Here is a 57,671-nt window from a genome sequence, read left to right as displayed (position 1 = left end):
TTGAACTGCGTGGCAACAGATCCTGCGTATGCGCGTTTGCATCACGTGACCGGCCGGCCATCAAAGGATCAAAAGATCCAACCGACTGTTACCCTTCCGTCTCAGGGATCGCTTTGACGATCATCGAGAATAATTTGCCGAGATCGTCTTCAACTTTTACTCCGTCGAACGGATCGCGATTCGCTCCAAAAGCGGCGTCGATTTCCGCCCAGTCTTCGTTTGTCAGCAGGCGTCTGGCGGCTGGCAAGATCAACGTCTCTTCCATGCACCGGTGGTCTGCATGGAACTCGGCATACGTATCCACCATGGCTCGCAGTTCCCGAAGTGCGGGTGCCCCCTTCAATTCATACCGGGTCAGCGCGTGCTCGATATCCCTCAACCGCATGTCACCTCGAGCGTGCTGGGACTCCAGTTCCGTAAGAATGTGGTCAAATTCATCCGTCCGATCCCGCAGCGGCGTGAACAGGTAACGATCCTCTTTAGGATGGTGCACCTGCTGAGGGTACTCGCGGATGTAATAAAGCATCGCCCGTAACACCATGAGGCCCGGAGCGGGCGTACCTGCTGCCAGCAGACCCACAAAGCGCCGCATGCCCTCTATCACGGTCGACATCTGCTCGTGTTCATGAAGGATGACGGTTATGGCATTACGCGATGAGTTATCGTCAGAAGTGGTGTACGGGGATGAGTCGGGGATTTGAGAAGGCGGCGGCGGTTAGCTGAGAATGTTGCTTGTCGAGAGTAACGAACCAGCGAACCGGAATCCACCACCATGAAGAAGTTTACGGAAGAAACGAACGACGGTAAAGCAGCAGCAAGCGTTGGTAGCCTTGATGAGCTGATCCAGCAAGGCGCGCGACAGATCATCCAGCAGGCGATCGAGGCAGAATTGGCAACATTGCTCGAACAGTACGGGAACGTGAAGACACTCGACGGCCGGCGCGCCGTGGTGCGCAACGGCTATCTGCCGGAGCGTGAGGTCGTCACGGCGATCGGTCCGGTCCCAGTCAAAGTGCCGAAGGTACGCGACCGCTCAGGCTCGGGCGTGAAGTTCAATTCGAACATTGTGCCGCCCTACATCCGCAAGTCACCACGGGTGTCGGCGGCGCTGCCGTGGCTCTACCTGCGCGGCGTGTCGACCGGCAACATGAGTGAGGCGCTCAGCGTGCTGCTGGGCGAGCAGGCGAAAGGGCTTTCGCCGAACGTAGTCAGCCGCCTGAAGGCGCAATGGGCCGAGGAGCACCTGTTATGGAACCGACGCGACCTAGCAGACGCGCGCTGGGTCTACTGGTGGGCTGACGGCATTCATACCGGACTGCGCAGCGACGATTCCGAGGGCCAGTGCCTGCTGGTGATCATCGGCGTGAAGCCGGACGGAACGAAGGAGCGCGTGGCGATCGCCGACGGCTATCGCGAATCGAAGGACGCGTGGCGCGACGTGTTGCTTGATCTGAAGGCGCGTGGCCTGCAAGGCGGCCCGATGCTGGCAAGCGGGGACGGTGCCATGGGGTTGTGGGCAGCATTGGCCGAAGTGTTCCCGCAGACGCGGCACCAGCGCTGCTGGTTTCACAAGACCGGCAACGTGCTCAACGCATTACCGAAATCGCAGCACAGCCGGGCCAAGGAAGGACTACAGGAAATCTGGCAAGCCGCCACGCGCGAAGACGCGCTCGCGGCCTTCAACCGTTTCGTCGACGTCTATTCGGCCAAATATCCGAAAGCCGCCGGGAAGCTCACAAACGATCGCAATGAGTTGCTGGCCTTCTACGATTTTCCCGGGGAGCACTGGCAGCACTTGCGGACCACAAACCCCATTGAATCGACGTTTGCAACCGTCCGGCATCGCACGACGCGCACGCGCAATTGTGTTTCGCGAGCGACCTTTCTCGGTCTGGCATTCAAGCTGATCGAGTCGGCCGAGCAATCGTGGCGACGCATTCGCGCACCAGAGAAGATCGCCTCGCTGCTTGAAGGAATCCCTTTCAAGGATGGCGTACCGGTGACCGACAGCACACCGGCCCAGCAACCGTTGGCCGCCTGATCATGCCTGCCGCCCGTACACCACATTTGACTTTAACTCTTACGCGATCCCAGAGACTGCATATCAAACTCCGCAGCAGTACATGAAAAGCATGGGCGAATCGATTTGCTGCTTCACACCAGCTGCATGAGCAGGAAGTTGCGCCGACACTTTAATGTTAGTCATTTTCCTCTCGACATCAAAGCGCGCAAACGCCACGGCTTTGATGATGATCAAGGGCCGCGCGGACACGGTGGTCCATGTGGTCAGCGCCCCCGTCGACCGCATAAATTGGCAGCCGTTTATCTGGATTGCAGATAGGCTGCAACGGCCCTGGCCTGGTCAGCGTTCAACGTATGCGTGACGGCTGTCATCACGGGGGTGTTGCCGCGCGTACCATTTTTGAAAACCTCGATTTGTCGCGGCAGATACGCCTGATGCTGCCCTGCGAGACGCGGAAAAGTGCCGGCCCCCTGGGCCTGCGCGCCGTGGTATGACGCGCATGCGGGTGTACCCTGATCCGGCACGCCGTGCTCAAAGATTTCCTGCCCACTGGCCAGCAGAGCGGCATCACCCGCTGCGCCGGGTGGCTCGCTGATGTGAGAAGTAGTCAGCTAGCGACTGGATGGTGGCATCATCCAGTTGCGACGCGATAGCCCACATGTACGAGCGGGCGTCGGTCTCGCCGTGGGTGTGTTCGCGGAATCCCTTTAGCTGCGTGACAAGGTATTCCGGCGTCTGCGCATTGAGCCGCGGAAACATTGGCGAGTCGCTGTGGCCATGCACGCCGTGGCACGCCGAACGAAGCTGTGCGGCCAGGCGGCCGCGATCCTCGGCCCAGGTCGGGGCTGGCACCGAGATCAGCCCAGATCCCGCAAGTAGCGCGGCCAGTGGCAACCGTGAGGTAAGTAACATCTTCATGCGCGTTCTCGTCAGACTGTGCGGGTTGAACATTCTGATCACCAGCCCCGTGCGTCAGAATACGAACCATCCGAGCAGATACGACGTGTTGTTGGCACCGGCATTCCTCCCGTTGTCGTCATAGTTGAAACGTGCACCATTGAACTTGAGGAACCAGGTGTACTGCAATGACAACTTCACCTGTGCCTTCGTCACGCGGGTGGATCGGTCTGTTGCCTTGCTGCGTCTGCCGAAAGGCGACGAGATCGAACTTGCACTGGATGAGGGCGTCGTCGAAGCTGGAGACGCCACCGCTCCGATTCACGAGGTCGAAATGGAACTGAAGAGCGGCGAACCCGATCACCTCTACCAGTTCGCGCTTGACCTGCTGGAGACCGTGCCGCTGAAGATCGGCTACATCAGGAAGGGCGATGGGGGCTATAAACTGGTCACAGCCAATCGGTATGTGCGCAGACGCTCAAGCTAAGGAAGGACGTTAGCGTGGAGCAGGCGTTCCAGTCCATCGCACAGAACTGTCTGGCACAGATCCACGGCAACGAGCGTAGGGTGGTGTCAGTACACGACCCTTCGAGCGTCCATCAGATGTGGGTGGGTCTGCGACGCCTGCGCTCTGCATTCGACCTCCTCGAAGATCTGATAACGCCCCCGCCATCTTTGCAGGAAGAACTAAGGGGATAGCGAGCGAACTCGGCGCTGCACGCGACTGGGAGGTGCTCGCGAGCTCGACATTGGCGGCCGCCTTCGACGCTGCGCCCGACGAGATCAAGCGAGTTCTTCGCTCGATACGCTTCTGGCTGAGCTGCGTGCCTGTCGGGCATTCCGTGGGATGACGCGAGCGGCGATCGTCTTCGAAACCGGCTCGGAATCGGCGCGACCACATTTCACGACGAGTCGATGAGACTTTGAGTGAGCCCCTGGTCGAGCAATAGGGTATTCACTCGATGCACAATGGCAACACAGAAAAGCCGGCACCCGGATACACGGCTTTCGCGACGAGGCCGCCCGGCACGAGCGCAATCCAGGTAGTGCGCGCAAGCAGTTCTTCCATGCCAATACGCAGTTCGAGCCGCGCGAGCGGCGCACCCGGACAATCATGAATGCCGGAACCGTATAGCAGGTTACTTGCCGGATCGCGGTCGAGCCGGAATTCGTCAGGGGCGCCAAAAACCGTCTCGTCCCGGTTCGCGGAAGCCCAGATCAGCGTGATACGCTGGCCGGCCGGTACCTCGCAACCACCGATTTCCACCGGTTTGGTACTGATGCGCCGATTGGCGATGAGCGGCGCCCTGATCCGGAGTATTTCGTCGATGGCCGTTGACAATAGCGACGGCTGCTCCCGCAACTGGCGCTGGACATCGGGATGTTCGGCAAGGTAATGAGCGAGAATCCCCACGCACGCCGCAATCGTCCCGAGTTCGCCGACGGTCCAGTTGCGCAGGACGCTGACAATTTCGTCGTCGTTCAGCAGCCGGTCCCCGATCCGGTCACGTAACAGGCTGGTCGTGATATCGTCCGGTGCATCCGCACCCGATTCCCGCAGTCGCTCAAGCAAACCCTTGATGTAGGTGTCAAATTCGAGGGCCACCCGGTCGAGAGCGAGCCTGTCACCCGCCAGCGTGGCTTCATGGTTCTTGCGAATCCAGTGAAGAAGCGGCGTACGCAAATCGTGTGGCCAGCCCAGAAAAGCGCACTGGATCCGTATTGCAAAGTCTTGTGCAAACCGGGCATTGAATTCGACTTCACCGCACCTCGAAAGTCCATTTACCAGACTGACGGCAATCTCCCGACACACCGGCTCGAAGACCGCCATGCGCTGCGGGCTGAAATATGGCTCGATAATGCTTCTGTACTGGGTGTGCTCAGGAGGATCCATGCCATTGGGCACGGAGAGATATTTTGAGACCGCACTGCTGAACGTTTCAGGATCGTTGAGCACGCGAATGACATCTTCATGGCGGAACAGGGATAAGTTCATGTAGTCACTGTGCGCGACGGGACAGCGGTGCCGCATGTCATCATATGCCGCAGCCTGATCGCGCGCGACGTCATCGGACCTCGGATCCCAATCGTTTGTCAGCTTGTCGTTCATGCTCATTCCTCGTCAGGTCCCCGCATCGCTGCCGCCTGTGTCGTGACTTCCCCGGGCGCGGCCTGACCCCGCTCGGCATGCAGGGTATCCCGCGATTCCGCAATCGCGCGACGGAAGCAACCGTTCCATTGCGCTTTGACCTGGCTTGGTGGGGAACGCGTCATTGGCGAGGCGATCGCAGTCAGTGACGGATCTGTTCAGTTCGGACCAAATATCACTGGTTGACCGTGCGCATCGAATGGAATAAACATGCCGACAGTCCCAGCCTTGATCGATTCCACCATCCTGTTCAATGGCGCTTCGGCGTCTTCAGTCCGCGGCGCACACCCGTTTCTACCCGAGAGAGCCGCGACAAAGACGACTGCCCATTCCTGGAGAACCTGTCGCGATTCGTCGAGCAGATCGCTAAACGTGCCGAGTTCTTCAGGCGTTTTGTCAAAGCACATCAATGGCGTCAACACGCCACCCTCACCAGCTTCGAAGCGGACCCGCTGTTCGGCCGTGCAGTCTTCGGGCAATTCAACCGTAGTGAATACGAACAGCAAACGCTGAGGTTCGGGTTGTTGCCGCGCGACGCGAATCAGCTCATCAAAACTCGAAACACTCATCATTGATCATCCATGGGGTGTCGTGTCGGCAGGGCACAGTAAGTCGACTGTTCATTCAGTCACTGCGGAGCTGTTCCGTCGATGCGGACCTGTCGCACGCTGGATTGATACAGCAGAATCAGCGACACCCAGACGATGCCGTACAGAAACATGAAGCAACTCGAGCGAACGCCAAGCCAGTCAAGAATCACGCCGAAAAGGATCGGTAGCAGGAAGCCACCCAATCCGCCAGCCAGTCCAACGATGCCGGTGACGACGCCCATTTGCTCCGGAAAGTCGTCGGCGACGTACTTGAACGTCGACGCCATACCGAACGCGAACACCACGCCGAGAACGAATAGAAGCCCGATGAAGACCGGGACACCCAGATGGATATGAAAGCTGCGCGGGCCGCCGATCGTGCTCACCACGAAAGAGGTATCCGGGTACGACAACAGGAATAGACATACCCACGCAGCCCACAATCCCCACCACGTCACCTTATGCGCACCGAAGCGGTCGGACAGGGTGCCACCCAGCGCGCGCAATACCGATCCCGGCAGCGAAAAGCCGGCGGCTAACGCCGCGGCGGTGACGACCGAAAAGCCGAATTCACCCTTCAGATATTGTGGGATCCACAGTGATAACGCGGTGAAACCACCGAAGCAGATCGAGTAGTACTGGCAGTACTTCCATATCTTGGGGTTCTTCAGAACCTGGAACTGCTTGTACCATGGCCCCGACGATTTACCTGCGCCCGGGTCGGTGGCGGAGCCCAGCCAGAACACCAGCGCAGTGACGAGGAGGGCGAGAGCATAGATTTTCGGGACAGCTCTCCAGCCCCAGGCAGCCTGCAGCGAAGGCGTGACGAACAGGTTCACGGCGGCGCCGACCGTGCCGGCGCCAAAGAATCCCATGGCAAAGCCACGTTTTTCGGGCGGGAAGAACCGCGCGACATACGGCGTACCCACCGCGAACGACGCGCCGACGGCGCCGAGACACAGGCCGATCGAGAGAAACTGCCAGAGCGCCGTCGCGTAGGAGATCAGGAACACCGGGATCGCACAGAGGATCAGCAATAGTGTCATCACCACGCGGCCACCAAAACGGTCGGTCCAGATGCCCAGCGGCACGCGCAAAAGCGCGCCGGTCAGAACCGGCGTGGCCGTCAGCAGGCCGAACTCTGCACTGTTCAGGTTAAGCTCGGTTCGTAGCTCGATGCCGAGCACGCCGAACATCATCCAGACCACGAAGCAGACGAGAAATGCCAAAGTCGTAACGCACAGAACCAACATCGGGCTTCTTCGTGAACGCATGGCTGCTCCAGAGCAGGGCATCGCAGATGACGGTTTTATACGGACGACATCGATCGATGTGCGGGCGGGGCCTGCCGAATGCAGATACCGATACGCTGCAAACGGCGCGGCCAATCACTATTGCAACAACAGGCCGGGGCGTACATCCAGCGAAATGCCGCGCAGTTCGGCGCTGGATGCCAGCAGGGTCAAATATTGCTGAATCGACTTGTGCCGGACATGCTCAGCGAGATAGCGTCCGACGGTCGCTTGCACCACTTCAAACGGAAGAGGTACACCGGCGACGCGGCGCTCCACCCAGACAATATGAAAGCCATAACGCGTATTGACGAGCCCCGGTAGCAGGCCGATGTGCTGGCTGCCGAAAATTGCCGCCTCGAATTCCGGCACGCTCTCGCCGCGGCTCAACTGCCCGAGATTCCCGCCGACCTGCCCGGACGGACAATTGGATAACGTTCGGGCGAGCGCATCGAACCGGTCGTGATGTTGCGCGAGCTCGCGGTGCGCTTCTTCAGCGCGGGCGCGGACCCGCGTCATCGCTGCCTTTTCGGTCAGCGCAAAGAGGATGTGGCGCGCGAAGACCAGGTCCGCACTGCGGAATTTCTGCGCGTTCGCTGCGTAGTAACGCTGGCATTCTTCGTCGGACGGCACCGGGATCGCGCATTCCATTTCCAGCAGACGGTCAAGGGTTTCATCGTCAAGATCGGCGCCGTTCGCCAACAAACCAGTTGCAACGGCCCGCTGGGCAAGCAGTTCACGCACGACCAGCGTCCGACGCGCGGCGTGGCCGGGATCGGCCTCGTCCGCGTGCAGCGCGGATTCGGATGCAATCGCGGCGACATCGATCACGGCACCGTTGACGCTAAGTTCGTCAGTGCTGGGGGCCGTGGCTGAGATTTCGTGGTTTGTCGACATGAGAAATTCCTCGAATTAGCGCTTACGCACGATCTGGCGAGGCCGAACCAGAAAACCCAGCGTGGCCATGCCGCTCCAGATGTGGACGAGGCGGGTGAATGGGGAAATGAGGAAAATCGTGAAGCCGAGCGCAATATGGATCTTGTAGACGAGCGGAGCCTGGACGATGAAGTCTGCGGCACCTGGTTGAAACGTGACGACGCCCTTCACATAGTCACTCAGGGTCTCGAACATCGCACCGTCCATATGAGCCAAAGACAGCGGTATGGTGGCCAGTCCAAGCGCGAGTTGCAGCCACAGAATTGCCAGCACCAGGATGTCCGCATGAGCGCTATTGATGCGAATGCGCGGATCGGACAGGCGCCGGTACAGCAGGATCGACAGTCCGACAATCGCAACGACACCCGCGATGCCGCCAGCCATCACGGCGAGCCATTGATGCTGCGAGGCGTTCAGGAACGGCGAGACCATCCAGTGCGGAGCAAGGAACCCCGCGAAGTGGCCGCCGATCACGATCAATACGCCGACGTGAAACAGATTGCTACCCAGGCGCAATTGACGACGTCTGAGCAGTTGCGACGAATCGCTCTTCCATGTGTACTGCTCGCGATCGAAACGGATCAGGCTGCCAAGCAGCCAGATTGCGAGACAGACGTAGGGATAGATGCCAAACAAAAGAGCGTTGACGAAGTGCTGACTCATAAGGCTTCTCCAACAAGGATGTTGCTCTCGAATGCGAGGAGGGGACCTCGAAAATTGCTCATCCCTAGCTAACGTGGCGGCCTTTTGTCGTAAAACTGCACGGTCTGGGGCTGCGTAGAAACAGGCGCCTGCGCGCCCATGAAACTTACCGGCTCCTCCTGCCATTCGCGATCGAGCGCTTCGCTATCGATTTCGTGCATCGTCGCGGCGTCGCATGTTGCCGTGCTTGCGTCCACCAGCGGTGCTTCGCCAGCGAGCGGCAACAATGCCGCAACCGCGGCAAAATACGGTGTTCCGCGCTCGGCCAGTCTGGTCGCGATCTGCCGGTTGATGTCGGCAATTTCACCAAGTAGCGCGTGCGCTTGCGCCGACGTTTCGTGAGCCAGAAATTCCAGGAAGACGGGCAAGTAGTCAGGTAACTCGCTGGCGCTGAGAAACAGACCCTTCGCTTCGTACATTGCTAGTAGATCCACCATGGCCTGTCCCCGCTCGCGCGACTCACCGTGCACGTGCTCAAACAGATAGAGTGAGGTTGCCCGTCCACGGTCGAAGGTTTCGACGTAGTCTTCCTGCAGATCCAGCAGCGGCCGAGCCGACAGTCGGTCTACCAGGTCGAGCAAGGCTGCGCGTGTGACCGGCGGAAAACCGCGATGTTCGACGAGCGCGGAGCGAATCCCGGCGAGTGCGTCGACCAGAGCCTGGTCGGGGTAATCCAGCAGTGCGCTCAACATGCTGAAAATCTGTCGGTTGTCTTCCATTCATTCACCCGCTGCGCGAATTGGGATTGTCTTTCGTTCCTTGTTAATGCCCTTGCGTCCGCCGAACACACTGGTTTCCGTTGTGCCGTCGGAACATCCGTTGCCGAACGAAAAGCCGCACGATGCACGCAGGTCGAAGGCATCTTCGGCGTATTCGCGATGCGCAGTCGGAATCACGAATCGATCTTCGTAGTTGGCAATGGCCAGATAGCGATACATCTCATCGACTTGCGCGCTGGTCAGATCGACTTCAGTGAGCAGTTCCGGGCTCTCACGGCGTTCGACATGGCGCTCGCGCATGAAGGCGCGCATCGCCAGCATTCGCTTGAGCGCAAGCCGGACGGGCGCTTCACGCCCGGCCGTGAGCAGGTTGGCCAGATAGCGCAGCGGGATGCGCAGCGAATCGACGTCGGGCAGCAAGCCTTTCATGCCGAGCCGGCCGTCGTTGGTGGCCGAGTTGATCGGCGACAGCGGCGGGACGTACCAGACCATCGGCAAGGTGCGGTATTCGGGGTGAAGCGGAAAAGCAATCTTCCACTCCATCGCCATCTTGTACACCGGTGAATGGCGTGCGGCGTCGAGCCAGTTCTCCGGCACGCCGTCGCGAGCGGCCTGTTCACGTACGGCCGGGTCGTTCGGGTCGAGAAAGATGGAAAGCTGCGCTTCGTACAGATCCTGTGGATCCTTGACCGATGCAGCTTCCTCGATCCGGTCGGCGTCGTACAACAGGACGCCGAGATAGCGGATCCGGCCGACGCAGGTTTCCGAGCACACGGTCGGCTGGCCCGCCTCGATACGCGGATAGCAGAAAATGCACTTCTCCGACTTGCCGCTTTGCCAGTTGTAATAGATCTTCTTGTAAGGACACCCGGACACGCACATCCGCCAGCCGCGGCACTTGTCCTGGTCGATCAGAACGATGCCGTCTTCCTCTCGCTTGTAGATCGCGCCGGAGGGGCAGGACGCCACGCACGCGGGATTCAGGCAGTGCTCGCAGAGTCGCGGCAGGTACATCATGAAGGTGTTCTCGAATTCCCCGTAGATGTCGGTCTGCACCTGATCGAAGTTGTAGTCCTGCTTACGTTTCTCGAACTCCCCGCCGAGAATTTCCTCCCAGTTCGGGCCCCATTGGATTTTCTCCAGGCGCTCGCCGGTGATCAGCGAACGCGGTCGGGCGACCGGGCCGACCTTGACGTCGGGTGCATCGTGCAGATGAGCGTAATCAAAGGTGAACGGCTCGTAGTAGTCGTCGATCTCCGGCAGGTTCGGGTTGCCGAAGATATTGGCGAGCACACGCCACTTGCTGCCGGCACGAAGCTCGATCTTGCCATTCGTCTTGCGTTTCCAGCCGCCGTTCCAGCGATCCTGGTTTTCCCAGTCCTTCGGATAGCCGACGCCTGGTTTCGTTTCGACATTGTTGAACCACGCGTACTCCATTCCCTCGCGCGAGGTCCAGACATTCTTGCAGGTGACGGAGCAGGTATGGCAGCCGATGCATTTGTCCAGATTCATCACCATACCGATCTGCGCGCGGATTTTCATGGCTTCTCTCCAGTCTCATCGTCTGCCATCGCAAGTGTCGGCGCGCCATGGGCGAGTGTGTGCTGATGACGCGCGGCCTCCGCCGCCGACAGCACTGACGCCGGCGTCGACTCATCCTTCCAGTCGATCGTTTTCATTTTTCGGACAATCACAAATTCGTCGCGATTGGAGCCGACGGTGCCGTAATAGTTGAAACCGTACGAGAGCTGTGCATAGCCACCGATCATGTGGGTCGGTTTCGGCATGATGCGCGTGACCGAATTGTGAATGCCGCGGACCCCGGAGACTTCGGAGCCCGGTGTATTGATGATCTTTTCCTGCGCGTGATACATCATCACGGCGCCCACCGGAATGCGCTGGCTGACCACTGCACGAGCGGTTAGTGCGCCGTTCAAATTGAAGGCTTCAATCCAGTCGTTATCGACCACGCCAATTTTTCTCGCATCGATCTCGGAGATCCAGACGATCGGGCCGCCGCGAGACAGCGTCAGCATCAACAGGTTGTCGGTGTAGGTGCTGTGGATGCCCCATTTCTGATGAGGGGTTAGAAAATTCAGTGCGATCTCGAGGTTTCCATTCGATCGGCTGCCTGCCATGCCCGAGGTGCTGCGCGTGTCGATCGGCGGTTTATAGACACACAGCGACTCGCCAAAGTCGCGCATCCACGCGTGGTCCTGATATAGCTGTTGGCGTCCGGACAGGGTACGCCAGGGAATCAGCTCATGCACATTCGTGTAGCTCGCGCTATATGACACATGTTCGGATTCGATCCCGCTCCACGTCGGCGACGAGATGATCTTGCGCGGCTGCGCCTGGATATCCCGAAACCGGATTTTTTCATCCTCGCGTGCGCGTGAAAGATGGGTGTGATCAATGCCCGTGAGGGCGGACAACGCTTGCCAGGCTTTAGTCGCGACGGCACCATTGGTTTCCGGAGCCAGCGACAGAATCACTTCGGCCGCGTTAATTGCCGAAAGAATTTGCGGTCGCCCGTGCGATACGCCAGCGTCGGTGACCGGATAATTCAGTGCGCGAAGCTGGTCGATTTCCTCGCCGGTTTGCCACGTGATACCTTTTCCGCCGTTGCCGAGAGAGTCGAGCAGCGGTCCAAGCGAAGTGAACTTGCGCCAGGTGTTCGGATAATCCCGTTCGACGATCGCAACGCTCGCCATCGTCTTTCCCGGAACCGGTGCGCATTCATCTCGGCCCCAATCGGCAATCCCGTCGGTTTGCGCGATTTCCCCGACGCTGTCATGTTGGAGCGGTGATAGCACGACATCGTGTTCCACGCCCAGGTGGCCTTCGGTCAGTTCAGAGAATTTTTGCGCGATACCCTTGTAGATGTCCCAATCGCTTCTGGATTGCCACGCCGGGTCGACGGCCGCCGACAGCGGATGGATGAACGGATGCATGTCGGACGTATTCATATCGTCCTTTTCGTACCAGGTCGCCGTCGGTAGGACAATGTCCGAATACAGGCAGGTGGTGGACATCCTGAAGTCGAGCGTCACAACGAGGTCGAGCTTGCCCTCGGGGGCTTTCTCATGCCATTTCACTTCGGTGGGCAAGGTCCCAGCGCTCGCGCCCAGGTCTTTTCCCTGTACGCCGTGCTCTGCACCGAGAAGATGCTTGAGGAAGTACTCATGTCCTTTGCCGGACGAGCCGAGGAGATTCGAGCGCCAAACAAACAGGTTTCTCGGAAAGTTTTCGGGTGCATCGGGATCGATACATGACATCTCAACCGAGCCGTCTTTAAGACCCTTGGCAACATACGCGGCGGCGTCAGAACTAGCTACCCGACGGCCTAGCTCAAGCGGATTGGTCTTGAACTGCGGCGCGGATGGTAACCAGCCCATCCGTTCGGCCCGGACGTTGTAGTCGATCGGGCTATCGGCGAACCGGCTGCCATCGACCAGCGGAGATAGCAGTTCGGTGACTTTCATCGTTTCATAGCGCCATTGATCGGTATGCGCATAGAAAAACGAAGTACCGTTCATGAAGCGCGGCGGCCTGTGCCAATCGGTGGCGAACGCCAACGGGAGCCAGCCGGTTTGCGGGCGGAGCTTTTCCTGGCCGACATAGTGCGACCAGCCGCCACCTGATTTGCCGACACAACCACACATGACGAGCAGATTGATGATCGAGCGATAGCTCATGTCCATATTGAACCAATGGTTCAAGCCGGCACCGAGGATCACCATCGATTTGCCTTCGGTTTTATGGGCGTTGTCGGCGAATTCTCGCGCTACGGCGATGACTTCATGCCGTTTGACACCGGTAATCTTCTCCTGCCAGGCAGGCGTGTACGGAACGTCATCGTCGAAACTGGCCGCGACGTTCGGGCCGCCGAGTCCCTGGTCGACACCATAGTTGGCAATGAATAGATCGTAGACCGTTGCGACCAGAACCTCGCCGTCGCGAGTCGCTATCTTGCGTACGCCGATGCGGCGCGGCAAGACACTTGCATGGCCGGTATGCGTGAAGTGAGTCTGTTCAACATTGCCAAAATAGGGGAAGGCGACGTCGATCGTCTCGTCGTGCTTTTCCACGAGCGACATGACCGGTCGAATCGGATTACCCTCGTCATCCTCTTCTCTCAGATTCCATTTTCCGGCGTCGCCACCTTCCTTTTGCCCCCAACGAAAGCCGATCGATCCGACCGGCGTTACAAGCTTCCCGCTCAATTCGTCGAACGCGACAGTTTTCCAGGCGGCGTTGTTGCCTTGACCTGTCGCGTCACCGAACTCTTCCGATCTCAGGAGTCGTTCGGGTACATAGTAGTCGCCCTGTTTGACGATACGCACGAGCAATGGCATGTCGGTATAGCGGCGACAGTAGTCCGCGAAATACTCGCTCTTGCCGCCGACGTGAAACTCCTTAAGGACGACATGACCCATGGCCAGGCCGAGTGCCGCATCGGTGCCTTGCTTGGGGTGCAGCCAGATGTCACCGAACTTCGCGCCCTCTGCGTAATCGGGGAAGATCGATACGACTTTGGTGCCGCGATAGCGGACTTCGGTCATGAAGTGGGCGTCAGGGGTCCGTGTTTGCGGAACGTTGGAACCCCACATCATGATGAAGGTCGAGTTGTACCAGTCGGCAGACTCCGGGACGTCGGTCTGTTCGCCCCACGTTTGCGGCGAGGCCGGCGGCAAGTCGCAGTACCAGTCGTAGAAACTCAGATTGACACCGCCGATCAGTGACAGATAGCGACTGCCCGCCGCGTAGGACACCATCGACATCGCCGGGATGGGTGAAAACCCGATGATCCGGTCGGGGCCGTGTCGTTTGATCGTATGGATGTTTGCGGCCGCAATCATCTCGTTCACTTCATCCCAGCTTGAGCGAACAAAGCCACCCAGTCCGCGGCGACGCATATAGGAGGCGCGGGCTTCCTGATCGTCGACGATGGCGCTCCACGCGTCCACCGGCGCGAGCGTCAGGCGCTTTTCGCGCCACTGCCTGAGCAGTGCGCTGCGAATCAGTGGATATTTAAGGCGATTTGCGCTGTAGAGATACCACGAATAAGACGCGCCGCGCGCACAGCCGCGGGGCTCGTGATTCGGCATATCCGGGCGGGTGCGCGGGTAATCGGTCTGCTGGGTTTCCCAGGTGACGATGCCGCTTTTGACATAGATTTTCCACGAACATGACCCGGTGCAGTTGACGCCGTGGGTCGAACGTACGACCTTGTCATGTTGCCATCGTTGACGGTAGGCATCCTCCCATCCGCGGTCTTCATGGGTTGTCATCCCATGGCCTTCGGAGAATGTTGGCCTCGATGTGGAGAAGTACTTCAGGCGATCGATAAAGTGGCTCATCTGATCGACTCCGTGGCACTCGATGGTCGCAGTCTACGCGCGTTGTCCGAAATTGTGGACATTCTGATTTTCTCCGTGGCATTGCCGATAGCGTGCACTCTGGAAGAACCGCGGACGGGAAGCGGGTGTTTCCTGGAATGATCAATTACTGCTTTTGCCGACGCCCACAGGGGGCTATTTCAAGCGCTTTCCTAAATCTGGTCCCCAGAATTCGCTGAACCGGTGACTCGAAGCGAGCTTAACGTTAGCGCTGAGTCCCTGCTATGGAACTGGTTGTTGGTATACCCGTAGACCCCCGTCGATCTCACGTTCGAACGATGTGGATCTGTCAGCCCGCTTTGCCATCGATACGTGACGTCGTCAGGTAGGGCGCGTATTTGATCAGGTAAGCGATCAATGCGGCAGACCAACATATGCCTGCTATGTCCATCCAGATTGCTGTCGCGCCACTGGCAATCCAAGGCCCGAAAACTCGCATGATTGCGGCGGCTATCATCAGGCAGTAACTCGCGATCTCGGATCGTCCCGCAACGAGCGGGCGCCCGGTGTGTCCAAGCGCGGTACGGGTAATCATCGCGATAATTGCGCACCCGATCGCTCCGATCGTCAGTGCGTGAATCGCAAGCGAATGGGGGACGGCACCGGCGGCCGCCAAGGCAAGGAGCGCGAAACCGATCGGAATCCACGCATAGGCGACATGCAGAATCCAGAGAATTGGCCGGGGCCCCACTCGCCACGAATGCCATCCAGCGACTCTGATTCCATGGACCGCCGCCGCAGCGCAGGCACATGCCACGATCAGTAATGGCCTGGCATTGGCCGCATCCGCAACGAATGTCAGTAAGACGACCGGCACGGCGAGTGTCTCAATCACCTTCCAGCGCGTCATCCGGAACCCGGGAATGGTGTTCGTTGTAAACATAGGCACCACGCGGCCCGCGATGACGGTGACGAACATCACTACGAGTCCGATCGCTGCGTAAGACGCCCGTATTGAAAGGTCGGGGCGCCCGTGCCATGCCCACCAGTGAAAACAGATATTCAGAAAACCAAAAATTCCGAGTGCGACGGGCAGGAAAATGTTGTGGCGATTGCGTGCCGTGATCAGCACCCGCAGGAGCACAATGGCGACAACCGGAAGGAAGGCGCAATCGACAATAGCTGCGATGGGTTCGGGGCCGGACCAGACCAGAACGCGTCCCGCTACCCACAGAAGCCATAGTCCCGCGAGCGGTGCGCCTCGCGGCGTTTCGAGCGTCGTCCAGGCGCGCACGGCGTTGAGCAGAAACCCTACTACGATCGCGGCGACGAAGCCGAAGATCATTTCGTGAGCGTGCCAGAGCACACCACTTATGGCAGGAGAAGAGCCTGCAACTGGGTGGCCATGCAGCGCGGTCAGCCAAAGCGCTATTGCAATGGCGCCAAAGAGCGCACCACCCAGATAGAACGGCCGGAAACCCAGGCGCAGAACAGGAAGACCTACGGCGGCTGTTGGTCGCAGTTCCGTGACGGATTTTGTGATCCTCAACATGGTCTCCAAAATATGCGTCTGTGGGGAATCGCAACGAGCCTTCGGGCGTGACCGGCAACTCCAGCCTGAAATCGTCCATGCTGCACTATTCCTGCGACGCATCGTGGTATGAAAAGCCATAAGCGGCGCCGGCAACTTGACCCAGCTCAATGATTGAGTCGGCGAATCGGCTCAATCTGGATTGCAACGTTGGGAAGTTCGATGCGTCGAACCTTGCATGGGCTGCTATCCCAGCGAAATCGACCCAATACTTAAGCGTATTCGATTATAGATCACGTTGTGACATACAATGGATCGCAGCAGATCATCGGAAGTCCGCGCGTGGGAGACGTTCCTCCGCATTCGCGGTCGCTGTCTGGTAGTGCTCCGCCGCGAGGCTGGCGGCTAGTAGCCGATCTTGTCAGGAAGCAGACCGGGATAAATTCAATTAAGCGGATATAGATCAGGTATACGGCCGTATTGTCTGAGGGGGCCGTCGGGATGACCCAGATGGTCTGTCGCGCTATCTGCAGACCACACGACGGTTTCGAATCGACCGCGTGCCGCGATCGAGCGCGCGGTTATGAAAGGAGGGTTTCATGCTCACACAAAGAACGAAAGATATTGTAAAAGCGACGGCGCCGGTGCTCGCACAACATGGTCTCCCGATCATCGAGCGCTTCTACCGGAGATTGTTCGATGCACATCCGGAGCTGAAGAACACCTTCAACATGGCTCATCAGGAACAAGGCCAGCAACAGCAGGCGCTCGCGAGAGCGGTATACGCTTACGCGGAAAACATTGAGAATCCAGGCAGTCTTGCCGCAGTGCTTACGAACATCGCAAACAAGCACGTCAGCCTCAATGTACGGGCCGAACACTATCCGATCGTAGGCGAACATCTGCTCGGTGCAATCAAGGATGTGCTGGGCGAAGCAGCAACGGACGAAATCGTCTCGGCCTGGGCGCAGGCTTACGGGAACCTTGCCGATATGTTGATGGGGATGGAAAGCGAACTGCGCGAGAGGTCAGCGGCACAGGTTGGTGGCTGGAATGGGTGGCGAACCTTCGTTGTAAAAGAGAAGCGACCGGAGAGCAGCGTCATCACGTCTTTCGTACTGGAACCGTCTGACGGTCAACCGGTCGTCAATTTCGAGCCAGGCCAGTACATCAGTATCGCCGTCAATGTGCCCTCACTGCAATTGCAGCAGATCCGCCAGTACAGCTTGTCGGATATGCCGAATGGACGCACCTACCGCATCTCGGTCAAGCGTGAAGAAGGGGACGCCGCAACGCCGCCGGGCTACGTCTCGTCACTTCTGCACGATCATATGAACGTTGGCGATGAGGTGAAGCTGGCTGCGCCGTATGGCAGTTTCCACATCGACGTCAATGCGAAAACTCCGATCGTGCTCATCAGTGGAGGCGTCGGTCTGACGCCGATGGTCAGCATGCTCAAACGGGCGATCCAGGATCCGCAGCGCCAGATCGTCTTCGTACATGGCGCGCGGAACAGCGCGGTCCACGCGATGCGCGACAGGCTTCGTCAGACGGCAGCCACGTATGCCAATTTCAAAGCTGTCGTCTTCTATGATGCGCCGCTGCCCGGCGACGTTCTGGGACAAGACTACGACAGGGTAGGCTTCGTTGAACTTGACGGACTGAAGGACCTGATTTTGCTGCCCGAGGCGGACTACTATGTCTGTGGCCCTATCCCGTTCATGCGCGCGCAACACGACGCGCTCAGGGCTCTGGACATTCCGGAGGCGAGGATAAACTACGAAGTTTTTGGCCCCGACCTGTTTGCCGAGTGAAAATCTGGGGCACCGTTGCGGGCGCGAAGTCGTTTATGAATTAGACGATTGCTCCGTATCTGGCTGGTCTTGACCCGCTGCGGTGGGCAACTCGCATGTGGATGAGGTGGCTCTGGTGCAAATAGCCGGTCGGAACGACCTTACCCCTATAGATAGGATATCTTATTGAATGGAGAGGACAGCATTCCAGACAGCGGGAGCAGCCGTATCTTCGAGTCGCAATCTCGGAAGGCCAAATTGTCCTTTGCGAATGCGATGCATCAACTCGATTCCTGAAATCGTGTTCGCAGCGTTCCGGAAACGTTTGAAGTCGAGCATGACGTTCGTTCTGGACTTGACGTTACGATGGTCCTGTTCGATCAGGTTATTCAAATACTTCGAGCATCGAATCGCCGTATCCTCAGGCAGCAGGCCGTCGACCTTCATTTCGCGCGCCGCGCGGTGCGAGGCTGCATAACCATCGAGCGTGATGGTCTTCGGCGCTTGGCCCTGATGTTTGATGGCCTTGCAGAAAAAGGCTTTGGCCGCCTTAACGTCGCGCTTCGCGCGCAGCATGAAGTCCACGGTCTGACCAGCCCGATCAACCGCCCTGTAGAGATACGCCCACTTGCCGCGAATCTTCAGGTAGGTCTCGTCGACACGCCACGACCGTCCCGTGGGCGTGCCAAAACGGTTCCAGCGTTTGACGAACTCCGGCGCATAGCGCTGCACCCAGCGCAGGATCGTCGTGTGTGCGAGCGACAAACCCCGTTCAGCCATCATCTCGACCAGATCCCGTAGACTGAGCTTGTAGCGCAGGTACCAGCGCACGCACAGAATAATGATCTCGCGATCAAAGTGTCGCCCATCGAACAACTCGTCAAGACTCTTCAGCTTACTCATCGGCGACCATCAGTTCGTTCAGTCCCACACCTTAACCGATTTCGCATTGCCATTTGCACCAGAGCCGTTGGGCTGCTGTGCGGCGCGCTGCTTGCCGGTTGCATGTCGGCCGGGGTCGAAGTGAGGCCTGAACAGATGTCGAGCTTCAGGCGTGGCGTGACGACCCTGCAAGACGTGACAGCCACGCTCGGCCCGGCGTCGGTGCAGACCGCGCTGGACGACGGTTCGACCTTGCTCGTCTAGATGTTCGTGACGTCGAGCCGCATCCTGAGAGCTTTCTTCCGTTCATCGGGGCGCTGGTTGGCGGTGCCGACACGCGGTCGTCGGCGGCGGTGTTCCTGTTCGATACGCACGGCGTCCTCAAGAGTGCAAGCACCACGACCTCGAATGTCGGCACGGGCCTGAGCACCGACCTGCACAGCGCGCCGGTGCCAGGCGCTGAGCCGCCCGTCTTGGTCAAGAGCATTCAGCCACCCGCGGTGCAGAGCATCGAGCCGCTTCCGGAGGAGGAAGTCCAGCCGGCCCCGGAAAACAGTGTCGAACCGCCATCAGAACAAAGCGTCCAGCCGGCTCCGAACAGGTAGCGACGGACCTCAGCCATTCGTCACCAATGAGTGTCCGCTGCAAGTCGATGCGATGGGAAGACCGTGAAGCCAAGGCTGCGCTCGAAGACCAGCCCCACCGGCCCTTGCCGCTTGAATGCGGCCTTTGCCACGATCTCGGGCCGAGCGGCCGAAGTAGTTCGATGGTTTCTGCTGATCGCATAGATTCCTACCACCGCAATTCTAGAGCGCAAACAGGGCCGCCGGGTTTCGGCCACTTCCAGCCGTTCGCCTGTGGTCTCAGACGGACATTCGAATGTCGGCTCGATTCACATAGCGGACCAATGGCAGCCAGTCATGCTCGTCGGGTCACTGGCCCTTGGCACAAAGTAGCTCGTCAGTTTTTTGCTTGCGCCGTTATCGCGCGGCGTGCGCATGCTCGCGCAGCTCACCGGGAATCAAAGCGCGCTCGAGGCCACCATCGCTGAGCCATGCACGCGTCTTCTGCGCAGCCCGGTCGATCAGTTGCGCGCACTGCGTATAGTCGTAAGGCGAGACATCGAGTGGACACAACGGCGGAACGACATAGATCTGCACACGCGTCGAATAGAACTCAAGGTCGCGCACGAGCTGGCGTGCGATGACGAGCGTCAGCGCATGCAGGGCCTGCGCGATCGCGCTACGCGGCGGCGCATGCAACGCACACGCGAAGCCGGCCGGTAGCACGATGATGCGCGTCGCACCGAGCGCAACCGCCACCGAGATAGGCGTGTTGTTGGCGACGCCGCCATCGATGAGATCCACACCGTCGATACGCACGGCGGGAACACGCCGGGAATCGCTGCGCTCGCCAACACTGCGTTCACCACAGGACCGGTAGAAAGAACGATTTCGTCGCCGGTAAGCATATCGGTCGCGGCGATGTGAAGCGGCAAGGTCGCCTGCTCGATCCGCTCATACGACAGATGCGTCTCCAGCAGCTGACGCAACGCGTTCGCCTCAACGAGGTGCGCACGACTGCGCAGGATCATCGCGAGCAGCCCGAGCATGGAAAGCGGCATGATGTCCTGCCGCCGGATCTTGCACCAGAGCGCTTCGAGCATTGCTACGCCCCCGCCGTCCGGTTGTCCGGCGAAATACGCTGCGTTGATCGCGCCTGCGGAGGCGCCCACCACGCAGCCCGGATGCTCACCGCGTTCGAGCAGTTCGCGCAGCATGCCAACCTCGATCGCGCCAAGGCTGCCACCGCCAGCGAACACGAAAGCGGTCAAACCCGAAAGATGGGAGTTCATGGCTTATTCGAAACGTCTGCCCGCGGTCAACGCCAATTGTTGGTGCCAGTTGCGCCGGCAGCAGCATGCTGAGGCAACCGCATACAAGCGCCTGTCTGGCGCATCCAACACAGCCTCAGCAATTAACCGCCGCGAGGTCTTCGTCCTTTGATCAGATCCAGCAGTTCAGTCTGCATGGTAGGCCCCTTTCAAGGTGTCCACCAAACGTCGGTAAGATCAGACGAGATCCCTTGGCTTTTCTGGCAAGCGGACATCCGCGTTAAGGTGCTGCGCGGCCTCTGGTGGCAATTCGCGACCGTCCGGGGACTTGCCCGCTGCCGAAGACGCGGTCGACCGTCGGACCCAGGAAGCTGTCATTGAAGTGGACCCGGTTCCAGTGGCCGGAGCGGGTCGATGACGGCCGATCGCCCGTCGTTCGCGAAAATTCGAGGTCTGCAGCGGTGCCTGGACGTCCAGAGAATCTTCAGATTCCGGAGTTCGCCCATCGTTGGTGATCGCTGAAGAATCAACGCGGCGATGTATTCTGGTAGAAGCGCGCGCGGAATGTTCGCCGGAACATCAGCGACCAGTTGTGCAGGCACGGTCCCGATGAACGCCCGCGGGTCAGACGCATGGCTGTATTCGTAGCTGACGTGGATGTCCATGATGTCGGAGCGGTTCGAAGGTCTGGTGGCCGGCTGAGGGCTCCGGAATCAGCGTGAAAGAAACTTGACATAAAATTCTTGGTTCCAGCTGTACGGTCATTGTACATGGCCACCCAGAATTTTCTGGTTGATAAAAAAACCTTATGTCAAATTACATAGGATACCTATTTAATGACGCCTTCACGCGGCATTGCCTGGATTTTTGCGCTGTCGGCCTGTTGCACATTCTCGTAGATTCGCCGAGGCTCGCCCGCTGGAATGCTTTCTTCCGGCGCGGAAACATTCGACGTCAGCGGCGCACAAGATCGATCATCTTGCGCCACCAGTTTTGGCGGAACGCACGTAGAGGTACCAGAATGTGCGTCGTCCTCGGGGGTAGTCAGCAAGGCATTGATTTAAAAAAATATTTATTTGGGGCCTCAAGGCAAGGCCGCACCGGGCTTAGATCGTCCTAACCGGATATTTGCATGTAGATCAAGGGGACCCGCGATAGCGGTGAGAGATGATGTGGCGGCCTTACGATGTGTTTCTGAATTCGCGGCTCCTGTTCGGCAGGCAGTTCAACGCCCGGGTCGCCACGCGCGACCATGATCGCGTCGGCCGCATCAATGATCGGGTCCAGCGACTCGATTGCAGTGGGTTTCTCGAACTTGGCCAGGACAGCCGTGGCTGAAGTTGAGACGGAACACGTCGGCCGCGGCATCGAACAGGCCGCGCACCGCGGTCAGGTCGGAACTCGACGGCCCCAGCGTGGCGACGATTCTGGCAGTACGTTTGCGATGCATCATGTCCGCTCCCCTCACAGGATGAAGTCTGTGTTAATGAACTTGGATTGGTGTTCGCGCACGATGGTATTCAGCAGTTCCCTGTTCGGCGCGGTCTGTTTGGTGGCGACCATCGAGCGGATCGAGAACGCGCGCAGCGCGTCGCTGACCGACAGCGTGCCCTCAGCCGAGTCCTTGCGCCCTGCGAACGGGAATACATCCGGCCCGCGCTGACACTGACAGTTGATGTTCACGCGGCAGACCTGGTTGACCAGCGGATCCACGAGCGCACCAATCTGCGCGGCGTCGGATCCGAAGATGCTCACCTGTTGGCCGTGATCAGAGGTGATCACGTAGTCGAGTGCCTCTTCGACGGCGTCGAAGACCATCACCGGGACCACCGGTCCGAACTGCTCCTCGCGGTACAGCTTCATTCCCTCGCGCACCGGGTAGACCACAGCCGGATAGAACAGCGTGCTGCAGAAGTCACCGCCGCCGTCATTGACGACGCGCGCACCTTGGGCCTTCGCGTCCTCGATCGCCTCGGTCATGTAGGCGGTGCGATGCGGCCCCGGCAGCGGAGTGATCTGCACGCCGGCCTCCCACGGCATACCCAGCTTGAGCCGCGCCAGTTCAGCCGTGAAGCGTTCAAGGAACGTGTCGACGACACTCCTGTGCACGATCAGCATCTTGAGGGCCGTGCAGCGTTGTCCGTTGAACGACAGTGCACCGAGCAGGCATTCCTTGACTGCGAGGTCCAGGTCAGCATCGGGCAGCACAATGGCCGCATTCTTCGCGTCCAGGCCCAACACTGCGCGCAGGCGGTGGGATTTGGGGTGCTGCTTTTTCAGATGGTCCGCAACGCGGCTCGAGCCGATCAGTGCCAGCACGTTGACCTTGCCCGAGGCCAGCATGCGTGGCACCACCAGTGCGCCCGGTGCGTAGATGGTGTTGACAACACCGGGTGGAAACGCATCGCGAAACACCTCGAGTAGCGGCTCGAACAGCAGGGTGCCATATTGTGGCGGCTTGAGGACGACCGTGTTACCCATCAGCAGCGCCGGAATGAGTGTGCAGAAGGTCTCGTTGAGCGGGTAGTTGTATGGCCCCATGCATAGCACCACCCCGAGTGGGGTGCGGCGGACCTGGCCGATGGTCCCCTCGACCACCATGAATCGCGAATGGCCATTGTCCATGTCCTTCAGGGCCTCGATCGTGGCCTGGATGTATTCTACGGTCCGGTCGAACTCCTTGAACGAGTCGGCAAGGCTCTTCCCGATCTCCCACATGAGCAGGTTCACGATCGCCTGCCGGCGCTCAACCATGCCGTTTGCGAACTTGTGCATGCAGGCGATGCGGTCGGCGACCGTCATCGTTGGCCATTTGCCTCTGCCGTTGTCGTACGCGGCTACTGCGGCGTCCAGTGCGGCGTCGCTCTGCACCTCGCTCATCAGCGGATAGCTGCCGATTTCGATCTGGCTTACGTCACCGGTGGCTGGGTCGCGTGTGCAGACCGGCGAGAACACAGTCTTGAAGGGCCCGTTCCATACGGGTATCTGGCCGTCGATAAGGAAACCGCGCTGATGAACGGGTGCGTTGAGGCGGTGTTCAGCCGGAATCTCGTTAGGCGCGGGGAAGTGCAGGGCGAGTTGCGAATTGCGGTCGATCGTCATGAGGACTCCGGAAGATGAGAAGAAGTTAAGGCAGTCGTGCCGAATCAGAACGTTCAAGGCGCGCAGCGTTTAAAGCAACGGGCCGCGTTGTATTCATTGAGTCAGGACCTCGAATCGATAAGCGATTTCGACCGGTTGACCCGGATCGAGTGCTATCGCGGTCGGAATACCTCGTTCATTGATCGGGTTCGCCGCCAGCGCGGCACGGCAGCCCAGTTCAAACGCACTTGCCACGGGCTCGACGCCCAGGCAGAGATTGTGGCTGTTCCAGGGACCGTAGCTACGGCCCCGATTGCTGATCCACAGCAAAAGCGACGGGAGTACAGAGGCATCCCAACAGAGACGATAAGCAACCTGAGATTCGTCATCCGTCAGGATCACCGCTCCGTCTACCCCACAGAGCTGGACGATTTCTTCAGTATCGTGAGGAAGCGGAAAGCGATCAAACTCCGCTGTGCCACCGGCACGCAGCGGCACCTGATCAAGCCTGTCAAAAAATGCCCCCGGTTCTGCGCGAGATACGCCGGGTTCGGGCCCGCCCGGGTGAACGACGCCAAAACGAAACGCGCCGGGATGGATCTGAAATGCGCCTGCGAGTGATGGAAGCGCCAGATTGGGATGCAAACCGACCGGACGGCGTGTCTCCTTGCGCGCCTCGACTGCTAACGAGAAATCAATCGCGGGACCATTCGGATCGGCACGGATCACGCGGACAAGACGTGCTATCGGTGAGGCGGGCGGATATTCGAGCGCGATCTCAATTTCAAGGTCCGTCTGCCTCACGAGTGTCCAGTCGGTCACGCAGCCATAACCATGCAGCAGATCATCGCTCGAATCCAGCAGGGCGTGAGATTCGGGGACGGGGGTGGCGACGCTCTCCTGCCAGCTTTCCACGACGGCCTCCGGTGCATAGGGCACGCCAAAGGGAACACACGGGAATTCGCTTCTCATATGGTTGAGTAATTCCGGCCGCTGGTGCGCTCCGTCGCCGATCCACGGAGGCTCGTAAAACGGCCGGACCTGCCGGTCACCGCGCTTGAGCGCCACCCCGCCGAGCATGCCGCCCCTGGCATGCACATCAAGCGCGCCGTGTGGCCATTCAAGTTGCCAGAATTTATCCATGATCGCTGTCTTGACGGGAAATGAGTTAGAGCTGCACTTCGCCAGGCGGTCGTCAAAAGGCAACGTCGCCGCATAGCGTGTGCCGTTAGAGAAGCAAGTGGCTGGGGCACGTTCGGGCGGCTTCAACCAGACCGCGTCCGGACTGCACTCAGTTCTCTTCTTCCAGCCAGCATGTGTTGTGGCGCGCGAGCAGCGCGCTGCTCGCAGCCGGCCCCCAGGTACCCGACGAATAGGGTTTGGGAGGGTTCTCCTGAGTGGCCCAGTCATCGATGATCGGTGCGACCCACCGCCATGCCGCCTCCTGTTCATCGCGCCGCACGAAGAGCGCGAGCCGTCCGGCGATGACATCGAGCAACAGGCGCTGGTAGGCCTCCATCCTGTCCTGCTGAAAGAACTGATCGAAAGCGAGATCAAGGTAGACGCCCTGCAGTGTCATCCCTAGACCCGGCTGCTTCGCGAGCGCGGAGAGCCGGATCGATTCAGTCGGTTGCAAACGGATCGTCAGCCGGTTCGAACCCGGACGCAGGGCCGTCGGCCCCAGCGCGGAGTGCGGCACGGTCCGGAAGTTGACGACAATCTCAGCGACACGGGCCGTCAGCCGCTTGCCCGTGCGCAGAAAAAACGGCACGCCGGCCCACCGCCAGTTTTCGACCTCTACTTTCAGTGCGACAAATGTCTCGGTCCTGCTCTCGGGTCTGACGCCTGCTTCGGATTGGTAAGCAGGGACTGACACGCCGTTGATGGCGCCGGCATGATACTGGCCGCGCACGACGTTTTGCCTGATCTGCTCACCTAGCACCGGCTTGAGTGCGCGCAGCACGCGCAGCTTCTCGTCGCGCACCGCATCCGCGTCCATCGATTGCGGTGGCTCCATCGCAACGATCGACATGAGTTGTAGCAGGTGGTTCTGCACCATATCGCGCAATGCGCCGGTCTGATCATAAAAGTTGCCGCGACCTTCCACGCCGAGTTCCTCGGCTACCGTGATCTGAATGCTCTCGACCCATTCACGACGCCACAGCGGCTCGAACAGCGAGTTACCGAAGCGAAGTGCAAACAGGTTCTGTACCGCTTCCTTGCCGAGGTAGTGGTCGATGCGGTAGATCTGGTCTTCGCTGAAGATCCTGCCGACCGCATCGTTGATGGCACGGGACGATTCCAGATCGTAACCAAGCGGCTTCTCCAGCACGACACGCGCACCTTCGGTCAGCCCTGCGGCCCCCAGCGCGCTGCAGATCGGCTCGAATAGCGCCGGTCCGGTTGCCAGATAGAAAATGCGCCTGCCGTGAGCCGCGCCGATCGCTTCGCCCAGCACTGAGTACGAATCGGGCTGCCCGGCATCGAGTGCGACATACGTGACTCGGTCGAGAAAGCTTCGCCATACTGCGTCGTCGATCGCGGTTCCCGATATGCGCGGCTTGACGTGCTCCTCGACCCATGCGAGATAGCCACTGCGATCCAGTGCCGTCACCGCGACCGAGACGATCCTGCCGTCGGGCGCGAGCATCTCGTCGCGGTGCGCGGCATATAGCGCGGGAAGGATCTTGCGCATCGCCAGATCCCCTGTTCCACCGAACAGGACGAAGGCGAATCCGGGCATGTCCGGCTGGTTTGTCGATGCTGTCGTCATGGTCTCAGAAGAAAATGTCGAATAGGAATCCTACCAATCAGCCAGCGCAATCACCTCGTCGATGGTGGGAGCATAGGCTCCTTGCTGTGCACACACCACGGCTGCACAAGCGGAAGAAAAGCGCAGATGGGATGCCGGCGATGGCTATCGAAATACGCGCGATGCTCTCGCGATGTTCAACGAGCGCCCGCCAGGCGGGCGACCGAGTGAAGATTTGACATCATTGTCCAGCGTGCAATTGGCGGTTTGAGCCTAGTGGGGTGCTGACCAGCCCTTGTAGCTGCCCACGTTGTCCCGAGTCACGAGCGTCGACGGCAGCAGGATCATCGAGTTGGCAGGCTTCTTGCCGTTCATGATGGCGTAGCCGACCGTCACGGCCGTTTGCGCCATGGACCACGGATCCTGGCTCGCGGAAGCCTGGACCAGGGTGTCGGTCTTCAGAGCGTTTTCGATGTCCGGTGCGCCGTCGACGGACGTAATGAAGAGGTTCTTGCGGTTGAGTTGCTTGGCCGCCAGATCGCTGCCCACTGCTTGCGGGTCGTTGATCGCGAATACGGCATCGACTTTCGGGAACCGAGTCAGATAGCCTTGCATGGCGTTCATGCCGCCCTCGCGGGAGCCCTTTGCGTCCTGATCGTCAGACAGCACCTTGAGATCCGGATGCTTCGCGAATACCGACTTGCAGCCCTTCACCCGGTCGACCACCGCCGAGACGGGCGGCCCGTTTTCGATGATGACGCTGCCCTTGCCGTTGAGTTTTTTGGCGATGTAATCGCACGAGATTTCTCCGGCCTGGACGTTGTTGGTCTGCACCGTGGCGTCAGCGCCCGCGGCGGCCACATCGACTGCCACGACCACGATGCCGGCGGCCTGGGCCTTCTTCACAGCAGGCTCGATGGCCTTCGGGTCTGCTGCGTTGAGCAGGATCATGTCAACGTGAGCGGCGATGAAGTTATCGATCTGCGTGAACTGCTTGTTCATATCGTAGTCCGCCGACACCGCGGTGACATTCACGCCGGGGTTGATCTGTTTCGCCTTCGCCTCGGCGCCTTTGACGATCGTGACGAAGTAGGGGTTGCCGAGGGACCCGACGGTGATCCCAATCGCCTTGAGCGGCTTGTCGGCGGCTCTCGCCGAGGGCAGCGTGAAGCTGAGGCCCATTGCGAGGGCGATGCTGGCGAAAGCAACTTTTTGCTTGAACATTTTCTCTGTCTCCAAGGTGGTCCATTGGGTGAGTGGGGCGCAAGGGGACCGGTTTGCACCCATGGTTTTTTGAAGCGGGCGGGAACAGCTTGTGAAGCGTATTTCAGGTGCGGGCTGATCCGCGTTGACGGAAGCGGTCGAGCGCCACGGCGCCGATGATGACGAGGCCCTTGATGATGTATTGCCAGACGTCGGATACGCCGAGCAAAACCAGCCCATTGGTCAGGACTGCGATGATCAGCGCGCCAACCAGCGTGCCGACGATCGAGCCCACGCCGCCGACGAAGCTGGTGCCACCGAGAATCACCGCGGCGATCGCGTCCAGTTCGTACGACTGTCCCATCTGCAGACCGTTCGCCGCATACAGGCGGGCTGCGGACATCACGGCGCCTAGGCCGGCAAGCAGGCCCGACATCGCGTAGACGAACATCTCGATGCCCCACACCTTGATGCCCGAGAGGCGAGCGGCTTCGGGGTTGCCGCCGACCGAGTAGATGCGCAGGCCGAGGACGGTGCGACGAAGGATGAACCACGACAGCGCGACCACGGCGATCGCGATCACCACGAGCCAGGGCACACCGAGGACTGTGCCATTGCCAATGAAAGCGAACGACAGTTGCGGATTGAAGACGGTCGTGTCATGGCCGAGCAATCGGGCAACACCGCGCACCGCAGTGAGCGCGCCGAGTGTGACGATGAAAGGCGGCAGCCTCAGGAGGGCGATCAGCGCGCCGTTGATCAGGCCGAAGCCGATCCCGACGGCGAGCGCGGTCGGGATGCCGAGCCAGCCCCAGCCAGGAATGTTCGACGCCAGCAAGGCCGCCACCGCGGCGGCCGACAGCACCGAGCCGACTGACAGATCGATCCCGCCTGTCAGAATGACGAAGGTCATCCCGGCGGCCAGCACGATGTTGATCGATGCCTGCTGCGTGACGATCGACAGGTTCTGCAGACTGAAAAAGTTGTCCGTCCCGAGGCCGAAGCCGATGCACAGCAGCACGAGCACGGGCAGCATGCCCGCCGTTCGCATCAGCGACTGCATGCGCTCGCGGTGTTCGATACGCGATTGCCGCTGGGCCTGGGTGGGCGCCTTCGGGACTGGGACCGGGTCGGCGTCGTGCTGCTTGGTGGTATTGCTCATGTCGTCCTCCGAAATACTCGAGATCCTGTCTCTTTTAAGAATCAGGCAGCTTCGCCCAGCGCGGGGCGAGAGCCCGTGGCCAGTTCGATGATGGTTTCCTGAACAATCGGCGTGCCGGTGTGCCCGCCGAGTTCGCCTGCAAATTCGCCTTCGCGCATCACCAGCACGCGATCGGCCACACCGATGATTTCCGGCAACTCGCTCGATATGACGATGATGCCCACGCCCGAGCGCGCGAGGTCGTTGATGATCCGATAGATCTCGGACTTCGCGCCGATGTCCACCCCGCGCGTCGGCTCGTCAAGAATGAGCACACGTGGCTTGGTCTCGAGCAGGCGCGACAGCAACACTTTTTGCTGGTTACCGCCGGAGAGCGCGCCCGCGTTGACCTTGGCGTTCGGTACGCGGATGGATAGCGCGGCGATCGCATCGCGCGCGCGGGAAGCACCGCGTGCCAGATCGAGTACTCCGAGCCGCGCGTCCCGGTTGCAGACCGCGACGTTGATGTTGTCGCGCACGCTCATGTCGAGAAAGAGGCCTTGGCCCTTGCGGTCTTCGGTGAGGTAGACGAGGCCCGCGTCGATTGCATCACGCGGGGTGCGCAGCGCGAGAACCTTGCCGTCCACCGCCACTTCGCCTCTTACGCGCGGTTCGGCGCCAAAGATGAGGCGGGCCAGTTCGGTGCGCCCGGCGCCCACGAGGCCCGCGATGCCGAGGACTTCGCCCGCGTGAAGATCCAGGCTGCAGCCACGGACGCGTCCTTTGTCTGCGACATTGCGTACCGACAGCACGACTTTGCCCGGATCGTAGGGCGCGTGCTGCTTCTTGTAGAAGCCGGAGATGTCGCGACCGACCATCATTTTCACGAGACTCTCGGCGGAGAGCTGGTCGCGCTCCAGCGTGCCGACATAGCTGCCGTCGCGCAGCACGGAAACGCGATCGGAAAGCTCGTAGATCTCCGCCATGCGATGGCTGATATAGATGATCGCGAGTCCTTCGGTGCGCAACTGACGGATCAGATCGAAGAGGCGGTCGGTTTCGCGCGACGACAGCGGTGTAGTGGGCTCGTCCATCACGAGGATACGTGCGCGGGTATGCACGGCCCGTGCAATCTCGACGAGTTGCCGCTCGGCGATGGACAGGTCGCCCACCAGGGTGTGCGGCCGGAAGGCGGCACCCAGGCGTTTGAGCACGGCTTCGCAGGCCTGCTCCATTCCCGGGCGGTCGATTACGCCCCAGCGGCCGCCCTTGCGCAGTTCGCGTCCCGCATGGATGTTTTCGGCGACCGACAGATTGGGCGCAAGGCTCAATTCCTGGTAGATCACAGCTACACCGAGGGCTCGCGCGGCGAGCGGGCCGTCAATGACCTCGACCTTGCCGTCGATGAGAATCTGTCCGCCTGCGTCCGCCTGATAAGCGCCCGAGAGGATTTTCATCAGGGTCGACTTGCCGGCGCCGTTTTCGCCCATCAGCGAATGCACTTCGCCTGGATACACGGTGAGGCGCACGTTGTCGAGCGCGCGCACACCGGGAAAGGTTTTGCTGATGCCACGCATTTCCAGCAGCGCGGGGCGGGATTCAGAACTGGACATGGGTCACCTCCTGGGGTGTAGTACCCGCGCCTTTGAGAATTCCCGTGCGCGGCGAAAAGTTGAAGAACATCGGCAGCGTTGCCGCGCCGATCGCGCCTGCATCCGGCCCGAACGTGCCTTGCACCATCTCCGGAGTGCCACGCGCTTCCGGGGCGGTCGCGATCATGGCGGTGCGCAGGCGCTTCATCAGGGTATTGAGCAGACCGCAGTCGACGTCGGCGTCGAGGATCACCACCGGAACATCGAGCACGCACAGCATCGAGCGCAGGGCGGGGGCGAGCGCGTCGATGCAATCGTCGATCCATTCGTCGACGGCTGGCAGGCCGCGCGTCATGCAGGCTTCGAGATCGGCCCGCTTTTCAATCGACTCGCCGCTGTAACGCAGATGCCGTGTCAGCGCGTTGAGGGACGCGCGTGAGAGCAGGATGTCCCATTGCCCTCTGGGCTGAAGGGCCGAAGGCAGGCGGCTGGGCGGAACCGGCATGACGCCGATATCGCCCGCATTGCCGCTCACGCCGCGCAGACAATCGCCGTCCACCGCGATGCCGCCGCCTATCGCCGGCCCGAGAAACAGATAGATGAAATCGTCCGATTGACGTCCGTGGCCGTAGAACAGTTCGGCGATGGCGGCAGCGTTGCCGTCGTTCTCGCTGAATACCGGCAGGGACAGGGCCCGCCCGAGTTCGCCCGCGAAGTCCACGCCGTCCCAGGCGCGGAACGTGTCGGCCGGCAGGCCAAGTTCGCGCAGCCAGCTTCCGAGGTTGTATGGCTGCGCAACGCCGACGCCCGTCAGCCGCTCGCGCTCGTGCGGGGTGAGGACCTGAAGGATGTCGTGAATATCGTCCTGGACGATTTCGAGCACTCTCGCGGGGTGGGGCAGCACCACGTCGTGCGCGCGGCGGGCCAGCACCTCTCCGGCAAAGTTCACCAGCACCGTCTCGATGGAGGTGCGGTCGAGCCGCACGCCAATGCCGAAGGCGCCGCGCGGGTGCAGGCGGATCAGGGAGGCGGGCTGGCCGCGCTGGCCCTCCAGACGGCGGCCGGTGAATTCGGCGCCACCTGGCTCGGCGCTTCCGTGAAGTCGCGTAGTAGTTTTATGCCGGGCTTGAAGAGTTCGCTGGCCGCCGGATTGCGAATCGGATAGGTCGATCGAGCCGCTGGACGTCCAACGGCCGAAGATCTGCGAATGGCGTTAGACAGGACACACATCCCGTGCGTTTGACTGGCGATTTTCAATGCGTTCTCATGTTCGACCCGATCAAGGTCGTCCCTTGAGTGAACAGCGTGAAAACCCAGGGACAATGTTGTGCAAACCCACGGCAGGGTATCCAGCTACCCGCCTGCAGCGAACGAATTGAATAATTGAAGTTGTCCTTTTTTCCAGCAGGTGGGGCTAGGCACGCCGAAGGCGGGTGCGATTCACACATAGCGCGAAATTTCTACCGTGCGCGAACTGTGCATATAATGTGCATGTGAGTAGCAAGGAGGTTCGAGATGACTGTTGAAAATTTTTCTGGCGTTCTGGAGTCTGCACGGGAAGCGGGAACATCCCGACTCTCCGCGGTCAATCTCGCCAACGTTCTCGGCTTACAGCAGCAGGACCTTGCAACTATGGCGGGTGTCCACCGCAACACACTGCGCACGCATCCCGAGTCACCGAGGTTGCAGGCCGCCTTGCGTGACCTCATGCGCGTCGTATCAGCGGCTGTTGCTGTCCAGCCGGACATCGAACGCGCGCTGTTTTTCATAAAAAACAGTCCGATCCCTGCATTCCGCCACAAGACGATCCTCCAGTTGGTCCAGGACGGCCGGACGGAGGATGCGATCGACTATCTGGAGTCCATCAGCGCAGGTTTCGTTGGATGATTCTGACCGATCTGCCGAAGGGAACAATGCTTTACCGCGCCCACGCGCCCCGGTGGGCCGATCGTCCCACGAGCGGCGCCGGGGCCGCGCTGCAAGGCGGACGTTTTAACCGCGAAGGCGTCGAAGCGCTATACCTCTCTCTGGAAGAACTGAAAGCGCTGCGCGAGTATCAGCAGACGTCGCCGTTCCTGCCGCCATGCACGATGTGCTCGTACTCCGCTGAACTCCGGGATCTGGTGGATCTGCGTCAGCTGGACCGCAGTTCCTGGGACGAACTCTGGCACGACTGGCGCGAGGATTGGCGGTACTGGAAGTTTGACCAGCACATTGAGCCACCCACCTGGGTTCTGGGGGATCTGGTTCGGGAAAGCGGATACCCCGGCATTGTTTTTCCGAGTCAGACGCACGACGGGGGAACCCAGGTCGTGATTTTCAGCGACCGGCTTCACGGCGACAATTCGATCAAGGTCAACGACCCTGGCGGGCAGCTCCCCAAAGATCAGTCAAGCTGGCAGTCCCAGGCCCCTGCAGCGCATCCCGCTCCAGAAAGAGCGGCTTGCCCCTTTGACAGGAGCCGGCGATTCCGGAGAGGGGGCTCCCTGGCGTTTAATGCCGTGACCTGCGGTCGAACGGCGTCGGCGGGACAAGGTCTGGCAGTCGGTCAGAGACCATGCGCGGCTGTCTCTCTGTGGCCAGCCTGCACGCCGGCGCTGCAACGACCAGTACGCCCGGGTCTGGGGTAACGTAGCGAGTGGCACGTGGTGCGGAGAAGCCCGGCGGCCACCGTGCCGGCCGCGGTGCCCGATGGTCAGAGAATCTTGAGGTTGCGGAGCTTGCCGATCGCCGGCGATCACTGAAGGATCACCGCAGCGATGTATTCCGGCAGGAGAGCTCGCGGAATGTTCGGCGGGACGCCGGTGACAAGTTGTTTGGGCACGGTGGCGATGTACGCCCGCGGATCGGACGCATGGCTGTATTCGTAACTGACGCAGATGTCCATGATGTCGAGGCGGTATTGACGGTCGGGTTCCAGCTGCGGATTGAGTGCTTCAGACTTGACATAAAAACGGCTAGGACTCGGCTGGGCTCCATTGTACATAATCCACCAGAATTTACGGTTGATAATTCTATTTATCTGAAATGTATAGGAAAACTAATCATGTTGGCTGCTACGGGGTGCAAAGCACTGTTTCGGTACAGCGACACACAGGGGGACTTAGCTGCCATGCATCTTGACGTAATAACCGATACCTAAGACGATTGCGCCACCCCAGACCCACTTGCTCGTGATGAGATATGCGCCAAGCGCCCCGATTGCGTAGCCGAAGATCACTCGAAAGATCAGCGTGCTCCACTCTTGGGGGTGTGGGTTCTGGAGATAGGTTCCAAATCCGACGATCAGGCCGCAGATCAACGCGATAGTCCATATGAGAGCGGACCTTGGCCTTTGTCGGCGGTTTGAACGTAACCGACTTCGACTTGGCTTTCGAGGCTAGCCTTTCCAGCCTGATCTTTTCGGACCTCCCATCCTTTTTATAAGAAAAAAACTTCAATGTTCCGCGGCAGGCCCGAGCCGACGAGTTGTGTTCAGTTGATTTGGCAAACAACAAACTCGTCTAAATACCCGTCATAAAAACGCAGCTTGAGGATGCGCTGGCGGCCACGATGATCCGGAGGCGCGTCACCACGCTGGGCCATCGCCTTGGAAGCTTGAGCGCAGCGCCCGCCGTCGAGCAACGGCAATACGTCGATCTGCCTGCTAGGGGATGCGCCATTCCGCGACGTAGTTCAGTGCGCGCCGTGGGAATCGACGGCGGATATATCGCTTGGCCAGACACAGCAGCCGGCAAGACGGCTGGTTCTAAGTTTTCGTCCGAAAATCATTGCGCGACGACGGTTGCGGACACAGCTTCCCTTACGTTCACACACTCGAGCACGAGGCTGCCGATCGGATGCTGGCGTTTCTTGCGCAGGAAGGCGTCGGCGCGGACCAGCCGGTAACTTTCCTGTCTGACGGCGGCGACACGGTTCGCCGTGCACAACTCGACTTTAACGATAGGGTACTCGACTGGTTTCACGTCGCCATGCGAGTACAGAATCTCGAACAGATGATCAAGGGGCTGCCGGACCGCGACGAACGGCCACGTGCTGACGTGCTGATCGATGGGCTGCGCCGTGCAAAGTGGCGCCTCTGGCACGGCTGGCCCTATCCGGCGCTGCAGCGGCTCGAACGCCTGGGCTGGGAACTCGCCACGGACGGCAGTCTCGAGGAGGCCAGGCTGCTGGCCAGACTCGAGGAGTTCATCGGTTACCTTAAGAACAACCAGCCCTTAATCGTGAAATACGGCGACCGCTACCGCCATGGTGAGCCGATCACGTCGAGCTTCGTCGAGTCGGCCGTGAACCGCGTGGTCAGCAAGCGTTTTGTGAAGCGGCAGCGGATGGCATGGCGACCGATTCATGCAAGGCCTTCTGCAGGTGAGGACGGCCGTCCTGAATGAGCAGTTGCGATCGTGCTTCGAGCGATGGTATCCCGCACTCGCGGTCAACGAGCACGCTCACGATATCGCGGCATAGAGCCCCCGCTTTGGTGCGGTCTCCCCGCAGCAGTGGTTGATCGATCAGAAGCCACCCAAAAGACGGTCAAGCGCTGCCGTGATCTTGTCCCGATGCTCCTGCAATGAACAGATCGAGGGACCAAGCTCGTTTAACGGAACAGATGCAATGAATGCCGGGTGCATCAGGCATTTGACGCCAGCGATGTCGAAGGACGGCGTGAAATCTGCCGGCAGTTTGCCGGGAGGGAAAGAGTCAGCACGAATCAGCGGGACAACGACCCGAATAGTTAGGCCATCAAGAAAGTCGCTCTGCACGTCGACAAGGTACGGCGTATTTGCCTTGCTTTTGCCGGGGTTGGCATAAACTTCAAATCGCGCCATCAAAACATCCGGTATTCAGCGAGTGGAACGCCATTCTTTTCGACCCAGTCGTTGGTGTTTTTAATGAACTCTGCGTTCTCCTGCGCCCAGCGACGACCTTCCTCGGCCTTGATTGCGTCGCGTAAAGCTTGCTCGCACGCACGTGAGAAGTTGATGCCCAGTTCCTTCGCTCGCTCATAAACGTCGACAGGCAGCGTGACATTGGTTGCCTTACGTGAGACGGCGGCAGTTGGATGTGCCATGTGAACCTCCATGTGGATGGATATGCGCATATCTATCCACATTCTACACGTTTTGACATCCTCCCCGTCCTCTTTAGGGCGGGGAGGATGTCAAGTTCCCTCGTTTTATGACGAGTCGCGGTTTGCAATCATCCCGATGGGGTTTTGTTATCCTGGGCGGGGCAACGATGGCGCTAAGCCGCCGCGCCGCGAATGTGCGCAGATCTGGCTGGACAGCCTCCTGGAGAAGCTGGAGAGCGTCCAGTTAAAGCTGTCGGCCAGTATGCGCAACGCCATTTTCTCAGTGGCTGCCGCAAGCGGTCCCTGACCGAAACAGTTGGCGCGTGGGCAGAATATGTGCCGGCCGTGATGCCATTGCCTCATCCGTCACCACGCAACCAGGCCTGGCTTCAACGGCATCCGTGGTTCGAAAGGGACTTGCTTCCGGTGTTGCACGCAAGAGTTGAAGCGATCTTGGCGCACGAAGCGGAGCCGGCAAGATAACCCGGAGGGAGCACGATATGTCGCGGGCGAGTCGCAAGAAATTGCAGATATTCATCAGACGAGCATACGAGGATCCGACACCGGAGGATGGCTATCGTGTCCTCGTAGACCGGGTTTGGCCTCGAGGTCGCAGCAAGGCGGTGCTTGCCCTCGATCAATGGGCGTTCGACCTCGCACCCAGTACAGCATTGCGCAAATGGTTCGGCCACGATCCGAAGCGATGGGAAGCATTCAAGCAGCGCTACCGAAGCGAGCTTGCTTCTGAGGAGCAGCAGGAACGGATTCGACGCCTTTTGAGCGATTCAGGTGGCCGTTCGATCTCACTCATCTACGGCGCAAAGGACGAGAACCATAACCAGGCCGTTGTCTTGCGAGACGTCCTTTCGTGCCTGTCTGAAGAATGAAACCTGTGACTGCTTTGATCCGATTGCCCTTGCATGGCCGTCCGGACTGCGAGCAGCGTCATTTCTACCGGTCATGCCAGCAATTGATGGCATCGCTACGAGATTAATTCGCTGACAATATCACGGTATGATATATAGCGATGGATAGCGCATGGCAGCTACCTTGATCTGGGTAGCGGTCAAACCGGAGCTCGCAGCGAGGCGGATGATTTCGATCACAGTACGGAGCGCTTCGATACCACGCCTTTTTCCGGCGGTAGCCGACACGCTGTATGGGCTGACGATGGCAGCAACTGGATTACGATGCATGCGATGATTATTGCGAGGTGTTCGCTCCACGGCTGATAGCCGTCTAAGCACGCTATGGCGAGTAGCAGATCGACGCAAAAGCAGCGTCGGCCAACTGTCCGGTGTTGCGCAGCCTGCCACCCGATTGGAGAGACGTTATGAGTGGTGCAAAAACATTCGAGATCTACCGATACGATCCAGACAAGGATGCCACGCCTCATTCGCAGGTCTTTAAGATAGAAAGGGCGGTGAATGACCGGATGCTACTGGATGTACTAATTCGCCTCAAAGCGCAGGACGAGACGCTCAGCTTCCGGCGTTCCTGTCGCGAGGGGGTATGCGGCTCTGACGCTATGAACATCAATGGCAAGAACGGTCTCGCCTGCACGACCAATCTCAACGATCTACCCAGCCACACGGTGTTGCGACCGTTACCCGGTTTACCAGTCGTACGCGATCTGATCGTCGATATGACTGCATTTTTCAAGCAGTACCATTCGATCGCGCCGTACCTGATCAACGATACCCCGCCCCCCGAGCGAGAGCGGCGCCAGTCGCCGGAGGAACGTGATCAACTCGACGGCCTCTATGAATGCATCCTGTGCGCATGTTGCTCGAGCGCGTGTCCTTCGTACTGGTGGAACCCGGATAAATACGTCGGCCCAGCGGGCTTGCTACAGGCTTATCGCTTTCTGGTTGATTCCCGCGACGAAGGAACTGCCGCACGGCTGGATAATCTCGATGACCCGTACCGTCTGTTCCGATGTCGCGCGATCCTGAACTGCACGGACGTTTGCCCCAAAGGACTGAATCCGGCAAAAGCAATCGGGGAGATCCGCACCATGCTTGCACGCAGAACTATCTGATTGATGCATTGTGATCGTACAGGAAGTGGGCAGCGACAATTGTCACGACCGGCCGTGCTGCCTGACGCTGTCTAAGGAAGGCTGGGGTGGCAATTCAACGTGCATCACGAGATGAACCAATCGAAGAACGTTCACGTATCGAGTTTCTCATCGCGCGTGACGGATTCCCGGCAACTGTCGAATGGGTTCACACCGCGGTGAAGATCTATCGGAGCGCAGTGCTTTCGAATCGACATTTCGCGTATTCCGAACCCTATCGATCTCGCTTTATCGTCGCGTATCTTGAGTTCAAGCAATGGTTGCGATCAGCTTCCACACCCTGATGAGCGCCTTGGCAGGGACCTTAATTCCGTCGAAGTGCGATCCACGGCGAACACGTTTCAGCATGCCGAGCCAAGCGCTGTCGGTGGACTCATCTGCCCCAAGAGGTGAATGATCACCGATTCAATATCTCCGTTGCCGAATACCGAGATCATCACCCGGCGCCGACTTCTCGCACTCACACAACGTGCTGCCTTTGAGGCTTTCTGCTCTCACATTGACCGCTGATAGATTGTAAGCTCGAATTAACACGCACCTTGGTGGAATATTGGGTGATCTGTGCTTGATCACGTTGACGCGAATGCGTCGTTCCGCTTCGCGAAGTTGAATGGCAGCAGGTCACTGATATCGGTATTCGGCGCACGCTGCGGCAGCCTGGTCAACACGTCGAGCAGATAGGCATACGGCTCGACTCCGCATGCTCGACAGGTCAGCATGAGGCTGTAAATGATCGCGCTGGCCTTCGCTCCGGCAACTGTGTCGCTGAACAGCCACGCCTTGCGCCCTGTTGCAAATGCGCGATCATTCTGCCCAGACCGGTGTCCACGGGAGTATTCACCAATGATCGGCTTGCTGCGTTAGCAGTGCCAGGCTCATTTCGGCTCATGGTCTGGGCATCCCAGCGATCGCTGATTGGGGAGCGACGGGAGCGCGTGGCCCAAGCACTAGCTTGGGTTCACGTCAACACATTTACCGGGCCCACGGCCCCGCCGGATCTAACCAAAGCATTTGGGCACCTCGAATGGTTTGCCGTCTCGCAACATGTAGAAGGCCGCGCGCGCGAGCTTATGCGCGAGCGCCTTCATAGCGACCACGGGCATGCGCCGGGCTTTCTTGCGCTCATAGAAGCGTCTCGCCTGCGGACAGCTGCGCATGGCAACAGCAGCAGCCTCGATGAAGGCCCAGGAGAGGTACTTGTTGCCGTTCTTGGCGTTGCCTTCGCCTTTCTTCCTCCCGTTCGAGACGCGCCTGCTTTCAACGCACCGACAGTACGAGCTGAACTGGCCGACAGTGCGGAAACGGGAAATGGTGCCCGTCTCCGGCATGATCGTGGTCGCGAGTGTGACTCCGATGCCGGGTGCAGTTTTGAGGATCGCGAACTCGGGACGCAGTTTTACTTCGCGATGAAGTATCGACTCGACTATCCTGATCTGTGCTTGCAGAGTGCGCACGACTGCGAGGTTTGCGGTCAGGGCCGTCTCGATATATGGCGGCAAACCGGGTGAGGTCACAGCGGCGCTATCGAGATGGCGGACCTGCTCTGCGTTGAGGCGCAGATTCAACTGCCGGGCCAGGATGTTCTCGATACTGAGCGTATTCAGCGTGCTTTGCTGTACGAGTTGCGCGCGCTTGCGGGCTAGATCACGCAGGCCTCTTTCCTGTGGAGGATAGATGTAACCTTCTGGCAGCAGCCCAAGGCGGAAGATATGCGCGAGAAACACGGCATCCCGTTCGTCGCCGGCGTACTTCAGGCCCTCGTACTGCTTGATGGCGGCGGTATTTGCCAGGTGGACGGCAAAGCCCGCGGCCATCCAGCCATCGACAAGCCAGTACCAGTTATATGTTGATTCCATCACGACCCTTGCAGGTCCTCGTGGAATGGCGCGAGGACCGCGATGATTGATGACAGGTCGTTAGTCAGTCGCTTGCAGTGCAGCACTCGATCCTGATCGTCGATCACGGCGACTACGGCGTTATTCGAGTGCAGATCGATGCCGCTATACTTCATTTCAGCCTCCTGAACGGGTCGGTTGCCGTCGATGCCGGTTGCGGATCGTGCCGACTTCAGCAGCGCGAAGCACGGATGGTGTCGAGTCTCGCCAGCAGTGCGCGGACCTGTGGTTCGAGCTCAGGCGGAAGACCCGTCGCCAGGATCGCATTGATCCGAGCGCGGCAGTAGTCGGGTGAGCTCACCTGGTTCGTCCAGCGTGTATTGTCTTCACGAACCAGGTGTTCGAGTTGCGTGATCATGACGCGGATATGCGCCAGTTCCTGCGCCAGATGGTGATCAACGTTCATAGGATTTCCCGGCGGGATTCGTGTTGTTGTTCTGCGGGTCGTCCAGATCGCACATAGACCGGCGGTTGCGAAGGCGGTGCCCGTGATACGTGCGGTCCATCTGCCGCAACAGCTGTGCCCGCCGATGCTCCAACCGATAATGGCCGACCATGAAAACGACTGCAAACAGCAGCACCGCGAAACCCATCAACATGCTTACCCAGCTTTCGTGCATCTTTACCTCCTTCCCACACCCGGCGACGACCTGTCAGTCGTTCGCTCGGGTGTCAGCCGCATCGTTAGACGCTCTGGCTATCTTGCGTGTCATTCATTCACCACCTCCTGCTGGTCAATACATGCAGGTTCAGCACCATGTCTGTGGTGCCGGTATCGTGGTCATCACCTCGTCGCCTCGTTCGCTGGCCCGATCGTGCACCGGGCGGTTCCTGGAACGGCCATCGCCGCTACATCGAAGCTGCTTCGGGTGACCTCGACCGCCTGCCGACCGGTTTCCTGCATAGTTTCATACAGTTTGCGGGCGGCGGTGATAGTGGAATTGAGCGCGGCCACAGCGGACCCGGAGCCCACGGGCGCGGTTTTCGCGACGTCCTCCGCCAGTGTCCTGACCCGGTGACCATACGCTTCCCACTGCGCCTGCGCGAACCGCATAAAGTCGACTTGAATCGACGCTGCGATCTCGAGAAGCTGGTGGTTCCGGGCCTGGATCCTCTCTGCCGTCTGCGCAGCAAGGCTGTCATGCAGCCGCAGCCATTCCTGTGGTTCCCTGACGGCAAGCGCCTTCTGCGTCCGGTCGAGCTGACCGGCCAGCGTCGACCGGGTCGCCTCCATGTTCAGCCGGGCCAGCTTGTCGATGCCCTTGACGATTCCGTTGGTCAGGCTGAAAAGGTTGTCGAGGTGCGCCTTTTGGGTTGCAGCAATCTGTTCATGGGACAGCATCATGTCTCTCCTTCAGGGGTGATCTCGCGTGGCTTAGGGCCGTGCGATGGATCGGGTGACGCGCCGACGAGGTGCGCAGCATGCGCAGTCACATCCATCGATTTGCAGAGGGGCGATCCGACTGGATCCTCCGCGCGCATGTAGTCGCCATCGACAGCCAGATCGTGGCAGTGCTGGTGCTGGTGAAGCGTTCGGTAGCATGATTCCGGGATAACCGGGCGTCGGCGGATCCTGCTCAACGTGTTCGCACCATGGCTCGAAGCACGGAGTTGCCCGCGCTGGTAAGGCGGGGACGCTGACGTCCGGACGCGAGCTGTTCGAATGCAACAAGTTGACGCTTCAGCAACGTGCCAAGCTCTTCGCGGGTCGGGTCGATCTGGTCGGCCGCTGCGTTGACTAACATCAAGGTGGCGAATTCATGGGGGCTCAACATGTCGGTCTCTCCGATTATCTGGATCTTTGTGGGAAAAAGTATCGCGTTCGCACCACACATATAGACCTTCCGTCAGTCTCGAGGTGCGATATCTGAATCTGACTCACCAGGCTACGCCCTGCGCCGGCTCTCCGGCTGCAACAGGATTTCTCTGATGACATATTGGATCGGTACGCCGCGTGGCGGCCGGCATACCACGGTCTGGCCGCGACGCGCACCGAGTAACGCGATGCCGGCGGGTGACAGCACAGACAGTCGCCCTCGCAGGTAGTCCGCCTCGTCCGGATAGACCAGCGTCCACGTATGTGCGTGAGCGCCGTCGACCGTTGTGCATTGGACGGTCGTGTTCATCGTGACGACGTCCGGTGGAATCTCGGTGTGGTCGACAACAACGGCTGTTGATTCGAGTGCTTCCACCAACGCGCGCTGCTGGGCCGACACCGTTGGCAGGAGCACACATGCCCTGAGGCTATCCATGTCGGGTTCCGAAAGGATCGGCGGGACTTCGGCATGTGCATTCGCAGTCATGGATGAAGAGGTTCCGGCAAACGACATGTGTGCCTCCGGCAGGAATACAGATTACAGATGTCCGCGCAATGACTGTCATTCCATACGTCCAGCCACGAATCATCGAAAAAGACCAGGCGGTCAACTACGCCGGACTGGATAACTTCGCGCACGACCTTCCGGTTGACAAACGCGCCGGGACGCTCATCCGCGAAAACAACCTGCATCAGGGGGCTGAAACGCTGGGTGGCTTCCCTGAAGCTCGCATCCTGTGACGGTTCTGGCATTCCCAGCCAATACAGGAGCGCTGCTGTTGGAACGGAAGGATCCCTAACCACGAAGCGCAATGTTCCGTCACTCCTGCATCTTGATATAGTCTGCATAGCGAAGCATGTTCCTATGTTGTCGAGTGAAACATCAAGACTGCCGCGCGCGATTGTCCAGACGACTGACGTTGCCGCTGTTTTTCGTCAGTTGATGGTCGACCCAGATTCTTCCCCATCTGGTCGCATAACGCAGGGCCTGCCGTGCGTCGTAGAAGTGGTCCAGGGCGCGAACGTGACGTGATGGAAATCCAGGGCGCCCAATCACCAGATCGGCCGCATACAGCTCGCTAGACGTCGGCCTGGCATAGGCATTCAGGCGGTAGCCTTTGTATTCAGCGCAACAGTTCAGCGGGTCAGTACGCCCCGTCTGCAAAAGGATGGCCGGCATATCAGCAGCCCGACACGTAATCGAAATGGCGGGTGTCGCACCAGGCTCCAGCGCCTCGTTTGAACGTTTGGTTTGCGTTTCCATGGTTTCCCCGGTTGCTCGCATAGGCCCTTGTCGCGTCTCGGACGTGCGACGAACGGCCGCACATTCGCAGCGCAACGAGGATCTGGTGGAATGCGTCATTCGCCCACGCACGTGCATGCAGCACGTCAGGTCGCGGCATCCCGAAGGAAAGACGCGACCGTGGACGGTCGTAGGCGGCCAGCTAAGGTAGGGGGCCCGGGCCTTCGCGGTAGTGTGTTACGCGAAGGGCCGGGCAAAAGGAAGTGCTGACTTGTCCGCGGGACCTCCGCGGCTCCAGCGGGGTCTCACAATCCCAGTCTTCCGACGCCAACCGCGTCCCGTTCCGGCTTGGGCCGGAACGGGACACGACGTGAGAAGAGGATTCGGGATGAAAGACATGGCAATGGTTTCAACAGGAACTGGGTGGCTGAACAATCAGGAATGCGTACAGCCTCATTAAAGCCCATTTGGCATGAATATGCAAGGTTATTGAAAGATATGGTAGGTCTGCGCAGAATCGCTTATCCGTTACCTGAACAGGCGATGAAACAACTGGCGCCCGCATGTCCGCGGAGGACACGCGAGGACGTGTTCATCCCCCATACAACGAACTTGCTGTGTTTGTTATCGTGTTGTAAGGTATGGGCAGCGCGCACACTACCACTGAACAACGTTCGCTGACGTGCCGGACGTAACCACCGGGGGCAGGTGGATGCGACTCCGTCCGAGCGGGGCAAGATGGTCAGCCGGTTCTCGTCGATGTGGTGCCGCTGCCCGTTCCACATTACCGTGTTCGACAGCGGGATCGCGGCTACCCCCCAAGGTTAAGGCTGCCGGCGCGATAGCGCTGGTTCTGTTAAGGGGGGCCCGGATGTGCGAGTTGCAGACCTCTCCCGTATTCAGTCTCGGGCACACGCGGTATCACCGATGTCGGATCGATCCTGCAGCACGTTGAGCGGGAAGAGCTTGTGTTCGCCGCCGCCCGGTTTGTTCAATCCGGAAGCAGGCCTGTCCTGTCACGGATAGGCACTGAGCTTGCGCAGGACAGGCGAGTCGTCAACCGTTTACTTGTGAATTGAGCCGGGCCACGTCAACGAATTCGCGCGCCATCAGCTCCGATTGATCGTCTCACCGATCACAGCTTGCACGACATCCGGATAGCGTATAGCTCAACTGAGCATCCTGAATATCAATAACGCGATGTTTGTCAGAGGCCGCGCCGGCCCATACCATATAACGATTTGCAGGACATGTTCTGCCGAGGACCGACCAGAGAACCGAATGGACCATAACGTTTCTGTGATCACGACCATTGCCTCCGGCTTCAGTGTCGCGTTGATCCTCGGATTTATTGCCGAGCGAATCAAAATACCGGCGTTGGTCGGCTATCTGGTTGCCGGCATCATCATCGGTCCGGCCACGCCTGGTTTCGTTGCTGACACACATATCGCCTCCCAGCTGTCAGAAATCGGCGTCATGCTGCTGATGTTTGGCGTTGGTTTGCATTTCTCGATCAATGATCTTTTGGCGGTCAAGCGCATTGCGGTGCCCGGCGCAGTGGTGCAGATGGCCATGGCGACAGTGCTGGGCATGCTGGTGTCCTGTGGTGGGGATGGAGCTGGGGTAGCGGATTGATCTTCGGCCTGTCGCTTTCTTGCGCCAGTACCGTGGTGCTACTCAAGGCGATGGAAACCCGAGGCGTACTCAACACCATGAACGGGAGAATCGCTGTCGGCTGGCTCGTAGTCGAGGACCTGGTCACCGTGCTGGTTCTGGTGTTGCTGTTACCGCTCGCTGACGTGCTGGGCGGCTCTTTTGCAACACAGGTGGCGGCCCAACCTTTGTGGGTGACGATCGGGAAAACACTGCTGCAAGTGGGGGCCTTCATTGCCCTGATGCTGATCGCAGGTCGCCGTATATTGCCGTGGCTGTTGTGGCAGGTGTCGCGCACCGGCTCGCGTGAACTGTTCACCTTTTCGGTCATCGCGTCCGCCATCGGCATTGCCTACGGCGCCTCCGAGCTGTTCGGGGTGTCGTTTGCACTGGGCGCATTCTTCGCCGGCATGGTAATGCGCGGGTCGGAGTTCAGCCACCGCGCTGCCCAGGAATCCTTACCGTTGCGCGATGCCTTCTCGGTGCTGTTCTTTGTGTCGGTGGGCATGTTATTCGTGCCCGGCATTCTGCTGGAACAGCCGCTGCGGGTTCTTGGCGTGGTCTCCATCATCGTCTTTGGCAAGTCCGTCGCGGCATTCGCTCTCGTCCTGGCTTTTCGTTACCCACTCAACACGGCATTGACGGTCTCGGCCAGCCTCGCTCAGATCGGGGAGTTCTCGTTCATCCTGGCTGGTCTTGGACTTGCACTCGGATTGCTGTCTCCTGAGGGGATGAGTCTGGTGCTTGCCGGCGCGCTGATCTCCATTGCCTTGAATCCGCTGCTGTTTGGGACCATCGAACCGATAAGACGCTGGACGCTTCAATATTCCGACCTGGCTCGCCGTCTGGAACGACGGGGCGACCCCTGTGCCGAACTGCCGATGCGCACCGAGCGCAGGTACCTTGAAGGGCAGGTTGTGCTGGTGGGACACGGACGTGTGGGTCGTCGCATCGCTACTGCGCTCGATGCACACGGGATCCCCTATGTGGTGGCCGAGCAGAACCGCGAGCTGGTCGAGATCCTGCGTAATAAGGGCGTTGCCGCGGTGTCTGGGGACGCGACGGAACCGGCCGTGCTGATTCAGGCGCATATCGCTGATGCAGCCATGCTGGTGGTCGCAACGCCCGATTCGCGCAATGTCCCTCAAATGGTCGAGACGGCTCGCTCGCTTAATCCCGATATCGAAATCGTCTTACGTACGCACAGCGAGGACGAGTCGCAGATGCTCCGCAAGGAGGGTATCGGGACAGTGTTCTTTGGAGAGGAAGAACTGGCCAGGGGCATGACGGCGCATGTCGTTAAACGCTTTGCGCCGCAGTCAGACGGCACAAAGCCTCTCACGCCTGAAGACATCGCGAGCGAACATTAAGTTGGGCGACACCAATCCCGGCTGACGCTTGCCTTATTCCGGCAACCAGGTTTAAATGACCTGTAAGTTTTCCTGGCTTTTCCAGAAGTCTTTCTTCGTTCGGAGGCCATAGCTGTGTTTCTAGTTTTGTTTTATTCCTTCAGGGCGATCCTCCATCCCGGTGTAGCCGGAGCGTGGGCGACCGCGCGCAGGAATCCAGAAATAGCAAAACGCATCCGGAGCCGCGTCTGTCCTGCGGACAAGTCAGCACTTCTTTCTGCCCAGTGCTCCGCCTGACTACCAAACGATAGTCAGCGGAAGCCGGGCCAAGCCTCCCAGGCACCCCACGACCAATATGCGACAGTAGCGAATCCGTCAGGAAATCGCTATGTGATCACGCTTGTGCGTGATCATCCGGTCGGGGGGGCGATCTCGACTCGAGCCCCGGTTGCGTTGCTCTGCGGCGCGGCGTGTTGTGGCCTTCGCAGTTCGCGTGGCGGGCTACGTATGGTTGGTTCAACTACGTCATGAAAACGCAAACTCGATACCTGTCGATGGTCTTCGATGAAGATACGACTCGCTTTCCTGGTCATCTGCTTGCCGAGACGGAGGCAGCATTTTGTCCAGCCGTCCGTTCTACGAGTCAGATAGTCCGCGTGGAATACCTTGCAGGTTATCGCCTGACAGCGAGCACTGGGAGAACAGGAGCCGGTCTTTATCCGGCCAACATTCTCGTCGAACGGCCCGGCAACCGCATGGATGCTTTCCACGCGCTGGAACTTTTCCACGACGCAGGTCAGGCCGTGTTATACGCGGCAGAGTGGGGAAGACGTTGGGTACAGCAATGAATGACTCGCGCGAGGCACGCTGCCGGGAATCGTGTGACGCCAGTTCCTGGCCACCTCGGCGGAACGGGCAAACGGAGGTTCGCGGATATGAAGAACACTGCAGACTTTTCAAGCCGCACCAGTATTGCGCTTCGTCGCGCGGGACGTTGAGATCCCGTGCGCGGGGCAACTCTTCTGGCTGGGAGCCGCGGAACCGTCGCAAGCCTGGAGTTTCTTTGAGGCGACGCAACGCTTCGGTTCGTTGATGCTAGTTGTGCTGCCAGCTGAGTGTCGTGGCGTGTTCGTGAACCGGTTAGCAATCCGCTACGTTATTTCGCATGGTTTGACGGGTGTCCTCGCAAGTAGCGCCATTGGTGTGTTCAGGCCAACGGGGAGTGACATGGACGACGGCTATTACTGGGTGTTGTTGATCTTTCTGACGTTGGTACTCCTATTCGGGCTGGTCTCTGCGCTCTCCGATCTCGTTAACGATGAGCGTGCAATTGTCCGGCCTCCGGAGCGATCTCTGCAGAAGGCCAGCCTTCGCACGCCTTCCATGACGGCATGTGTTCAGCGAATGCGCGGAGCGTCGGAACGGCATGGTCGGGGCCGCGCCAGGTCGGATGCCGGCCCCAGAATTGGCCAGCGAAGAAGGCTGAGATGTCCAATGGGCGTGTCACGTTGACGCGTGAGCGGAATAAGACGACGTGATGACAAAAAATGGGTCGCTTTGCTATGGCCATCGGTTTGCAGCGACTTCGTCAGCCGCACAAGGTGATGCACTCACGGTTACAGCTGAGCCCGCAGGATATTCCGGAATCTCTTTTGAGCGGAGGTGAAGGGCACACGTGAGAAAAGGTTCTGTCGCATTAGGGCTACGCTGAAAAAGGTCAACGCCGTTGGGCGGTGAATCGTTAAATGCGGATGAAACAACAGACCCTTGCGATGGCGGCCGATCAAGGCGCCGGATTTGAACAGTACCGTTGGCCAACCAAACGTGATGTGTTCCTTGAGACGATGGAACAGATCGTGCCGTGGACGCAGTTGTGCGAGGTTGTCGAGCCGCACTATCCGAAGGGCCAAGGCGGGCGACCGCCAGTTGGTCTGGAGCGCATGCTGCGCATGCACTTTGTGCAGCATTGGTTCAACCTGGCGGATGAAGCCTGCGAGGAAGCGTTGCTGGACAGCACCGCATTGCGGCGATTCGTTGGGATTGACCTGGGGCGCGAGCGCGTGCCTGACGGCACGACGCTGTTGAAGTTCCGCAGATTGCTGGAGCGCAACAAGCTTGGCGAGCAGTTGTTTGCCAAGGTCGGCGAGGTACTGCAAGGGCGTGGCCTGAAGGTAGGCACCGGCACCATCGTGAATGCGACCATCATCGGTGCACCCAGTTCCACGAAGAATGCGGACAAGGCGCGAGACCCCGAAATGCATCAGACGCGGAAGGGCCAGCAGTGGTACTTCGGGATGAAGCTGCACATCGGTGTCGATAGCCAGACGGGACTGGCACACAGCGCGGTAGTGACCGCTGCGAACGTGCATGACAAGCATCCGCTGCCGGCTTTGCTGCACGGCGCCGAGCGGCGTGTGTACGGCGACAGCGCATATGCGAGCCAGAAGGAAGCCATCGCCAGCAAGGCAGCGCAAGCGAAGGACTTTACCAACCAGCGCGTGCGCAACCGCAGTGGCGAAGTCGACCAGACCAGGCGCACGAAGAACCGTAATAAGTCCCGGATACACGCCCGGGTCGAGCACGTCTTCGCGGTGGTCAAGCGGCTGTGGGGTTTCGTCAAGGTGCGCTATCGCGGCCTGGCGAAGAACGTCACGCGCGCCTTCACCGCACTGGCGTTGAGCAACATCTACATGAGCCGCGAGCGACTCATGGCACAGGTGCGTCCATGAGCGGCCAAAGTGGGTCGAGAGACCCGCTTATAAGGCCCTGCGGGGGCAGGAAATCGAACCAATTGCGTCGCTGATCTCGCATTCCGAAATTTAGCTGCAAGCCGTCGGCGAAAACGGCGGCTTCTTCAGCGTAGCCTTAGCGCGGTCAAGTAGAATCGCTCGAACCACAGCGCATGACGAGCATGATGGCAATGACGAAGACGCCACGTAAGACGCTGCCCCCCGGCATTGGCAAGGTACTGAGGCGACTGCACTATCCGCTGGACGTGATCCTGCTGTGCGTGCGCTGGTATATGGCGTATTCGCTGAGCCTGCGCAACCTCGAGGAAATGATGGCCGAGCGGGGTATCGAGGTAGATCATTCGAGCGTGCACCGCTGGGTCATCAAACTGCTGCCGGTGTTTGAAAAGGCAGTTCGCCGTCGCAAGCGCCCGGTAGGCATGAGCTGGCGCGTCGACGAGACCTACGTCAAGATCTGTTAGCGCCGATGTAAAAATGACCCAGTGGGGGTGCGGACACTGACCGCAGACCAGGTCGTCACCCTCGCGCCGCGTACCGGCCGCTTGCGTGCATTCTTCGAGCAACTCGACGATGAGTTGCCCGCGCGCTATCTGCTGACACCGATTTATGAGGAGAAGGGTACGGCGATGCGGGCGGTTGCGGTCCCGCCGCGCGACGCCGCAACGTCGGCATCCCGCCAGGCTGCTGACGTTGAACGCGACCGGCTCCAATGTCAGCTAAGGCAGAGAATTTTTAGCGGAGCGGACGCGGATTTCGTGCCGTGCCTGCGCTCCGAGCCGGTCGCCCGGATCATGTGCTCCCGAAAATCCTCACCATTCGGAATCAACTGGTGCGGCACATCCGCACGGACGTTCTCCAAAAGCCGCATCGAGCTGACGGGCACGTTTCACTTCGTCGCCCTGCAGATAAATCGAGGTGGTGGCGACCGACGCGTGCCATAGATTGTCGCGCATGGTCGTCAGCTCCGCGCTGCGGGTGAGCGCGTGCGACGCATGCGTATGCCGCATCCAGCCCCCGGTGTCACAATAGTTGTCGCCTCTGAATTTTCTTAAATTGAAGAGTCAGAGGTGCAGGTTGAAGGCGAAACAAACGTATTCTGTCGAGTTCAAAGAGCAAGCGCTGTCGAAAGTTTTGCAGCGCGGGAGCCGCACGGTTGGATCGGTGGCCGACGAATTGAACATGAATTTACTGACATTAAGGAAGTGGATGAGAGGTAGCGCCGCTGCGGGTCGGAGCTCAGGCTCCGGACTAGCAAAACGTCCAGAAGACTGGTCGCCGGAAGAACGGCTGCTGGCTTTGCATGAGAGCCACGGCCTGGTCGACGAAGCACTGAACGCGTGGTGTCGTGAGCGGGGGCTGTTCGCTCATCATCTCACGCAGTGGCGCATGGATTTTTGCGCCGTCGGCGGGACCGGCGGTCGGCGTGAGAACGGCCAGGAAGTACGGGATCTGAAGCAAGCCAATGTCCAATTACAGCGCGAATTGAACCGCAAGGAGAAAGCGCTGGCGGAGGCGGCGGCGCTGTTGGTGCTGCAAAAAAAGTATCGTGCGCTGTTCGAGGGCGAGGCCGAATGACAGCCCTTGAAGAGCGCAAGACATTGATCGGCCTGATCAGCGAGGCGACCCTGGCGGGGGCTCGCCAGGCGCCCGCGTGTGAGATGCTGGGGCTGAGCGCACGGACGGTTCAGCGTTGGCAAGGTGGCGAACCTGACGCGGTGGACGGGCGCTCGTTACGACACCATGAGCCATCTCACAAGCTGAGCGCCGAGGAACGCACCGAGCTGCTGGCAGTTGCGAACTCGGCCGAGTTTGGTCATTTGCCGCCGAGCCAGATCGTGCCTCGGCTGGCTGACCAGCAACGCTATATCGCCTCGGAGTCGACGTTCTATCGGGTGCTGAAAGCCGAGAAGCAGCTTGCCCATCGGCGCAGTGAACGGCCGGTCAAATCATGCGGCAAACCACGAGCGGTTCGCGCGGACGCGCCGAATCAGCTTTACAGTTGGGACATCACGTACTTGCCGGCGACGATCCGCGGGCAGTACTTTTATCTGTATCTGTTTATGGACGTGTTCAGCCGCAAGATCGTCGGCTGGCAGGTCTACGCCGAAGAGAGTAGCGCCCAGGCCAGCGAGGTGCTCAAGGATCTATGCGCGCGTGAGGCGATACAGCCCAACCAGGTAATTTTGCACTCCGACAACGGCGGCCCAATGAAGGGCGCCACGATGCTTGCCACCTTGCAGGCCTTGGGCGTGATGCCGTCGTTGAGTCGCCCCGGCGTGAGCAACGACAACCCCTATTCGGAATCGTTGTTCAAAACGCTGAAGTACCGGCCCGCTTATCCGTTAGAGGCATTCGATACCCTGTTCGCCGCCCGCACCTGGGTTGCAGAACTGGTGCGCTGGTACAACCACGAACACCGCCACAGTGCGATCCGTTTCGTGACGCCGGCCCAGCGCCATGCGAATCTTGATCAGGACATCCTCGAGCGCCGCAAGGCGCTCTACGAGGGTGCGCGCGAACGTCATCCGCTACGATGGAAAGGTGCCACGCGGGACTGGCAGCGCGTTCATGTCGTGCATCTGAATCCCGATCGTGCTGAGCCGACGGTCAACATTCGACGACCCCGTAACCAGGAATTAAAAGCAGCCTGAATTCAAAACGTCGAGGCGACAACTAGCTGGAAAACTTCCGCCAGTGTGGACTGGCCCGCCGCAAGCGGCAAGTGATCGGCTTCGATCAGTTCAACAGCCTGCCGGAAAAGCCATCGCATCATGTGCACCGGTGTGGCTAGGTGAAAACGATGACGCATCGAAAGCCATGTGGCTATTGCGCAGCCCATATTTATGCCGCACAATCGCCAAAAAATCCCACAACGTGTGTCGTGGTATACACAAAGTGTCGGGGAAAAACGAACTGCATGGTTGACCAGCGGGATACTCGGAGTCGTGGATACGTGGAGACATCCAATATGAAAGAATTAGCCGCCCGGAATGTGGGCGCGAGATCGAGCAGCAACTGGTATCGCGGATGGTTTTTGCTGCTGCTGGTGCTGATCTATGCGTCGAGCTTCGTCGATCGCATCATCGTTGCGGTCGTTGGTCAGGCCGTGAAGATGGACATGAGCCTCAGCGATTTTCAGGTCGGCTTGCTGGGGGGCCTCGCATTTTCGGTCTTCTATTCGGTGCTCGGCTTGCCGATTGCGCGTCTGGCCGACAAATTCAACCGCGTCGTGCTGATCTCGATCTCGATAGTCGCCTGGTCGGCGATGACCGCGCTGTGCGGCACGGCAGGCAGCTTCTGGCAACTGATGCTATATCGCCTCGGCGTGGGTGTCGGCGAAGCCGGCAGCACGCCGACCTCGCACTCGTTGATCGCCGACGAGTTCGGTCCGCGCCGCCGTGCTAGCGCGCTCGCGATCTATGCGCTGGGCCCGCCCATCGGCGTGCTGGCCGGCGCGTTCGGCGGCGGCTGGCTCGTGCAGCATCTGGGCTGGCGTCCGGTGTTCTATGTGGTCGGCCTGCCGGGTCTCGTGTTTGGCCTGCTGGCATGGCTTACGCTGCGTGAGCCCCAGCGCGGCGGCGCGGATGGTGTCGCAGCCGGCAGCAGCGCCAGTGCACCGCCTCTCAGCGAAGTGTTCAAACTGCTGACCTCGAGTCGCGCCTTCGTGCAGATGCTGCTCGGTACGGTGATCGGTGCGTTTGGCCAGTACGGTATCAACCTGTTCATCCCGATGTATTTCATCCGCGTCTACAACATGAGCTTTGCTCAGGCCGGCCTGATTTTCGGTCTGGTGCTCGGCGTGGGCGGCATCATCGGCAATACGCTCGGCGGCGTGTCGGCTGACTGGGCCAGCGCGAAGGATCGCCGCTGGTATGCGCGGATCCCGGCGCTCGGCACTGGACTCGGTTTCCCGCTACTGGCGCTCGCCTTTCTCGCGGATCAGTGGCAGGTGAGCGTGGCGCTGCTGTTCATCGGCACGATACTGCTGAACACGTGGAACGGTCCGACCTTCGCGGTGGTGCAGAGCATTGTCGAGCCGCGCATGCGGGCTACCGCGTCGGCCATCGTGTTCCTGCTGATGAACCTGATCGGTCAGGGCCTCGGTACGCCGGTGGTGGGTTTCCTCAGCGATCGATTCGCATCGCAACTGTTCACCCAAGGTAATTTTCAGGCGGTGTGTACTGCGCCGAAGGGACCGCATGGTGCCGCGCCGATGTTGCAGGGTCCGTTTGCATCGGCTTGTCATGACGCTTCGGCCAATGGTGTGCGCTATGCCATGCTGACGGTGAGCGTGGTGTTGATCTGGTCGGCCTTCCATTACTTCCGTGCGGCGCGCCATCTGAAGAACCGCTAATAAGCCCTGTCTGGCGACTATTTCCGACGGCGCCGTGTGCAAACACGGCGCCGTTTTTCGCTGGGCTAATCTGGAGTTGGGAGACCTGGTATACCGATGCGGTATCATAGGGATGCATACTGCTGTGGAATTTCCCTTTTAACCTCTTAATGTTTGTCATTCTCGTTCGATGAGCCAGGTCCCAAAATTGAGCAGGTCGGCGGAAATCAAGGCGCTTCTCGAAGCGGAAATTGAGCGTGGTGAGCTTGCGCCGGGCGCAACGCTCGACGAGCGGGCGCTTGCGGCACGATTCAATGTCTCACGAACGCCGATCCGCGAGGCGCTTCAGCAGCTTGCCGCCCAGCGGTATGTACAGATTGTGCCGCGGCAGGGTGTGTTCGTGAACAAGATGTCGGTGCCGCAACTGCGCGACGTGCTCGAACTGCTCAGCGAGCTCGAGGTGGTGTCGGCCCGCCTCGCTGCGCGGCGCATGAACGATAAGCAACGCGCGGCCCTGCAAAAGGCGATTGACGAAGGCGTAGCTGCTTTGGAGGAAAACGATGCACGCGGTTTTGCCCGCGCCAATGTGGCATTTCACGAAGTGATCTGCAGTGCCTGCCATAACGATTATCTGGCCGATCAGATTCGTTCGATCCGCCGCCTGATCTCGCGTTACCGGCCCAAGCCGTTCCTCGCGCCGAGTCGACGCGAAAAGGCCATCGCGGATCACCAGAAGCTCGCGCAAGCCTTGCTGTCCGGCGATGAAAGCGCGGCCGAAGCCGCCATGGCCGAGCATTCCCCGGGCGGCGACGCGGGCTTTTCGGAATTCCTCGCGACGTTGCCGAGCGAATACTTCGCCAGCGCGCCTGCGCCCGGCCGCGAAGTCGATTCTTCGTCGATGGAACCGCTCTACGAGGACGATTGACAGACTGCGCACCTGCTCGCGGCGTTCCGAATCACATACCCCGTGCCCCTGGTTAGAGCCGATGCTCCCCGGGGGCTTTTTTTTGGGGTGGATAGGCTTAGTAGCGGGCGCGGCGCAATAGGTATACATACAGGGCGTTGCGCGTATGCATCGCCGTGCTGCGCGATCGCGTCGCCCGCACTGCCTTTTGCCGGCCAGCATTCTCCCGGTTGTGAGGCATGTGTCCGCTCTGGCAGGCCTCCGCAGCTAATCTCGCCCGTTTACATGACGGCATCAAGGAAAACCATAACCCATTTTCTTCATTGTATTTCTTGCACCGCTCACAGGTATGCGAAACAATACTTTAAATATTCCAGCGAGGCGTTCGTGGGATATAAAAGGCTGCTTCATTAGTGTGACAAATGCTGAGCCAGTCATACTACCAAGGATGGACGGGCAGATTGCGACGCTACCGGTAGATTTTTGTTCAATCAGAAGAGAGGGTGGAGACGGAGATGAAGAAAAAAGTAATGGTGGGCGCGATTGCCGCGCTCGCTTCGGTAGGTGCCTGTGCACAAAGCAGCGTCTCCCTGTACGGGATTATCGACAATGGCCTTACCTACGTGAACAACGTAAAAGGCAGCTCCCAGTTCAAGCTCGATGACGGTATCAACCAGGCTTCGCGGTGGGGCCTGCATGGCACCGAAGATATGGGGGGCGGTCTGAAGGCGATCTTCACGCTCGAAAACGGTTTCTCGCTGAATACCGGTACCGCTACTCATGGTGGCGCCCTGTTTGGTCGCCGCGCTTTTGTCGGTCTGTCTAGCGAGAAGTTCGGTACCCTGATTGCCGGTTACGACTACGACTTCATCTACGATTACATTTCGTACTACGCGAACGTTGCCCAGTTCGCGCCGTCGTATGCGTTCCACGGTGCGTATGACGTCGACCGCCTGGCGGGTGAGCCGGTCAGCAATATGGTGCGTTATGAAACGCCGGTCTGGCATGGTTTCGGTGCTGGCCTGATGTATGGTTTCAGCAATACACCGGGTCGTCTCGGCGGTACGTTTAACGGTGCAGCGAGCGTGTTCAGTGCTGGCCTGAAGTACAGCCCTTCCGGTACGTTCAACGCGCCGTATTCGGTGGCCGCAAGCTTTACCCGCACGCAAGGTGGTGCCGTCGGTGCAACTGGCGGACCGGGCGCAGGTACGATGGCGCAATACGCGTTGCAGGCCGACGCGATTTACACGGCAGCGTTGGCTGGCCAGGTGCATCTCGGTGATCGTTTCGCCTTGAACGGAGTGACACGTACACGAGTGCGAATAGCCGGACGCTTGGCACCGTGGTGTCAAGCGGCTATGAAGCAGGCGTGACCTATCAGGCTTCGCCGTTTGTGACGTTGGGTGCTGGTTTTACCTACATGGATCAGCGTCAGCTCGGCAAATTCAATCTCTATAGCTTCGGTGCCGACTATCGCTTGTCTAAGCGTACGGACGTGTATGCCTTTGGTACCCTGCAGCATGCATTTGCAGGTCGCCAATTTGCTGACAACTTCCTGATTTCGACGCCGATGTCGTACGGCGCCACCGTCGGTACGAAGGCAATTTATGGAAATGGCCGTTCGAGCACGGCCAACCAGCTCGCTGTGCAGGTCGGTATCCGTCACACGTTCTAAGCCGTCAGGAAAAACCGGTGTAGGCATGCACCGGGTTTCCCGGCATGCCGTGCCTCAGGCGCCACGCTACGCGTGGCGTTTTCTTTCGTCCTGAGTTGATGCTCACGTGATGAATGTGGCCGCGCATTTGATTCGCGGCGAGGCCTGAATGGTTTCGCCAACCCGGCCGCCGCAGAACACGCAAGAATGTGGACACCGGCGTCAACGGCGGCTAATCGCAGTCGATGTCACCTCTGCGAAAGCGCAGCCAGTCTGCGATACGCCAAGAGCGGCGATGTAAGCCATGAGATTTCGAGTTGCTCCGTTGCCTTGGCGGACAACGCGGCGGTCAATGCTGCCATCACGTTTTTGCTTGATGGACTTTGAGGTTTGCAGCAAGGCGTTCGCGTAACTGATCTGGATCTCGCCCGGCAAGCAGGATCACGCCAGGTTGCCTGGTTGTGCGCATGGGAGAGACTTCGCGCCGACAGAATTCCTTCGTGCTTGATTACGGACGATCCGTGGCCAGAATGCCTTAAGAGGTACGCTGACGGGCAACGATGCAGTGACAGTTGTTGCCATCAAGGAACAAAGGCCAGACACTCATCCACGTGAGGTCTGGCCTTTGTATTCGAGTCATGCTGCCGCGTGAAGGGGGCAGGATGCTTTAATGGGGGAGATCAGAGATCGGCAAACCTGCCGTTGCTGGCCGCGAGCTTTTCGAGCAGCGGCGCCGGCTTCCACCAGTAGCCATATTCTTCGTACAGACGCTTGATGTCGTGATACACATTGGCGAGACCGATCTGGTCGGCGTAGTACATTGGGCCGCCGCGCTTGGCCGGGAAGCCGTATCCGGTCGCGTACACGACGTCGATATCACTTGCGCGCAGCGCGATACCCTGTTCGAGCAGCTTCGCGCCTTCGTTGATCATGCCGTACATGCAGCGCTTGATGATCTCTTCCTGGGAGATCTGACGGCGCGTGATGCCCATGCGTGCCGATTCGTCCACGATGTACTGCTCGATTTCCGGATCGCGATGCGGCGTGCGGTCGCCCGCTTCATAGCGGTACCAGCCCTTGCCGCTCTTCTGACCGAGGCGGCCCATGTCGACCAGCTTCATGATCAGGTCGTTCCAGCGGCGGTCGTTCGGACGCGTGGCTATCTGCGCCTTGCGCGTCTGGTAACCGACGTCGTTACCGGCCATGTCGTGCACCGCGAAAATACCCATCGCGTAGCCGAAATCCTTGAGCGCGGCATCGACTTCGTGCGGCAGTGCGCCGTCTTCGACCAGGAAGTGAGCTTCGCGGTTGTAGCTGCGGAACAGCGCGTTGCCGATAAACCCCGGGTACACGAGCGAGTACACCGACACCTTGCCCATGCGGCGGCCGAGTTCCATCAGCGTGACGACTGCTTCGTCGGAGGTTTTGTCGGCACGCACGACCTCGAGCAGGCGCATCACCTGCGCCGGGCTGAAGAAGTGTGCGCCCACCACGTCCTGCGCGCGCTTCGTGACAGCGGCGATCTCGTTGATGTCGAGACCCGACGTATTGGTCGCGAGGGTCGCGCCAGCCTTCGCGTGCTGATCGAGTTCGCGGAAGATGCCTTGCTTGAGGCCGAGGTCTTCGAACACGGCTTCGATGACGATGTCGGCGTCCTTGACGTCGGCGATCGCGGTCGAGCCCGTGATCAGCGCGAGGCGCGCATCGCGCGTGGATTCGTCCAGCTTGCCGCGCCTGATGCTCTGGTTGTAGTTGTCGCGAATGCGTGCGAGGCCACGCTGCAGGCCTTCCTCATTGGCGTCGATCAGCGTGACCAGGATGCCGGCCGCAACGAGCGCCATCGCGATGCCGCCGCCCATCGTGCCTGCGCCGATCACGGCTGCGCGCTCGATATCGCGCGGCTTGACGCCGGCAGCAACGGGGATTTGCGCGGCGGCCTTTTCGGCGGCCTTCACATGGGCCAGTGCTGCGGATTCCGGCGGCGTGAGTTCTGCGGGTGCGTTCATGCTTGCGTTACTCCGGCTTGACGAGTTTGGCGTTTCCGTCCACGAAATTCTGCAGACGTGTGGCGGTTTCGGGCGAGCGCATCATGTTCGAGCTCATGTACTCCAGGAACAGGCCGTCCTCGTGCGAGAGGTCGTTGACGCGCGGCAGCAGGTTGGTGATGCGCCAGTTGGTGTCGGGCACGTTCTGCGCGATCCTTGCTGCGATTTCCTTCGCCTTCTCAAGCGCGCCGCCTTCGGGCGTCACGTAGGTGATGATGTGCTCGCGCTGACCTTCTTCTGCGTTCAGCAGGCGGCCGGTCAACATCATGTCGGCCATCACGGTGTAGCCGACCACGCGCTGGATGCGCACGGTACCGCCGCCACCGACGAAAATACCGCGCTGCCCTTCGGGCAGGCCGAAGAAGCAGGTCTTGTCGCCGACGCGAACATGCGCTGCGGTCGCCAGTTCCAGACCACCGCCC

General features: G+C 59.7%; 46 protein-coding genes and 15 pseudogenes (1 of these 61 only partly in view). 23 read left to right on the top strand and 38 right to left on the bottom strand.

The annotated features are described in order from the left end of the window. Positions 1–88: 88 nt before the first annotated feature. Positions 89–697: a hemerythrin domain-containing protein gene (locus HF916_RS05620; protein ID WP_277352276.1), complete on the bottom strand. Its 609-nt coding sequence runs from the start codon at positions 695–697 to the stop codon at positions 89–91. A gap of 75 nt (positions 698–772) precedes the next feature. Here HF916_RS05620 and HF916_RS05615 point away from each other — a divergent pair, with 75 nt between their 5' ends. Next, entirely contained in the window at positions 773–2,041 is a 1,269-nt protein-coding gene (locus HF916_RS05615; RefSeq protein ID WP_168787787.1) for an IS256 family transposase, read from the top strand. A gap of 63 nt (positions 2,042–2,104) precedes the next feature. On the opposite strand, the gene HF916_RS05610 is transcribed toward HF916_RS05615, so the two are convergent. From HF916_RS05610 to HF916_RS50505, 3 genes and pseudogenes are all read right to left on the bottom strand, one after another. Further along, the gene (locus HF916_RS05610) at positions 2,105–2,257 is read right to left on the bottom strand and encodes a hypothetical protein (RefSeq protein ID WP_168788104.1); all 153 of its coding nucleotides are present in this window, start codon (positions 2,255–2,257) and stop codon (positions 2,105–2,107) included. A 65-nt stretch (positions 2,258–2,322) separates the two neighbouring features. Beyond that, positions 2,323–2,941 (bottom strand): annotated as a pseudogene (locus tag HF916_RS50510) (c-type cytochrome). A gap of 54 nt (positions 2,942–2,995) precedes the next feature. Beyond that, positions 2,996–3,124 (bottom strand): annotated as a pseudogene (locus HF916_RS50505) (cytochrome C); the annotation flags it as partial. Here HF916_RS50505 and HF916_RS50500 point away from each other — a divergent pair. From HF916_RS50500 to HF916_RS50490, 3 genes and pseudogenes are all read left to right on the top strand, one after another. Further along, the gene (locus HF916_RS50500; protein WP_240975444.1) at positions 3,081–3,407 is read left to right on the top strand and encodes a hypothetical protein; all 327 of its coding nucleotides are present in this window, start codon (positions 3,081–3,083) and stop codon (positions 3,405–3,407) included. The pseudogene HF916_RS50505 and the gene HF916_RS50500 sit on opposite strands and share 44 nt — an antisense overlap. A 14-nt stretch (positions 3,408–3,421) precedes the next feature. Further along, positions 3,422–3,619, top strand: a complete 198-nt coding sequence (locus tag HF916_RS50495) for a CHAD domain-containing protein (protein WP_346777712.1) — start codon at positions 3,422–3,424, stop codon at positions 3,617–3,619. Positions 3,620–3,751: 132 nt separating this feature from the next. After that, positions 3,752–3,835: pseudogene (locus HF916_RS50490) on the top strand (uracil-DNA glycosylase family protein); the annotation flags it as partial. 40 nt (positions 3,836–3,875) lie between these two features. Here HF916_RS50490 and HF916_RS05585 read toward each other — a convergent pair. Continuing rightward, positions 3,876–5,030 carry a cytochrome P450 gene (locus HF916_RS05585; RefSeq protein ID WP_168788102.1) on the bottom strand — a complete coding sequence of 385 codons (1,155 nt, stop codon included), beginning with the start codon at positions 5,028–5,030 and terminating at the stop codon, positions 3,876–3,878. A gap of 227 nt (positions 5,031–5,257) precedes the next feature. Here HF916_RS05585 and HF916_RS51665 point away from each other — a divergent pair, with 227 nt between their 5' ends. After that, on the top strand, positions 5,258–5,644 hold the full coding sequence (locus tag HF916_RS51665; protein WP_206001792.1) for a hypothetical protein: 387 nt from the start codon (positions 5,258–5,260) through the stop codon (positions 5,642–5,644). A 53-nt stretch (positions 5,645–5,697) separates the two neighbouring features. Here HF916_RS51665 and HF916_RS05575 read toward each other — a convergent pair whose 3' ends face one another. From HF916_RS05575 to HF916_RS05545, 7 genes are all read right to left on the bottom strand, one after another. Next, complete coding sequence (locus HF916_RS05575) at positions 5,698–6,954, bottom strand: MFS transporter (protein ID WP_168789023.1); 1,257 nt, start codon at positions 6,952–6,954, stop codon at positions 5,698–5,700. A 96-nt stretch (positions 6,955–7,050) separates the two neighbouring features. Further along, a complete protein-coding gene (locus HF916_RS05570; protein ID WP_168788100.1) occupies positions 7,051–7,848 on the bottom strand; it encodes a peptidylprolyl isomerase in 798 nt (265 codons plus the stop codon). Positions 7,849–7,863: 15 nt separating this feature from the next. Continuing rightward, on the bottom strand, positions 7,864–8,550 hold the full coding sequence (narI, locus tag HF916_RS05565) for a respiratory nitrate reductase subunit gamma (protein WP_168788099.1): 687 nt from the start codon (positions 8,548–8,550) through the stop codon (positions 7,864–7,866). A gap of 68 nt (positions 8,551–8,618) precedes the next feature. Next, positions 8,619–9,308, bottom strand: coding sequence for a nitrate reductase molybdenum cofactor assembly chaperone (narJ, locus tag HF916_RS05560; protein WP_168788098.1), 690 nt, complete (start codon positions 9,306–9,308; stop codon positions 8,619–8,621). Further along, on the bottom strand, positions 9,309–10,850 hold the full coding sequence (gene narH / locus HF916_RS05555) for a nitrate reductase subunit beta (RefSeq protein ID WP_168788097.1): 1,542 nt from the start codon (positions 10,848–10,850) through the stop codon (positions 9,309–9,311). Then, positions 10,847–14,671 (bottom strand): nitrate reductase subunit alpha, encoded by a 3,825-nt coding sequence (locus HF916_RS05550; RefSeq protein WP_168788096.1) that lies wholly within the window; start codon positions 14,669–14,671, stop codon positions 10,847–10,849. Before HF916_RS05550 ends, narH begins: the two co-directional genes overlap by 4 nt. 328 nt (positions 14,672–14,999) lie before the next feature. Continuing rightward, positions 15,000–16,202 (bottom strand): NnrS family protein, encoded by a 1,203-nt coding sequence (locus tag HF916_RS05545; RefSeq protein WP_168789022.1) that lies wholly within the window; start codon positions 16,200–16,202, stop codon positions 15,000–15,002. 578 nt (positions 16,203–16,780) lie between these two features. Here HF916_RS05545 and hmpA point away from each other — a divergent pair. Further along, on the top strand, positions 16,781–17,995 hold the full coding sequence (gene hmpA / locus HF916_RS05540; protein WP_168788095.1) for an NO-inducible flavohemoprotein: 1,215 nt from the start codon (positions 16,781–16,783) through the stop codon (positions 17,993–17,995). 162 nt (positions 17,996–18,157) lie between these two features. On the opposite strand, the gene HF916_RS05535 is transcribed toward hmpA, so the two are convergent. From HF916_RS05535 to HF916_RS05485, 12 genes and pseudogenes are all read right to left on the bottom strand, one after another. After that, positions 18,158–18,868, bottom strand: coding sequence for an IS6 family transposase (locus HF916_RS05535; protein WP_431311391.1), 711 nt, complete (start codon positions 18,866–18,868; stop codon positions 18,158–18,160). 968 nt (positions 18,869–19,836) lie between these two features. Beyond that, a pseudogene (locus HF916_RS05525) lies at positions 19,837–20,711 on the bottom strand (patatin-like phospholipase family protein). Between the two features lie 353 nt (positions 20,712–21,064). Continuing rightward, on the bottom strand, positions 21,065–21,355 hold the full coding sequence (locus HF916_RS51660) for a hypothetical protein (RefSeq protein ID WP_346777711.1): 291 nt from the start codon (positions 21,353–21,355) through the stop codon (positions 21,065–21,067). 514 nt (positions 21,356–21,869) lie between these two features. Next, a pseudogene (locus tag HF916_RS50480) lies at positions 21,870–22,016 on the bottom strand (pyruvate kinase); the annotation flags it as partial. Position 22,017: 1 nt separating this feature from the next. Next, positions 22,018–22,140: pseudogene (locus tag HF916_RS50475) on the bottom strand (pyruvate kinase); the annotation flags it as partial. Between the two features lie 14 nt (positions 22,141–22,154). Beyond that, positions 22,155–23,792 carry an NADP-dependent glyceraldehyde-3-phosphate dehydrogenase gene (locus HF916_RS05515; RefSeq protein ID WP_168788092.1) on the bottom strand — a complete coding sequence of 546 codons (1,638 nt, stop codon included), beginning with the start codon at positions 23,790–23,792 and terminating at the stop codon, positions 22,155–22,157. Between the two features lie 93 nt (positions 23,793–23,885). Continuing rightward, positions 23,886–24,914, bottom strand: coding sequence for a hypothetical protein (locus HF916_RS05510; RefSeq protein WP_240975220.1), 1,029 nt, complete (start codon positions 24,912–24,914; stop codon positions 23,886–23,888). 148 nt (positions 24,915–25,062) lie between these two features. Continuing rightward, positions 25,063–26,514 (bottom strand): glucose-6-phosphate dehydrogenase, encoded by a 1,452-nt coding sequence (gene zwf, locus HF916_RS05505; protein WP_168788091.1) that lies wholly within the window; start codon positions 26,512–26,514, stop codon positions 25,063–25,065. Between the two features lie 282 nt (positions 26,515–26,796). Next, on the bottom strand, positions 26,797–27,747 hold the full coding sequence (locus HF916_RS05500) for an ABC transporter substrate-binding protein (RefSeq protein WP_168788090.1): 951 nt from the start codon (positions 27,745–27,747) through the stop codon (positions 26,797–26,799). 103 nt (positions 27,748–27,850) lie between these two features. Further along, positions 27,851–28,888: an ABC transporter permease subunit gene (locus tag HF916_RS05495; RefSeq protein ID WP_168788089.1), complete on the bottom strand. Its 1,038-nt coding sequence runs from the start codon at positions 28,886–28,888 to the stop codon at positions 27,851–27,853. Between the two features lie 41 nt (positions 28,889–28,929). Continuing rightward, positions 28,930–30,480: a sugar ABC transporter ATP-binding protein gene (locus HF916_RS05490; RefSeq protein ID WP_168788088.1), complete on the bottom strand. Its 1,551-nt coding sequence runs from the start codon at positions 30,478–30,480 to the stop codon at positions 28,930–28,932. Continuing rightward, a pseudogene (locus tag HF916_RS05485) lies at positions 30,467–31,531 on the bottom strand (ROK family protein); the annotation flags it as partial. The pseudogene HF916_RS05485 and the gene HF916_RS05490, both read right to left, overlap by 14 nt. A gap of 443 nt (positions 31,532–31,974) precedes the next feature. Here HF916_RS05485 and HF916_RS05480 point away from each other — a divergent pair. Continuing rightward, a complete protein-coding gene (locus tag HF916_RS05480) occupies positions 31,975–32,346 on the top strand; it encodes a DNA-binding protein (protein ID WP_168788087.1) in 372 nt (123 codons plus the stop codon). After that, positions 32,343–33,089, top strand: a complete 747-nt coding sequence (locus tag HF916_RS05475) for an RES family NAD+ phosphorylase (RefSeq protein WP_168788086.1) — start codon at positions 32,343–32,345, stop codon at positions 33,087–33,089. Before HF916_RS05480 ends, HF916_RS05475 begins: the two co-directional genes overlap by 4 nt. A gap of 107 nt (positions 33,090–33,196) precedes the next feature. Here the strand turns inward: HF916_RS05475 and HF916_RS05470 are convergent, their stop codons facing one another. Further along, positions 33,197–33,445: a hypothetical protein gene (locus HF916_RS05470; protein ID WP_168787325.1), complete on the bottom strand. Its 249-nt coding sequence runs from the start codon at positions 33,443–33,445 to the stop codon at positions 33,197–33,199. Between the two features lie 542 nt (positions 33,446–33,987). On the opposite strand from HF916_RS05470, the pseudogene HF916_RS50465 reads away from it, so the two are divergent. Then, a pseudogene (locus HF916_RS50465) lies at positions 33,988–34,923 on the top strand (ISKra4-like element ISBte1 family transposase); the annotation flags it as partial. Between the two features lie 44 nt (positions 34,924–34,967). Here the strand turns inward: HF916_RS50465 and HF916_RS05455 are convergent. Next, positions 34,968–35,285 carry a CcdB family protein gene (locus HF916_RS05455; RefSeq protein ID WP_168788083.1) on the bottom strand — a complete coding sequence of 106 codons (318 nt, stop codon included), beginning with the start codon at positions 35,283–35,285 and terminating at the stop codon, positions 34,968–34,970. Continuing rightward, positions 35,285–35,527 (bottom strand): type II toxin-antitoxin system CcdA family antitoxin, encoded by a 243-nt coding sequence (locus tag HF916_RS05450; RefSeq protein WP_168789020.1) that lies wholly within the window; start codon positions 35,525–35,527, stop codon positions 35,285–35,287. The genes HF916_RS05455 and HF916_RS05450 overlap by 1 nt, the downstream gene beginning before the upstream one ends. A gap of 85 nt (positions 35,528–35,612) precedes the next feature. Between HF916_RS05450 and HF916_RS50460 the strand changes: the two are divergent. The 3 genes and pseudogenes from HF916_RS50460 to HF916_RS05440 form a co-directional block, all read left to right on the top strand. After that, positions 35,613–36,010, top strand: a pseudogene (locus tag HF916_RS50460) (uracil-DNA glycosylase family protein); the annotation flags it as partial. A 17-nt stretch (positions 36,011–36,027) separates the two neighbouring features. After that, on the top strand, positions 36,028–36,414 hold the full coding sequence (locus HF916_RS05445; RefSeq protein WP_168788082.1) for a DUF488 domain-containing protein: 387 nt from the start codon (positions 36,028–36,030) through the stop codon (positions 36,412–36,414). 446 nt (positions 36,415–36,860) lie between these two features. Next, positions 36,861–37,568: a succinate dehydrogenase iron-sulfur subunit gene (locus HF916_RS05440; protein WP_168788081.1), complete on the top strand. Its 708-nt coding sequence runs from the start codon at positions 36,861–36,863 to the stop codon at positions 37,566–37,568. Between the two features lie 608 nt (positions 37,569–38,176). Here the strand turns inward: HF916_RS05440 and HF916_RS05435 are convergent. From HF916_RS05435 to HF916_RS05415, 5 genes and pseudogenes are all read right to left on the bottom strand, one after another. Further along, a pseudogene (locus HF916_RS05435) lies at positions 38,177–38,410 on the bottom strand (transposase domain-containing protein); the annotation flags it as partial. A 195-nt stretch (positions 38,411–38,605) separates the two neighbouring features. Next, a pseudogene (locus HF916_RS05430) lies at positions 38,606–39,618 on the bottom strand (IS110 family transposase). Positions 39,619–39,674: 56 nt separating this feature from the next. Continuing rightward, the gene (locus HF916_RS05425) at positions 39,675–39,908 is read right to left on the bottom strand and encodes a hypothetical protein (protein ID WP_168788080.1); all 234 of its coding nucleotides are present in this window, start codon (positions 39,906–39,908) and stop codon (positions 39,675–39,677) included. Next, positions 39,898–40,122 carry a hypothetical protein gene (locus tag HF916_RS05420; RefSeq protein ID WP_168787324.1) on the bottom strand — a complete coding sequence of 75 codons (225 nt, stop codon included), beginning with the start codon at positions 40,120–40,122 and terminating at the stop codon, positions 39,898–39,900. The genes HF916_RS05425 and HF916_RS05420 overlap by 11 nt, the downstream gene beginning before the upstream one ends. Before the next feature lie 164 nt (positions 40,123–40,286). Then, positions 40,287–40,847, bottom strand: a complete 561-nt coding sequence (locus HF916_RS05415; RefSeq protein ID WP_240975383.1) for a phasin family protein — start codon at positions 40,845–40,847, stop codon at positions 40,287–40,289. A 77-nt stretch (positions 40,848–40,924) separates the two neighbouring features. Between HF916_RS05415 and HF916_RS51425 the strand changes: the two genes are divergently transcribed. Continuing rightward, a complete protein-coding gene (locus HF916_RS51425) occupies positions 40,925–41,047 on the top strand; it encodes a hypothetical protein (protein ID WP_277352274.1) in 123 nt (40 codons plus the stop codon). A 32-nt stretch (positions 41,048–41,079) separates the two neighbouring features. Here the strand turns inward: HF916_RS51425 and HF916_RS05410 are convergent, their stop codons facing one another. After that, positions 41,080–41,277, bottom strand: coding sequence for a hypothetical protein (locus HF916_RS05410; RefSeq protein ID WP_086908814.1), 198 nt, complete (start codon positions 41,275–41,277; stop codon positions 41,080–41,082). A gap of 111 nt (positions 41,278–41,388) precedes the next feature. Continuing rightward, complete coding sequence (locus tag HF916_RS05405; RefSeq protein WP_240975382.1) at positions 41,389–41,832, bottom strand: GreA/GreB family elongation factor; 444 nt, start codon at positions 41,830–41,832, stop codon at positions 41,389–41,391. Positions 41,833–41,873: 41 nt separating this feature from the next. Here HF916_RS05405 and HF916_RS05400 point away from each other — a divergent pair, with 41 nt between their 5' ends. Continuing rightward, a complete protein-coding gene (locus HF916_RS05400) occupies positions 41,874–42,059 on the top strand; it encodes a hypothetical protein (RefSeq protein WP_168788079.1) in 186 nt (61 codons plus the stop codon). Between the two features lie 142 nt (positions 42,060–42,201). Here the strand turns inward: HF916_RS05400 and HF916_RS05395 are convergent, their stop codons facing one another. Then, complete coding sequence (locus tag HF916_RS05395; protein ID WP_206001790.1) at positions 42,202–42,582, bottom strand: hypothetical protein; 381 nt, start codon at positions 42,580–42,582, stop codon at positions 42,202–42,204. A 1,260-nt stretch (positions 42,583–43,842) separates the two neighbouring features. Between HF916_RS05395 and ybaL the strand changes: the two are divergent. The 4 genes and pseudogenes from ybaL to HF916_RS05375 all read left to right on the top strand — a co-directional run. Beyond that, positions 43,843–45,584 (top strand): annotated as a pseudogene (gene ybaL / locus HF916_RS05390) (YbaL family putative K(+) efflux transporter). A gap of 506 nt (positions 45,585–46,090) precedes the next feature. Then, positions 46,091–46,411 (top strand): hypothetical protein, encoded by a 321-nt coding sequence (locus tag HF916_RS50450; RefSeq protein ID WP_240975381.1) that lies wholly within the window; start codon positions 46,091–46,093, stop codon positions 46,409–46,411. A gap of 903 nt (positions 46,412–47,314) precedes the next feature. Continuing rightward, positions 47,315–48,292 (top strand): IS5 family transposase, encoded by a 978-nt coding sequence (locus HF916_RS05380; RefSeq protein WP_168789015.1) that lies wholly within the window; start codon positions 47,315–47,317, stop codon positions 48,290–48,292. 191 nt (positions 48,293–48,483) lie between these two features. Further along, a pseudogene (locus HF916_RS05375) lies at positions 48,484–48,768 on the top strand (IS6 family transposase); the annotation flags it as partial. A 354-nt stretch (positions 48,769–49,122) separates the two neighbouring features. Here the strand turns inward: HF916_RS05375 and HF916_RS49795 are convergent. Beyond that, positions 49,123–49,332: pseudogene (locus tag HF916_RS49795) on the bottom strand (hypothetical protein); the annotation flags it as partial. 55 nt (positions 49,333–49,387) lie between these two features. Between HF916_RS49795 and HF916_RS05365 the strand changes: the two are divergent. The 5 genes and pseudogenes from HF916_RS05365 (at position 49,388) to HF916_RS51420 (ending at position 55,225) form a co-directional block, all read left to right on the top strand. Next, positions 49,388–50,964: pseudogene (locus tag HF916_RS05365) on the top strand (IS3 family transposase). A gap of 317 nt (positions 50,965–51,281) precedes the next feature. Continuing rightward, on the top strand, positions 51,282–52,667 hold the full coding sequence (locus HF916_RS05360) for a spinster family MFS transporter (protein ID WP_168788077.1): 1,386 nt from the start codon (positions 51,282–51,284) through the stop codon (positions 52,665–52,667). Positions 52,668–52,854: 187 nt separating this feature from the next. Further along, positions 52,855–53,571 carry a GntR family transcriptional regulator gene (locus HF916_RS05355; protein WP_240975380.1) on the top strand — a complete coding sequence of 239 codons (717 nt, stop codon included), beginning with the start codon at positions 52,855–52,857 and terminating at the stop codon, positions 53,569–53,571. Positions 53,572–54,065: 494 nt separating this feature from the next. Beyond that, positions 54,066–54,923, top strand: coding sequence for a porin (locus tag HF916_RS05350; protein ID WP_277352273.1), 858 nt, complete (start codon positions 54,066–54,068; stop codon positions 54,921–54,923). Next, positions 54,920–55,225: a hypothetical protein gene (locus HF916_RS51420; protein ID WP_277352272.1), complete on the top strand. Its 306-nt coding sequence runs from the start codon at positions 54,920–54,922 to the stop codon at positions 55,223–55,225. The genes HF916_RS05350 and HF916_RS51420 overlap by 4 nt, the downstream gene beginning before the upstream one ends. Before the next feature lie 659 nt (positions 55,226–55,884). On the opposite strand, the gene HF916_RS05345 is transcribed toward HF916_RS51420, so the two are convergent. Next, positions 55,885–57,210 carry a 3-hydroxyacyl-CoA dehydrogenase gene (locus HF916_RS05345; RefSeq protein ID WP_168788075.1) on the bottom strand — a complete coding sequence of 442 codons (1,326 nt, stop codon included), beginning with the start codon at positions 57,208–57,210 and terminating at the stop codon, positions 55,885–55,887. Positions 57,211–57,217: 7 nt separating this feature from the next. Then, positions 57,218–57,671 carry the 3' portion of a crotonase/enoyl-CoA hydratase family protein gene (locus tag HF916_RS05340; RefSeq protein WP_168788074.1) on the bottom strand. 329 nt of this gene lie beyond the right edge of the window, so the window shows 454 of its 783 coding nt (coding positions 330–783); its start codon lies beyond the right edge, outside the window — the gene reads right to left on this strand; it ends in the stop codon at positions 57,218–57,220.

Origin of the sequence: Paraburkholderia aromaticivorans, assembly GCF_012689525.1 — a bacterium.
Lineage (GTDB): Bacteria > Pseudomonadota > Gammaproteobacteria > Burkholderiales > Burkholderiaceae > Paraburkholderia > Paraburkholderia aromaticivorans_A.
This window is presented reverse-complemented; position numbering and strand designations above follow the sequence as displayed.

Excerpts from the sequence above, each read along its gene's own strand:
- HF916_RS05490 (WP_168788088.1), bottom strand. The coding sequence starts at position 30,480 with ATGTCCAGTTCTGAATCCCGCCCCGCGCTGCTGGAAATGCGTGGCATC.
- HF916_RS05395 (WP_206001790.1), bottom strand. The coding sequence starts at position 42,582 with ATGGAAACGCAAACCAAACGTTCAAACGAGGCGCTGGAGCCTGGTGCG.
- HF916_RS05410 (WP_086908814.1), bottom strand. The coding sequence starts at position 41,277 with ATGTTGAGCCCCCATGAATTCGCCACCTTGATGTTAGTCAACGCAGCG.
- HF916_RS05575 (WP_168789023.1), bottom strand. The coding sequence starts at position 6,954 with ATGCCCTGCTCTGGAGCAGCCATGCGTTCACGAAGAAGCCCGATGTTG.
- HF916_RS05515 (WP_168788092.1), bottom strand. The coding sequence starts at position 23,792 with ATGACGATCGACCGCAATTCGCAACTCGCCCTGCACTTCCCCGCGCCT.
- HF916_RS05415 (WP_240975383.1), bottom strand. The coding sequence starts at position 40,847 with ATGATGCTGTCCCATGAACAGATTGCTGCAACCCAAAAGGCGCACCTC.
- HF916_RS05570 (WP_168788100.1), bottom strand. The coding sequence starts at position 7,848 with ATGTCGACAAACCACGAAATCTCAGCCACGGCCCCCAGCACTGACGAA.
- HF916_RS05455 (WP_168788083.1), bottom strand. The coding sequence starts at position 35,285 with ATGGCGCGATTTGAAGTTTATGCCAACCCCGGCAAAAGCAAGGCAAAT.
- HF916_RS05405 (WP_240975382.1), bottom strand. The coding sequence starts at position 41,832 with ATGTCGTTTGCCGGAACCTCTTCATCCATGACTGCGAATGCACATGCC.
- HF916_RS05445 (WP_168788082.1), top strand. The coding sequence starts at position 36,028 with ATGTCGCGGGCGAGTCGCAAGAAATTGCAGATATTCATCAGACGAGCA.
- HF916_RS05500 (WP_168788090.1), bottom strand. The coding sequence starts at position 27,747 with ATGTTCAAGCAAAAAGTTGCTTTCGCCAGCATCGCCCTCGCAATGGGC.
- zwf (WP_168788091.1), bottom strand. The coding sequence starts at position 26,514 with ATGCCCGGATTCGCCTTCGTCCTGTTCGGTGGAACAGGGGATCTGGCG.
- HF916_RS05475 (WP_168788086.1), top strand. The coding sequence starts at position 32,343 with ATGATTCTGACCGATCTGCCGAAGGGAACAATGCTTTACCGCGCCCAC.
- HF916_RS05495 (WP_168788089.1), bottom strand. The coding sequence starts at position 28,888 with ATGAGCAATACCACCAAGCAGCACGACGCCGACCCGGTCCCAGTCCCG.
- narH (WP_168788097.1), bottom strand. The coding sequence starts at position 10,850 with ATGAAAATCCGCGCGCAGATCGGTATGGTGATGAATCTGGACAAATGC.
- HF916_RS05400 (WP_168788079.1), top strand. The coding sequence starts at position 41,874 with ATGACTGTCATTCCATACGTCCAGCCACGAATCATCGAAAAAGACCAG.
- HF916_RS05440 (WP_168788081.1), top strand. The coding sequence starts at position 36,861 with ATGAGTGGTGCAAAAACATTCGAGATCTACCGATACGATCCAGACAAG.
- narI (WP_168788099.1), bottom strand. The coding sequence starts at position 8,550 with ATGAGTCAGCACTTCGTCAACGCTCTTTTGTTTGGCATCTATCCCTAC.
- hmpA (WP_168788095.1), top strand. The coding sequence starts at position 16,781 with ATGCTCACACAAAGAACGAAAGATATTGTAAAAGCGACGGCGCCGGTG.
- HF916_RS05550 (WP_168788096.1), bottom strand. The coding sequence starts at position 14,671 with ATGAGCCACTTTATCGATCGCCTGAAGTACTTCTCCACATCGAGGCCA.
- HF916_RS05345 (WP_168788075.1), bottom strand. The coding sequence starts at position 57,210 with ATGAACGCACCCGCAGAACTCACGCCGCCGGAATCCGCAGCACTGGCC.
- HF916_RS05360 (WP_168788077.1), top strand. The coding sequence starts at position 51,282 with ATGAAAGAATTAGCCGCCCGGAATGTGGGCGCGAGATCGAGCAGCAAC.
- HF916_RS05510 (WP_240975220.1), bottom strand. The coding sequence starts at position 24,914 with ATGGATAAATTCTGGCAACTTGAATGGCCACACGGCGCGCTTGATGTG.
- HF916_RS51660 (WP_346777711.1), bottom strand. The coding sequence starts at position 21,355 with ATGGACATCCACGTCAGCTACGAATACAGCCATGCGTCTGACCCGCGG.
- HF916_RS05450 (WP_168789020.1), bottom strand. The coding sequence starts at position 35,527 with ATGGCACATCCAACTGCCGCCGTCTCACGTAAGGCAACCAATGTCACG.
- HF916_RS05545 (WP_168789022.1), bottom strand. The coding sequence starts at position 16,202 with ATGTTGAGGATCACAAAATCCGTCACGGAACTGCGACCAACAGCCGCC.
- HF916_RS05480 (WP_168788087.1), top strand. The coding sequence starts at position 31,975 with ATGACTGTTGAAAATTTTTCTGGCGTTCTGGAGTCTGCACGGGAAGCG.
- HF916_RS05470 (WP_168787325.1), bottom strand. The coding sequence starts at position 33,445 with ATGTACAATGGAGCCCAGCCGAGTCCTAGCCGTTTTTATGTCAAGTCT.
- HF916_RS51425 (WP_277352274.1), top strand. The coding sequence starts at position 40,925 with ATGCGCAGTCACATCCATCGATTTGCAGAGGGGCGATCCGACTGGATC.
- HF916_RS05615 (WP_168787787.1), top strand. The coding sequence starts at position 773 with ATGAAGAAGTTTACGGAAGAAACGAACGACGGTAAAGCAGCAGCAAGC.
- HF916_RS05380 (WP_168789015.1), top strand. The coding sequence starts at position 47,315 with ATGAAACAACAGACCCTTGCGATGGCGGCCGATCAAGGCGCCGGATTT.
- narJ (WP_168788098.1), bottom strand. The coding sequence starts at position 9,308 with ATGGAAGACAACCGACAGATTTTCAGCATGTTGAGCGCACTGCTGGAT.
- HF916_RS50450 (WP_240975381.1), top strand. The coding sequence starts at position 46,091 with ATGAAAACGCAAACTCGATACCTGTCGATGGTCTTCGATGAAGATACG.
- HF916_RS05420 (WP_168787324.1), bottom strand. The coding sequence starts at position 40,122 with ATGCACGAAAGCTGGGTAAGCATGTTGATGGGTTTCGCGGTGCTGCTG.
- HF916_RS05585 (WP_168788102.1), bottom strand. The coding sequence starts at position 5,030 with ATGAACGACAAGCTGACAAACGATTGGGATCCGAGGTCCGATGACGTC.
- HF916_RS05425 (WP_168788080.1), bottom strand. The coding sequence starts at position 39,908 with ATGAACGTTGATCACCATCTGGCGCAGGAACTGGCGCATATCCGCGTC.
- HF916_RS05350 (WP_277352273.1), top strand. The coding sequence starts at position 54,066 with ATGAAGAAAAAAGTAATGGTGGGCGCGATTGCCGCGCTCGCTTCGGTA.